The organism is Nocardioides sp. NPDC000445 (genome assembly GCF_040300245.1).
Taxonomy (GTDB): Bacteria; Actinomycetota; Actinomycetes; order Propionibacteriales; family Nocardioidaceae; genus Nocardioides.
The window spans coordinates 1-55,212 of sequence record NZ_JBEPDH010000006.1 but is presented as its reverse complement, the minus strand read 5'-3'; the positions used below and the strand labels follow the sequence as shown (position 1 = coordinate 55,212).

At 69.5% G+C, this 55,212-nt stretch carries 59 protein-coding genes (1 of these 59 only partly in view); 24 read left to right on the top strand and 35 right to left on the bottom strand.

Annotated features, from left to right (window positions below):
- Window positions 1-2,241, bottom strand: the 5' portion of a protein-coding gene (locus ABT304_RS09635; protein ID WP_350714757.1) for a GH92 family glycosyl hydrolase. It extends 1,686 nt beyond the left edge of the window; the window shows 2,241 of its 3,927 coding nt (coding positions 1-2,241); its start codon is at window positions 2,239-2,241; its stop codon lies beyond the left edge, outside the window.
- Between the two features lie 232 nt (window positions 2,242-2,473).
- Here ABT304_RS09635 and ABT304_RS09630 point away from each other — a divergent pair, with 232 nt between their 5' ends.
- The gene (locus ABT304_RS09630) at window positions 2,474-3,508 is read left to right on the top strand and encodes a LacI family DNA-binding transcriptional regulator (RefSeq protein ID WP_350714755.1); all 1,035 of its coding nucleotides are present in this window, start codon (window positions 2,474-2,476) and stop codon (window positions 3,506-3,508) included.
- Window positions 3,509-3,568: 60 nt separating this feature from the next.
- The gene (locus tag ABT304_RS09625) at window positions 3,569-4,852 is read left to right on the top strand and encodes a tetratricopeptide repeat protein (protein ID WP_350714753.1); all 1,284 of its coding nucleotides are present in this window, start codon (window positions 3,569-3,571) and stop codon (window positions 4,850-4,852) included.
- A gap of 18 nt (window positions 4,853-4,870) precedes the next feature.
- On the opposite strand, the gene ABT304_RS09620 is transcribed toward ABT304_RS09625, so the two are convergent.
- Window positions 4,871-5,293, bottom strand: a complete 423-nt coding sequence (locus ABT304_RS09620) for a Rieske (2Fe-2S) protein (protein ID WP_160022577.1) — start codon at window positions 5,291-5,293, stop codon at window positions 4,871-4,873.
- Between the two features lie 75 nt (window positions 5,294-5,368).
- Complete coding sequence (uvrA, locus tag ABT304_RS09615) at window positions 5,369-8,338, bottom strand: excinuclease ABC subunit UvrA (RefSeq protein WP_350714751.1); 2,970 nt, start codon at window positions 8,336-8,338, stop codon at window positions 5,369-5,371.
- A 150-nt stretch (window positions 8,339-8,488) separates the two neighbouring features.
- On the opposite strand from uvrA, the gene ABT304_RS09610 reads away from it, so the two are divergent.
- Window positions 8,489-9,172, top strand: a complete 684-nt coding sequence (locus tag ABT304_RS09610; RefSeq protein WP_350714749.1) for an MBL fold metallo-hydrolase — start codon at window positions 8,489-8,491, stop codon at window positions 9,170-9,172.
- On the opposite strand, the gene ABT304_RS09605 is transcribed toward ABT304_RS09610, so the two are convergent.
- Complete coding sequence (locus ABT304_RS09605; RefSeq protein WP_350714747.1) at window positions 9,173-9,649, bottom strand: hypothetical protein; 477 nt, start codon at window positions 9,647-9,649, stop codon at window positions 9,173-9,175. It abuts the gene before it with no gap.
- Between the two features lie 31 nt (window positions 9,650-9,680).
- Between ABT304_RS09605 and ABT304_RS09600 the strand changes: the two genes are divergently transcribed.
- Window positions 9,681-9,947, top strand: a complete 267-nt coding sequence (locus tag ABT304_RS09600) for a hypothetical protein (protein WP_350714746.1) — start codon at window positions 9,681-9,683, stop codon at window positions 9,945-9,947.
- A 550-nt stretch (window positions 9,948-10,497) separates the two neighbouring features.
- Window positions 10,498-10,818, top strand: coding sequence for a helix-turn-helix domain-containing protein (locus ABT304_RS09595; RefSeq protein ID WP_350714745.1), 321 nt, complete (start codon window positions 10,498-10,500; stop codon window positions 10,816-10,818).
- A 34-nt stretch (window positions 10,819-10,852) separates the two neighbouring features.
- On the opposite strand, the gene ABT304_RS09590 is transcribed toward ABT304_RS09595, so the two are convergent.
- Together ABT304_RS09590 and ABT304_RS09585 are read right to left on the bottom strand one after the other, a co-directional pair.
- On the bottom strand, window positions 10,853-11,458 hold the full coding sequence (locus tag ABT304_RS09590) for a ClpP family protease (protein WP_160022566.1): 606 nt from the start codon (window positions 11,456-11,458) through the stop codon (window positions 10,853-10,855).
- The gene (locus ABT304_RS09585; protein WP_160022564.1) at window positions 11,455-12,087 is read right to left on the bottom strand and encodes a ClpP family protease; all 633 of its coding nucleotides are present in this window, start codon (window positions 12,085-12,087) and stop codon (window positions 11,455-11,457) included. The genes ABT304_RS09590 and ABT304_RS09585 overlap by 4 nt, the downstream gene beginning before the upstream one ends.
- Window positions 12,088-12,185: 98 nt before the next feature.
- Between ABT304_RS09585 and ABT304_RS09580 the strand changes: the two genes are divergently transcribed.
- Together ABT304_RS09580 and ABT304_RS09575 are read left to right on the top strand one after the other, a co-directional pair.
- Entirely contained in the window at window positions 12,186-13,136 is a 951-nt protein-coding gene (locus ABT304_RS09580; protein ID WP_350714744.1) for a D-2-hydroxyacid dehydrogenase family protein, read from the top strand.
- Entirely contained in the window at window positions 13,129-13,839 is a 711-nt protein-coding gene (locus tag ABT304_RS09575) for a transporter substrate-binding domain-containing protein (protein ID WP_350714743.1), read from the top strand. Before ABT304_RS09580 ends, ABT304_RS09575 begins: the two co-directional genes overlap by 8 nt.
- Here the strand turns inward: ABT304_RS09575 and ABT304_RS09570 are convergent, their stop codons facing one another.
- On the bottom strand, window positions 13,840-14,613 hold the full coding sequence (locus ABT304_RS09570) for a GNAT family N-acetyltransferase (RefSeq protein WP_160022558.1): 774 nt from the start codon (window positions 14,611-14,613) through the stop codon (window positions 13,840-13,842).
- Between the two features lie 114 nt (window positions 14,614-14,727).
- Here ABT304_RS09570 and ABT304_RS09565 point away from each other — a divergent pair, with 114 nt between their 5' ends.
- From ABT304_RS09565 to map, 3 genes are read left to right on the top strand one after another with little or no spacing between them, the layout of a single operon-like run.
- Window positions 14,728-15,171, top strand: a complete 444-nt coding sequence (locus tag ABT304_RS09565) for a YciI family protein (RefSeq protein ID WP_350714742.1) — start codon at window positions 14,728-14,730, stop codon at window positions 15,169-15,171.
- Window positions 15,168-16,418: an RNA polymerase sigma factor gene (locus ABT304_RS09560; protein WP_350714741.1), complete on the top strand. Its 1,251-nt coding sequence runs from the start codon at window positions 15,168-15,170 to the stop codon at window positions 16,416-16,418. The genes ABT304_RS09565 and ABT304_RS09560 overlap by 4 nt, the downstream gene beginning before the upstream one ends.
- Before the next feature lie 48 nt (window positions 16,419-16,466).
- Window positions 16,467-17,234, top strand: coding sequence for a type I methionyl aminopeptidase (gene map / locus ABT304_RS09555; RefSeq protein ID WP_160028780.1), 768 nt, complete (start codon window positions 16,467-16,469; stop codon window positions 17,232-17,234).
- Window positions 17,235-17,551: 317 nt separating this feature from the next.
- Here the strand turns inward: map and ABT304_RS09550 are convergent, their stop codons facing one another.
- Window positions 17,552-17,836, bottom strand: a complete 285-nt coding sequence (locus tag ABT304_RS09550) for a DUF3263 domain-containing protein (RefSeq protein WP_160022554.1) — start codon at window positions 17,834-17,836, stop codon at window positions 17,552-17,554.
- A gap of 201 nt (window positions 17,837-18,037) precedes the next feature.
- Window positions 18,038-19,132, bottom strand: coding sequence for a potassium channel family protein (locus ABT304_RS09545; protein ID WP_350714740.1), 1,095 nt, complete (start codon window positions 19,130-19,132; stop codon window positions 18,038-18,040).
- 38 nt (window positions 19,133-19,170) lie between these two features.
- Between ABT304_RS09545 and ABT304_RS09540 the strand changes: the two genes are divergently transcribed.
- Window positions 19,171-20,814, top strand: coding sequence for an acyl-CoA dehydrogenase family protein (locus tag ABT304_RS09540; protein ID WP_350714739.1), 1,644 nt, complete (start codon window positions 19,171-19,173; stop codon window positions 20,812-20,814).
- A 72-nt stretch (window positions 20,815-20,886) separates the two neighbouring features.
- On the opposite strand, the gene ABT304_RS09535 is transcribed toward ABT304_RS09540, so the two are convergent.
- The 3 genes from ABT304_RS09535 to ABT304_RS09525 are packed head-to-tail and all read right to left on the bottom strand — an operon-like array spanning window position 20,887 to window position 24,025.
- Window positions 20,887-21,726 carry a carbohydrate ABC transporter permease gene (locus ABT304_RS09535; RefSeq protein WP_160022548.1) on the bottom strand — a complete coding sequence of 280 codons (840 nt, stop codon included), beginning with the start codon at window positions 21,724-21,726 and terminating at the stop codon, window positions 20,887-20,889.
- Window positions 21,726-22,721: a carbohydrate ABC transporter permease gene (locus ABT304_RS09530; protein ID WP_160022546.1), complete on the bottom strand. Its 996-nt coding sequence runs from the start codon at window positions 22,719-22,721 to the stop codon at window positions 21,726-21,728. Before ABT304_RS09530 ends, ABT304_RS09535 begins: the two co-directional genes overlap by 1 nt.
- On the bottom strand, window positions 22,718-24,025 hold the full coding sequence (locus ABT304_RS09525) for an ABC transporter substrate-binding protein (protein WP_350714737.1): 1,308 nt from the start codon (window positions 24,023-24,025) through the stop codon (window positions 22,718-22,720). Before ABT304_RS09525 ends, ABT304_RS09530 begins: the two co-directional genes overlap by 4 nt.
- Before the next feature lie 251 nt (window positions 24,026-24,276).
- On the opposite strand from ABT304_RS09525, the gene ABT304_RS09520 reads away from it, so the two are divergent.
- Window positions 24,277-24,624, top strand: a complete 348-nt coding sequence (locus ABT304_RS09520) for a hypothetical protein (protein WP_350714735.1) — start codon at window positions 24,277-24,279, stop codon at window positions 24,622-24,624.
- Between the two features lie 55 nt (window positions 24,625-24,679).
- Here the strand turns inward: ABT304_RS09520 and ABT304_RS09515 are convergent, their stop codons facing one another.
- Window positions 24,680-26,029, bottom strand: coding sequence for a cation:dicarboxylate symporter family transporter (locus ABT304_RS09515; protein ID WP_350714734.1), 1,350 nt, complete (start codon window positions 26,027-26,029; stop codon window positions 24,680-24,682).
- Between the two features lie 142 nt (window positions 26,030-26,171).
- Between ABT304_RS09515 and ABT304_RS09510 the strand changes: the two genes are divergently transcribed.
- From ABT304_RS09510 to ABT304_RS09495, 4 genes are all read left to right on the top strand, one after another.
- Entirely contained in the window at window positions 26,172-27,776 is a 1,605-nt protein-coding gene (locus tag ABT304_RS09510; protein ID WP_350714732.1) for a sensor histidine kinase, read from the top strand.
- Window positions 27,773-28,465 carry a response regulator gene (locus ABT304_RS09505; RefSeq protein ID WP_350714730.1) on the top strand — a complete coding sequence of 231 codons (693 nt, stop codon included), beginning with the start codon at window positions 27,773-27,775 and terminating at the stop codon, window positions 28,463-28,465. Before ABT304_RS09510 ends, ABT304_RS09505 begins: the two co-directional genes overlap by 4 nt.
- 64 nt (window positions 28,466-28,529) lie before the next feature.
- Complete coding sequence (locus tag ABT304_RS09500; RefSeq protein ID WP_350714729.1) at window positions 28,530-29,270, top strand: class I SAM-dependent DNA methyltransferase; 741 nt, start codon at window positions 28,530-28,532, stop codon at window positions 29,268-29,270.
- A gap of 162 nt (window positions 29,271-29,432) precedes the next feature.
- Entirely contained in the window at window positions 29,433-29,975 is a 543-nt protein-coding gene (locus ABT304_RS09495; RefSeq protein ID WP_350714727.1) for a Uma2 family endonuclease, read from the top strand.
- 5 nt (window positions 29,976-29,980) lie between these two features.
- Here the strand turns inward: ABT304_RS09495 and ABT304_RS09490 are convergent, their stop codons facing one another.
- The 5 genes from ABT304_RS09490 to ABT304_RS09470 are packed head-to-tail and all read right to left on the bottom strand — an operon-like array spanning window position 29,981 to window position 33,196.
- Window positions 29,981-30,274 carry a hypothetical protein gene (locus ABT304_RS09490; protein WP_350714726.1) on the bottom strand — a complete coding sequence of 98 codons (294 nt, stop codon included), beginning with the start codon at window positions 30,272-30,274 and terminating at the stop codon, window positions 29,981-29,983.
- A complete protein-coding gene (locus tag ABT304_RS09485) occupies window positions 30,271-30,402 on the bottom strand; it encodes a hypothetical protein (protein WP_350714724.1) in 132 nt (43 codons plus the stop codon). The genes ABT304_RS09490 and ABT304_RS09485 overlap by 4 nt, the downstream gene beginning before the upstream one ends.
- A 19-nt stretch (window positions 30,403-30,421) precedes the next feature.
- On the bottom strand, window positions 30,422-31,192 hold the full coding sequence (locus ABT304_RS09480) for a nucleotidyltransferase domain-containing protein (RefSeq protein WP_350714722.1): 771 nt from the start codon (window positions 31,190-31,192) through the stop codon (window positions 30,422-30,424).
- Between the two features lie 5 nt (window positions 31,193-31,197).
- A complete protein-coding gene (locus ABT304_RS09475) occupies window positions 31,198-31,734 on the bottom strand; it encodes a GNAT family N-acetyltransferase (protein WP_160022524.1) in 537 nt (178 codons plus the stop codon).
- Between the two features lie 4 nt (window positions 31,735-31,738).
- Window positions 31,739-33,196, bottom strand: a complete 1,458-nt coding sequence (locus tag ABT304_RS09470; RefSeq protein WP_350714720.1) for a glycine hydroxymethyltransferase — start codon at window positions 33,194-33,196, stop codon at window positions 31,739-31,741.
- A gap of 464 nt (window positions 33,197-33,660) precedes the next feature.
- On the opposite strand from ABT304_RS09470, the gene ABT304_RS09465 reads away from it, so the two are divergent.
- Genes ABT304_RS09465 through ABT304_RS09450 form a run of 4 tightly spaced genes read left to right on the top strand, consistent with a single transcriptional unit; the run spans window position 33,661 to window position 37,104 of the window.
- Entirely contained in the window at window positions 33,661-35,385 is a 1,725-nt protein-coding gene (locus ABT304_RS09465; RefSeq protein ID WP_350714718.1) for a nitrite/sulfite reductase, read from the top strand.
- On the top strand, window positions 35,382-35,567 hold the full coding sequence (locus tag ABT304_RS09460) for a hypothetical protein (protein ID WP_350714717.1): 186 nt from the start codon (window positions 35,382-35,384) through the stop codon (window positions 35,565-35,567). Before ABT304_RS09465 ends, ABT304_RS09460 begins: the two co-directional genes overlap by 4 nt.
- Window positions 35,564-36,307 (top strand): phosphoadenylyl-sulfate reductase, encoded by a 744-nt coding sequence (locus ABT304_RS09455; protein ID WP_141792939.1) that lies wholly within the window; start codon window positions 35,564-35,566, stop codon window positions 36,305-36,307. Before ABT304_RS09460 ends, ABT304_RS09455 begins: the two co-directional genes overlap by 4 nt.
- A gap of 53 nt (window positions 36,308-36,360) precedes the next feature.
- Window positions 36,361-37,104: a sirohydrochlorin chelatase gene (locus tag ABT304_RS09450; protein ID WP_160022518.1), complete on the top strand. Its 744-nt coding sequence runs from the start codon at window positions 36,361-36,363 to the stop codon at window positions 37,102-37,104.
- An 83-nt stretch (window positions 37,105-37,187) separates the two neighbouring features.
- Here the strand turns inward: ABT304_RS09450 and ABT304_RS09445 are convergent, their stop codons facing one another.
- The 8 genes from ABT304_RS09445 to ABT304_RS09410 all read right to left on the bottom strand — a co-directional run bounded on the left by ABT304_RS09445 (window position 37,188) and on the right by ABT304_RS09410 (window position 43,261).
- Entirely contained in the window at window positions 37,188-37,598 is a 411-nt protein-coding gene (locus ABT304_RS09445; protein ID WP_350714715.1) for a DUF3037 domain-containing protein, read from the bottom strand.
- On the bottom strand, window positions 37,598-38,380 hold the full coding sequence (locus tag ABT304_RS09440; RefSeq protein ID WP_350714713.1) for a HipA family kinase: 783 nt from the start codon (window positions 38,378-38,380) through the stop codon (window positions 37,598-37,600). The genes ABT304_RS09445 and ABT304_RS09440 overlap by 1 nt, the downstream gene beginning before the upstream one ends.
- Window positions 38,377-39,219 carry a PPK2 family polyphosphate kinase gene (locus ABT304_RS09435; protein WP_350714711.1) on the bottom strand — a complete coding sequence of 281 codons (843 nt, stop codon included), beginning with the start codon at window positions 39,217-39,219 and terminating at the stop codon, window positions 38,377-38,379. The genes ABT304_RS09440 and ABT304_RS09435 overlap by 4 nt, the downstream gene beginning before the upstream one ends.
- Window positions 39,220-39,237: 18 nt before the next feature.
- Entirely contained in the window at window positions 39,238-39,933 is a 696-nt protein-coding gene (locus ABT304_RS09430; protein ID WP_350714709.1) for a GNAT family N-acetyltransferase, read from the bottom strand.
- 23 nt (window positions 39,934-39,956) lie between these two features.
- On the bottom strand, window positions 39,957-40,457 hold the full coding sequence (locus ABT304_RS09425; protein ID WP_091040933.1) for a phosphoribosyltransferase: 501 nt from the start codon (window positions 40,455-40,457) through the stop codon (window positions 39,957-39,959).
- Window positions 40,454-41,173: a regulatory protein RecX gene (locus ABT304_RS09420; protein ID WP_350714707.1), complete on the bottom strand. Its 720-nt coding sequence runs from the start codon at window positions 41,171-41,173 to the stop codon at window positions 40,454-40,456. The genes ABT304_RS09425 and ABT304_RS09420 overlap by 4 nt, the downstream gene beginning before the upstream one ends.
- A gap of 67 nt (window positions 41,174-41,240) precedes the next feature.
- Window positions 41,241-42,299: a recombinase RecA gene (gene recA / locus ABT304_RS09415; protein WP_091040930.1), complete on the bottom strand. Its 1,059-nt coding sequence runs from the start codon at window positions 42,297-42,299 to the stop codon at window positions 41,241-41,243.
- Between the two features lie 248 nt (window positions 42,300-42,547).
- Window positions 42,548-43,261 carry a DUF4396 domain-containing protein gene (locus ABT304_RS09410; protein WP_350714705.1) on the bottom strand — a complete coding sequence of 238 codons (714 nt, stop codon included), beginning with the start codon at window positions 43,259-43,261 and terminating at the stop codon, window positions 42,548-42,550.
- Between the two features lie 132 nt (window positions 43,262-43,393).
- Between ABT304_RS09410 and ABT304_RS09405 the strand changes: the two genes are divergently transcribed.
- Entirely contained in the window at window positions 43,394-43,837 is a 444-nt protein-coding gene (locus tag ABT304_RS09405) for a DUF6153 family protein (protein ID WP_350714703.1), read from the top strand.
- A gap of 93 nt (window positions 43,838-43,930) precedes the next feature.
- Window positions 43,931-44,575 (top strand): DUF305 domain-containing protein, encoded by a 645-nt coding sequence (locus ABT304_RS09400; RefSeq protein ID WP_350714701.1) that lies wholly within the window; start codon window positions 43,931-43,933, stop codon window positions 44,573-44,575.
- 53 nt (window positions 44,576-44,628) lie between these two features.
- Here ABT304_RS09400 and ABT304_RS09395 read toward each other — a convergent pair whose 3' ends face one another.
- The 7 genes from ABT304_RS09395 to ABT304_RS09365 all read right to left on the bottom strand — a co-directional run bounded on the left by ABT304_RS09395 (window position 44,629) and on the right by ABT304_RS09365 (window position 50,237).
- Window positions 44,629-45,867, bottom strand: a complete 1,239-nt coding sequence (locus ABT304_RS09395; protein WP_350714699.1) for an MFS transporter — start codon at window positions 45,865-45,867, stop codon at window positions 44,629-44,631.
- Window positions 45,864-46,058 carry a DUF3046 domain-containing protein gene (locus tag ABT304_RS09390; protein ID WP_160022500.1) on the bottom strand — a complete coding sequence of 65 codons (195 nt, stop codon included), beginning with the start codon at window positions 46,056-46,058 and terminating at the stop codon, window positions 45,864-45,866. The genes ABT304_RS09395 and ABT304_RS09390 overlap by 4 nt, the downstream gene beginning before the upstream one ends.
- Before the next feature lie 15 nt (window positions 46,059-46,073).
- Window positions 46,074-47,216 carry a DinB family protein gene (locus tag ABT304_RS09385; protein WP_350714697.1) on the bottom strand — a complete coding sequence of 381 codons (1,143 nt, stop codon included), beginning with the start codon at window positions 47,214-47,216 and terminating at the stop codon, window positions 46,074-46,076.
- A gap of 71 nt (window positions 47,217-47,287) precedes the next feature.
- Window positions 47,288-48,100 carry an ABC transporter permease gene (locus ABT304_RS09380; RefSeq protein WP_350714695.1) on the bottom strand — a complete coding sequence of 271 codons (813 nt, stop codon included), beginning with the start codon at window positions 48,098-48,100 and terminating at the stop codon, window positions 47,288-47,290.
- 1 nt (window position 48,101) lies between these two features.
- Entirely contained in the window at window positions 48,102-48,932 is an 831-nt protein-coding gene (locus ABT304_RS09375) for an ABC transporter permease (protein ID WP_350714693.1), read from the bottom strand.
- Window positions 48,932-49,861 carry an ABC transporter ATP-binding protein gene (locus ABT304_RS09370; RefSeq protein WP_502890303.1) on the bottom strand — a complete coding sequence of 310 codons (930 nt, stop codon included), beginning with the start codon at window positions 49,859-49,861 and terminating at the stop codon, window positions 48,932-48,934. Before ABT304_RS09370 ends, ABT304_RS09375 begins: the two co-directional genes overlap by 1 nt.
- A 55-nt stretch (window positions 49,862-49,916) precedes the next feature.
- Entirely contained in the window at window positions 49,917-50,237 is a 321-nt protein-coding gene (locus ABT304_RS09365; RefSeq protein ID WP_350714692.1) for a hypothetical protein, read from the bottom strand.
- Window positions 50,238-50,415: 178 nt separating this feature from the next.
- Here ABT304_RS09365 and ABT304_RS09360 point away from each other — a divergent pair, with 178 nt between their 5' ends.
- Together ABT304_RS09360 and ABT304_RS09355 are read left to right on the top strand one after the other, a co-directional pair.
- On the top strand, window positions 50,416-52,467 hold the full coding sequence (locus ABT304_RS09360; RefSeq protein WP_350714690.1) for a HelD family protein: 2,052 nt from the start codon (window positions 50,416-50,418) through the stop codon (window positions 52,465-52,467).
- Complete coding sequence (locus tag ABT304_RS09355; RefSeq protein WP_350714689.1) at window positions 52,464-53,048, top strand: GNAT family N-acetyltransferase; 585 nt, start codon at window positions 52,464-52,466, stop codon at window positions 53,046-53,048. Before ABT304_RS09360 ends, ABT304_RS09355 begins: the two co-directional genes overlap by 4 nt.
- On the opposite strand, the gene ABT304_RS09350 is transcribed toward ABT304_RS09355, so the two are convergent.
- Both ABT304_RS09350 and ABT304_RS09345 read right to left on the bottom strand, forming a co-directional pair.
- The gene (locus ABT304_RS09350) at window positions 53,038-53,733 is read right to left on the bottom strand and encodes an aspartate/glutamate racemase family protein (protein WP_350714688.1); all 696 of its coding nucleotides are present in this window, start codon (window positions 53,731-53,733) and stop codon (window positions 53,038-53,040) included. The two genes, ABT304_RS09355 and ABT304_RS09350, sit on opposite strands and share 11 nt — an antisense overlap.
- 669 nt (window positions 53,734-54,402) lie before the next feature.
- On the bottom strand, window positions 54,403-55,212 hold an 810-nt coding region (locus tag ABT304_RS09345; protein ID WP_350714686.1), incomplete at its 5' end, for an HNH endonuclease signature motif containing protein.

Sequence of the window (55,212 nt, the reverse complement as noted above, 5' to 3'; positions counted from 1 at the left end):
GGTGTCCCAGAAGCCGTTGTTCACATAGACCTTGCCGTCCACGATGTCTGCCCCGGTGTGGGTGGGCGTGGTGCCCGGCGGGTTGGTGTCACCGGAGGTGGACTGCACGGCGTGCTTCCAGACCGGCTCGTCCTCGGTGCCGGTGTTCTCGTGGCCCGAGTTCGGGTAGAGGAAGAGCCGGGCGAGGTTGGAGTAGACGGTCGTCTTCTGGTCCTCGGTCGCACCCTGGATGTCGAGCACGTCGAGCTTGTCCTGCCACAGCGCCTTCGCCTTCTCCTTGACCGTGTCGAAGGAGTCGTCGCCGACCTCGAGCTCGAGGTTGCGCTTGGCCTGGTCGATGCCGATCAGGCTCGTGGCGATGCGCATCGTCACGGTCCGGTCCGCGCCGGCGTCGAACGCGAGATGGCCCTGGACGTTCGGGCGCTCGCCGGTGGCGTACTTGCCGCCGCCGGTGACCGGCTGGTCGAAGGTCGCGTAGACGTACATCCGGGTCGCGCCGTTGGACAGACCACTGCGGGTATCGGTGAAGCCGGTCAGCGTCCCGGCCGCCGGGTCGAGGGTCAGCCCGCCGTCGTTGTTGACGTTGTCGAACACCAGCCGCGCGGAGTCGCCGGGGTAGGTGAACCGGAAGACGGCCGCATGGTCGGTCGGTGCGATCTCGGCGCTCTGCCCGTTGTCGAAGCCGACCTTGTAGTAGTGAGGACGGGCGGTCTCGTTCTCGTGCTCGAAGGTGAGCTCACGCGCGTTGCGGCCCGGGTCGGGGACGCCCTCGGCGGCCGACGGCATCACCTGGAAGGTCTGCCGGTCACCCATCCACGGGCTGGTCTCATGGCTCAGCGTCAGCGCCTGCAGGCTGGTCCGGTTCTGGGCGTCGTTGTCCTGGTGGTAGCGGTAGAACCAGGACAGCGAGCCGGCGTTGGTCATCGGCGCCCAGAAGTTGAAGCCGTGCGGGACCGCGGTCGCGGGGATGTTGTTGCCCCGCGAGAAGCTTCCGCTGGACTGGGTGCCACGCGTGGTGACGGCGTAGTCGACGCGGCTGGTCCCCTCCGGCTCCTCCGGGGACGCGGTGATCTCGATGTCGTCGTACCAGCCGCGGAACTTCGTCGGGCCGCTCGGGGCGTCGACGGCGACCAGGATCCGGTCGATCGTCCTGCCCGCGGCGACCTCGCCGATGACGGAGGTCTTCTTGTTCCACTGGTTGGTGTAGAGCGACTTCGACTCGCCCTGGCCCTGCGGGGACAGTACGTAGCCCTGCTCATCGAGCGCGCCGAGCTCCGAGAGCAGGGTACCGTCGGTGAAGGCCAGGTCGACGGCCGTGTAGGTGCTCGGGTAGCTCAGGTCGCCCTCGATGAACTCCGGGAAGACCAAGTAGGACAGCTCGGTCTCGTCGCCGACCGGGATGTCGACGTCGAAGACGCGGTTGTAGGAGTGGCCCTTGTCGGCGGTGATCTTGCCGGCGTACTCGAAGGCGTGCACGCCGGTGAAGCCGACCTTCGACTTCGCGGCGTACGCCGAGGCCGGACCGTCGTCGGGGTGGCTGGTCATGTTCTTCAGCGGCGGCGGGGGCTCGGAGCCGTCGGAGAGCTGCCACTCGGCCAGCTGGATGATGCCGCCGCTCTGGTTGGCGGAGATGTCGATGCGGTAGTGGGAGTACGCCTGCGGTGAGGCGATCTCGAACTCACGGGTCTGGAAGCGCTCGTTCCAGGACTGGCCGGTGCGGGTGTCGACGGTCGTCCAGGTCTGGCCGTCGGTGGAGCCCTGGATCACCCAGTTCTTGGGGTCACGTTCGGCGGCGTCGTTGGCCGAGGTGAGGGCGTACCTGACGACGTTGACGGGCTGGTCGAGCTCGATCTGCACCCAGCCGGTGGTCGCGAAGGTGAGCCACTTGGTGTTGATGTCACCGTCGACGAGCTCGGCGGCCCCCTCGCCCGAGCCCGAGTTCTCTCCGCTGGCGGTGACGCCGGTGATGTGCTCGGAGATGTCGCCGGGGATGCCGAAGGGGTCCGGTCCGGTGACGCCCGCGGTGCGGGGACTGCCGTCGTCGTCGGTGTCGACGAGGTCGGCCCAGGTGGGCTGCGGGTCGTCCTCCTCGAAGGAGGTCGACCAGTCACCACCCTCGGCGGCCTGCTGGGGATCGGCGGTGTCGCTCTTCGGGGCCGAGGGCTCAGGGGCCTCCGGCGTCGCGAGCGCTGGTGCGGTGCCGCTCATCGCGGCCATCAGCGCCGCCGTCGCGGCGATCATCGCGGCCAGGCGGGCCCGGCCTCTCGTTCTGCGTGGTACGTCCCAACGATGCATCGGTGTGATCTCCTTCACATGGGGGCCATCCCAGATGGAACCGTGAGATGACAACGTTGTCAACGACGTTTCCAAAGGATTTACGCGTGCCCCGTGTGCATGCCTCGCGATTCGTGCCGACACACGGGAAGATTCGAGACATCGTTGTCGCGCTCGGATCCACGTCTACGCTGAGCACGTGGCATCACCCTCGTCCGAGCAGACCCGTCAGCAGCGCCGCCCGACCATGAAGGACGTCGCGGCGTCGGCCGGGGTGAGCCTGAAGACCGTCTCGCGGGTGGTCAACGGCGAGTCGAACGTCAACGACGACCTACGCGCGGCAGTGCTCGAGTCGATCGCCGCGCTCGGCTTCCGGCGCAACGCCAGCGCCCGCGATCTCCGGCAGGGACGGTCGGGCACCGTCGGGCTGCTGCTCGAGGACGTGGCCGACCCGTTCTACTCGATCCTGTCCCGCGCGGTCGAGGAGGTCGCCCGGGAGCACGGGACGATGGTCTTCGCCGGGTCCTCGGCCGAGGACCCCGGCCGGGAGCGCGAGCTCGCTCTCGCGTTCTGCGAGCGACGCGTCGACGGGCTGATCGTCGTGCCGGCCGGCACCAGCCACTCCTACCTCCTCCCCGAGATGCGGGCCGGCATCCCGGTCGTGTTCGTCGACCGGCCGCCCGGGGACATCGAGGCCGACATGATCCTCACCGACAACCGCGGTGGCAGCCGGCGCGGCGTGGAGCATCTGCTCTCCCACGGACATCGCCGCATCGGCTTCATCGGAGACGCACCGGAGATCTACACCGCCGGCGAGCGCCTGCGCGGCTACCGCGAGGCGCTCGAGGCCGCCGGGATCCCCTTCTCCGACGATCTCGTCACGCAGGCGCCCCCGTCGCCCGCGTCGACCGCCGACGCACTGGACCGGCTGCTCGACGGACCGTCACCGGCGACGGCGCTGTTGTGCGGCAACAGCCGCACCACCGTCAGCGTGCTCCGCGAGCTCTCCCGGCGCTCAACGCGACTGGCCCTGGTCGGGTTCGACGACGTCGAGCTCGGTGACCTCCTCCAGCCGGGCCTCACCGTCGTCGCCCAGGATCCCGGTGCGATGGGTGCGGCCGCCGCGCGACTCCTCTTCCAGCGCATCGCCGGCGACACCGCAGGCCCACCCCAGACGGTCACCATCGGCGCCCGGCTGATCCCCCGGGGCTCCGGCGAGCTCCCGGCTCCCTGACTCTGGGGAAATCTGCCGCGCCGGCCTGGGTTTTAAAGTCTAGTGGTCTAGTATGGTTATGTGCCTTGTCGTGACCGCTACGGATACGCGCTGACCACCAGTGACGAAGCCGCCCTGGCCTACTCCCAGGGGCTGCTCGACGTGCTTCGTCTACGGGACGGCGCCCTCGCCTCCTTCGCGGCCTCGATCGTTCTCGACCCGACGTTCGCGCTCGGACACGCCGCGCTGGCACTGCTCGGCCACGAGATGTGCGCGCCCGTCGACGTCGGCGCTCGCCTGAAGCAGGCACGGCTGCACGCCCGGCGGGCGACCGAGCGCGAGCGCAGCCACGTGCATGCGGTCGAGGCCCACATCGGCGGAAATCCGCGGCCACTGATCGACCACCTGGCGGCTTTCCCGCGAGACGCGCTGCTGCTCTCGACCGCTGTACCGACCATCGCCTTCGCCGGGGCCACCGAGGTGCCCGAGGAGGCGTGGGCGATCGTCGAGCGCGCCAGGCCCGCCTACGGTGACGACTGGTGGTTCGCCGGCCTGCTCGCTTTCGTACGCCAGGAGCAGCGCCGCTTCGACGACGCGATGTCGCTCTCCTGCGCCTCGCTGGCGGTGGAGCCCGGCGCCGGGCACTCCGCCCACGCCCGCGCACACGCCCACTACGAGACCGGGGACCACGAGGCCGGTCTCACCTGGATGTCCTCGTGGGTGCTCGGCGACGGCGCCCAGATCGACTCGCTCTCCCACTTCTCCTGGCACGCCGCGTTGCACGAGCTCTCGCTGGGCGACCTGGAAGCCGTACGCCGCCGCTACGAGACCCAGCTCCAGCCCGGCCACGCGCTGGGCTGCCGGGCGCTGGTCGACTCCGGCTCGTTGCTCTTCCGGTGGGCGCTCACGCCGGGTGCTCACGACGTGCCCGACATCGCCGAGGTCGTACGCGTCACCGGCCGCGAGACGATGATCCGGCCCGCCACCCCGTTCCTGGCGATGCACACCGCGGTCACGCATCTCGCCACCGGTGACGCCGGTGCACTGGACGAGCTGAGGTCGTGGGCCGCCGGGCACGTACATCCGACCATGGCCACGGTCGTCTCCCCGCTCGCCGAGGCGCTGGGGCTGATGGCCCGCGACGAGAACTCGGCTGCCGCCGACCGGCTCGCTGCGCTCGCGCCGTCGATCCGCCGTCTCGGCGGCTCCGACGCGCAGCGGGAGATCATCGAGGAGGCTCGCATCGCCGCCCTGCTCCGCGCCGACCGCTGGGACGAGGCCCGGGTGCTGCTCGATGCCCGTCTCAGCCGCCGCCGCTCCCCACGCGACGAGCTGTGGCGAGCACAGGCCCTCGCACGCGCCTGAAGCACCCCAGGCCGAGGCTCAGCTGGGAACGATCTCGCCGTCGGTGACCTCGAACGCGACCTCCTCCAGTGCACTCGTCGCCGGTCCCTGCGTCACCGAGCCGTCCTCGATCGAGAACCGGCTGCCGTGACACGGGCAGTCGATGGTGCCACCGGCGACCTTCGTGACCGGGCAGCTCCGGTGGGTGCAGATCGCGGAGAAGACCTTGAACGTGCCCTCGGTCGGCTGGGTGGCCACCAAGTTGCGGTCGGCGACGATCACTCCTCCGCCGACCGGGACCTCGCTGGTCGCGACCAGCGGGCCGCTGCCACCTGACCCGCCGTCACCCGAGGAGCCGGTGTCGCCGTCACCGCTGCCGCATGCTGCCAGGAGAGGGACGCCGACCGCGGTCATCGCGGTGCCGGTGACGACCTTCCGCCGGGTGATTCGAGATTCACTCATGCCGCCCAGAATAGGCGCGCCGGCAACGCACGTCCCCCGCCGAGCGCAAACCTTCTGGCAAATCTCGATCTCGGGTCAGGACGCGCTGACCTTCTTCCGCGTCGCCGGTGTCTTCTTGGCGGGTGTCTTCTTGGTCGCCGTCTTCTTGGCCGGCTCTGCCTTCGCCTTCACCGGCTTGTCAGGCGGCTGCTCGGCGGCCTTGCCGTCGAGCAGCGGGGCGAGGAAGCCGCCGGTGTGGCTGCCAGGGGTCGCGGCGACGGTCTCGGGAGTGCCCTCGGCGATCACCGTGCCGCCACGGTTGCCGCCCTCCGGACCCATGTCGATGATCCAGTCGGCGGTCTTGATCACGTCGAGGTTGTGCTCGATCACCAGCACCGTGTTGCCCTTGTCGACCAGCGAGGAGAGCACGCCGATGAGCTTGCGGATGTCCTCGAAGTGGAGGCCGGTCGTCGGCTCGTCGAGGACGTAGAGGGTCTTGCCGGTCGAGCGCTTCTGCAGCTCGGCGGAGAGCTTGACCCGCTGTGCCTCACCACCGGACAGGGTGGTCGCGGGCTGCCCCAGCCGCACATAGCCCAGGCCGACCTCGACCAGGGTCTTCATGTGGCGCGCGATCGCGGGCACGGCGGCGAAGAACTCCACCGCCTCCTCGATCGGCATGTCGAGCACCTCGGCGATCGACTTGCCCTTGTAGTGGACCTCGAGCGTCTCGCGGTTGTAGCGCGCACCGTGGCAGACCTCGCACGGGACGTACACGTCGGGCAGGAAGTTCATCTCGATCTTGATCGTGCCGTCACCCGAGCAGGCCTCGCAGCGGCCGCCCTTGACGTTGAACGAGAACCGGCCCTGCAGGTAGCCCCGCATCTTGGCCTCCGGGGTGGAGGCGAAGAGCTTGCGGATGTGGTCGAAGACGCCGGTGTAGGTGGCCGGGTTGGACCGCGGCGTACGCCCGATCGGGGACTGGTCGACGTGGATCACCTTGTCGACGTTGTCCAGGCCGGAGATCTTGGTGTGGCGGCCCGGAACGGTGCGGGCGCGGTAGAACTCCTTGGCCAGGGCGGTGTAGAGGATGTCGTTGACGAGCGTCGACTTGCCCGAGCCGGAGACGCCGGTGACCGCGAGGAAGAGCCCCAGCGGGAAGGTGACGTCGATGTCCTTGAGGTTGTTCTCCTTGGCACCGTGGACGGTCAGCTCGCGCCCGGCGGTGCGGGGGCGGCGTACGGCCGGGACGGCGATCTCGCGGCGACCCGCCAGGTACTGACCGGTCACCGACTGCTCGTTGGCGAGCAGCTCCTTGACGGTGCCGGAGTGGATCACCTGGCCGCCGTGCTCGCCCGCGCCGGGGCCGATGTCGACGACCCAGTCGGCGACCTTGATGGTGTCCTCGTCGTGCTCGACGACGATCAGGGTGTTGCCGAGCCGCTTGAGCCGCTCGAGGGTCTCGATCAGCCGGTGGTTGTCGCGCTGGTGGAGGCCGATGGAGGGCTCGTCGAGCACGTAGAGGACGCCGACCAGGCCGGACCCGATCTGGGTCGCCAGCCGGATCCGCTGGGCCTCACCGCCGGAGAGCGATCCCGAGGGCCGTTCCAGGGAGAGATAGTCGAGGCCGACGTCGAGGAGGAAGCGCAGCCGCGCCTGGATCTCCTTAAGGACCTGCTCGGCGATCTGCCGCTCCCGGCCGCTGAGCTCGACCTGGTCGAGCCACTCCGCAGCCTCGTTGATCGGCAGCGCGCACAGCTCGGCGATGTTGAGCCCGCCCTCGCTCCGCTCCCCCAGCGTCACCGAGGTCGAGACGGGCTTGAGCCGGGTGCCCTTGCAGGTCGGGCACGGCACCTGGCGCATGTAGCCCTCGAAGCGCTCCCGGGTGGTGTCGGACTCGGCCTCCTTGTGGCGGCGCTCCACCCAGCGGCGTACGCCCTCGAACTCGGCGTCGTAGGAACGGCGGCGGCCGTAGCGGTTGACCGAGACCACGTGCACCTTGCGTCCGTGACCGTCGAGGATCGCCTTCTGGCCGGCGGCCGGGATGTCGTCCCAGGGGGTGTCCAGGTCGAAGCCGAGCTCACCGCCGAGGGCCTCCAGGAGGCGCAGGAAGTATTCGGCGACGTGGGCCTGGGACCAGGGCTGCAGCGCACCCTCGGCGAGGGTTGCTGCCGGGTTGGGGACGACCAGCTCGGGGTCGACCTCCATCCGCGTGCCGAGGCCCGTGCAGGCCGGGCAGGCGCCGAACGGCGAGTTGAACGAGAACGACCGCGGCTCGAGCTCGTCGGTGTCGAGCAGGTGGTCGTTGGGACACGACATCCGCTCGGAGAACTTCATCTGCTCGCCGGTGTCGACGAAGTCGAAGACGACCAGACCGCCGGCCAGCTCCAGCGCGGTCTCGACCGAGTCGGTCAGCCGCCGCTTGGAGGACTCCTTGACCGCGAGCCGGTCGATGACCACCTCGATGGTGTGCTTCTTCTGCTTCTCCAGCTTGGGCGGCGCGTCGAGCTGGTGGGTCTCGCCGTCGACCCTCACCCGGGAGTAGCCCTGCTGCTGCAGCTGGCTGAAGAGCTCGACGTACTCCCCCTTGCGGGCCCGGATCACCGGGCTCAGCACCTGGAAGCGGCGCCCCTCCTCCAGCGTGAGCACGTGGTCGACGATCTGCTGCGGCGTCTGCCGCTCGATCGGCGCGCCGCAGGTCGGGCAGTGCGGACGGCCCGCGCGCGCGTAGAGCAGACGCAGGTAGTCGTAGACCTCGGTGATGGTGCCGACCGTCGAGCGCGGGTTCTTCGAGGTCGACTTCTGGTCGATCGACACCGCCGGGGAGAGCCCCTCGATGAAGTCGACGTCGGGCTTGTCCATCTGACCGAGGAACTGTCGAGCGTAGGCAGACAGCGACTCGACGTAGCGACGCTGACCCTCCGCGAAGATGGTGTCGAACGCGAGGCTCGACTTCCCGCTTCCGGACAGGCCGGTGAACACGATCATCGAGTCCCGAGGCAGGTCGAGGGAGACATCCTTGAGGTTGTGCTCCCGGGCTCCCCGGATGATCAGCTGCTGCTCCGCCACGTTCTTTCCTCGTCCAGTGCTTATCGCATCGCGCTACTGCGTCGAACAGATGTTCGCATCATACGACGCTGGGAAGACTCCCAGACGGCACCCTCTCACGGAGCACCGACATTTTACTTCTGGTCGTGTCCGACGTGCTTGCATAGGCGTATGAGCGATGCCCCTACCACTTATACAGGCGCGGTGAAACCGGGCGGCCCGGCCGACGTACGCGAGCTCGGCCGGCTGACCGTCACGAAGGTCGCCGTCGACGCGCAGATGTCCAACAACTGCTACCTGCTGCGCTGCCGAACCACCGGCGAGCAGCTCCTCGTCGACGCCGCGACCGAGCCGGAGACCCTGCTCCCCCTCATCGGCGGCGAGCTGGCCACCGTCGTCACCACCCACCAGCACTGGGACCACCACCGAGCCCTGGCCGACGTGACCGCCGCAACCGGAGCCGCCACGCTCGCCGGCGAGCCCGATGCCGCCGCGATCACGGAGGCCACCGGCGTACCCATCTCTCGCACGCTCTCCCACGGAGACACGGTCGCCGTGGGCGACTGCACCCTCGAGGTCATCGCACTGCGCGGGCACACGCCCGGGTCGGTCGCTCTCGTCTACCGCGACCCCGAGGGCACGCCTCACCTGTGGACCGGTGACAGCCTCTTCCCGGGCGGCGTCGGAAACACGCAGCAGGATCCCGTACGTTTCACCCAGCTGCTCGACGACGTCGAGGAGCGCATCTTCGGCACCCTCCCCGACGAGACCTGGTTCTACCCCGGCCACGGCGACGACTCCACGCTCGGCGCCGAGCGTCCCCACCTCGCCGAGTGGCGCGAACGGGGGTGGTGACTACGGCTCCGTAGTCGGGGTCGCGGTCTCCGTCGGCGTCGGATCCGTGGACGGATCGGCCGACTCGGTCGGCTCGGCGGTCGGCTCCGGCTCCGTCGTGAGCGTGGGCCTGGAGGTGGGAGTCGAGCCGCTGGTCTCGGCGGGCTCGTCCGGCTCACGCGACGCCGTCGGCCGGTCCGGGTCGCCGGCCGTGGAGGGGTCGGTCTCCCCCGGTTCGTACGTCGAACCGTCACGATCGTCCGCGGCGCCGTGCGGACGCGCCGAATAGCCGTCGGAGGGCTCCTCCGACGGCTTCGATCCGGGCGACGGCAGCGGATCCACGTCGGGATAGACGTTCCCGACGTCCTCGTAACCCGTGACCGGGTCACGATCGGGTCGCTCAGCCTGCGCCAGGCCGGCGATCAGGACGACCACCCCGAGACCGGTGATGACCCCGCCGGTCAGGATGCCTGCCACGGCGACCTGCTTGCTCTGCAACTCGACTCCCTGTACCCGCCCCGCGCATGGTGTGGCGCACAGCGTAGGGCAGCGATGCCTCGAGCGTTACCCACCCGGGGGCATCGCGGCACCGCTCCCCGGGAGCCCGGGTCACTCGCTGGGGGTCTCGCTCGGGGACTCGCTGGGCTCGCTCGGCGACTCGGTCGGCTCACTGGGCGACTCGCTGGGGTCGCTCGGCGACTCGCTGGGGTCACTGGGGCTCTCGCTCGGCGACTGGCTGGGCTCGCTCGGCGACTCGGTCGGCCTGCCGGTCGGCCTCGGCTCCGACGGCACCTGAGTGGGTCGCGCCGGGAGCGGCGACGTGTAGCCGTCTGCCGACTCCTCGACCGACCGCGGGCTCGCCGGGACCGGCTCAGCCACCTCGGGAACCTCGCTCCCGGGACCCATCTGGCTGGGAGGACCAGCCTGCGACGGCGTCGAGGACGACTTCGACTTCTCCAGCGGTGCTACCGGCGAGACCGGGGAGATCAGGCTGACCCCGGACTCGTCCGTGGCGTAGTGATGACCTGGCTCTTCCGCTCCGGCGTTGCCGACGATCAGGCCACCAATCCCGATGCTCGTCATGGCCAGCCCCGATGCCATTCCGGCCAAGGCGATCTGCTTGCGATGCAACACGATTCCCCCGTGATACCAACGACTCGACAAGTTCTCTGGTCGTGCACAGTAGACCTACAAAGATCGAAACTGTGCGACCACTATCGGGGTGTCGGGCCTCCCTGGCAAGTCCTTGTCATCTATCGTTCGACCGATATAACCCCTGGTCGGAGCTCTGTTCGCCCGGCGCGAACGCCCCGTTCCGCCCTCGTGTGCAGCGCTAGTGTGTTGGCATGGGCGAAGTGATCAGGTTTCCCGGCCATCCGCTGCCGGACCACGACAAACCGGCGCCGCTGTGGCGTGAGGCCGCCGGCCAGGTGATCCGCGAGGAGCGGTCCCGCCAGGAGCGCACGCTCGCCGACGTCGCCGGCGATGCCGGTGTCTCGACGCAGTATCTCTCCGAGATCGAGCGCGGCCGCAAGGAGCCGAGCTCCGAGGTGCTCGAGGCGGTCGGGGGCGCGCTGGGTCTCGGCCTCGTCGACCTCACCGAGCGGGTCACCCGCACGTTGCGCGCGGGCGCCCGCCCGTCCGGCCCGATGGCTCTCGCCGCCTGACCCGGCTGGCCAGGTCGGGCCAGATCGACCCAGGTCACACCGAAGCGAGCTTGCGGCTCTCCAGCACTGCGTCCACCAAGCCGTACGTCACCGCTTCTGTCGCGCCGAGGACGAGGTCGCGCTCGGTGTCGGCGTGGATCTGGTCGGTGTCGTGGCCGGTGTGGCGCGCCAGCAGCGCGTCCATCTCGGCCCGCACCCGGCCGATCTCCTTCGCCGCGACCTGCAGGTCGGTGACATCGCCCCGCTGACCGTCCTGGCCCGGCTGCTGCAGCACGACCCGCGCGTGCGGGAGGATCGTACGCCGCCCCGGCTCCCCCGCAGCCAGCAGCACGGCCGCCGAGCCCGCCGCCTGGCCCACGCAGGTGGTCGCCACCGGAGAACGCAGGAACTGCATCGTGTCGTAGATGCCCAGCATCGCGGTGGGATCACCGCCGGGAGAGTTGAGATAGAGCTCGATCTGCCTGTCGGGCGCGTCCGACTCCAGGTGGATCAGCTGTGCGATGACCACGTTGGCGACCCCGTCGTCGATAGGCGTACCGAGGTAGACGATCCGGTCCGAGAGCAGGCGACTGTAGACATCGAGCGCCCGCTCGCCACGTGGGGTCTTCTCGATGACCGAGGGAATCGTGTACGAGCTCATCGGGCACCCCCAGCCGCGGAGAGACCGAAGGCTGCGCTGCGCTGCTGCACCGGCGTCACCGACTGCACGTCGTTGAGCACCTCGTCCACGAACCCGTACTCGCGCGCCTCCTCGGCGGTGAACCACCGGTCGCGCAACGAGTCCTGGTCGATCTGCTCGACGCTCTGGCCGGTGTGCTCGGCGGTGATCCGGAGCATCTGCTCGGTCATCCGCGCCAGCCGCGCGGCCTGCACCTCGATGTCGGCCGCCGAGCCGCCGATCCCCGCCGACCCCTTGTGCAGCAGCACCTCGGTGTGCGGCAGGACGTAGCGCTTGCCCGGGGTGCCGGCGGTGAGCAGGAACTGCCCCATGCTGGCCGCCATCCCCATCCCCAGCGTGGAGACGTCGTTGGGGATCAGGTGCATCACGTCGTAGATCGCCATCCCGGCCGTCACCGAGCCGCCGGGCGAGTTGATGTAGAGGGAGATGTCGCGGTGCGGATCCTCGGCGCTGAGCAGGAGCAGCTGTGCGCAGATCCGGTTCGCGATCGCGTCGTCCACCTCCTGGCCGAGCACGATGATCCTCTGGTTCTGCAGTCGTGCCGTGAGCTGCTCGTCGAGCGGCCCGGCCGCCACTGGTGTCTGAGTCATGTCTTCGACTCTGACCGACTCCCCCACCGCGTACCAGCGAATCTGCCGCAGGCAGATCTGCCCACAGCAGAACACCAGCGACCCGATAGGTTGCGGTCGTGCGCTGCGTGATTCTCGACGACTATCAGGACGTGGCGAGGACGTACGCCGCCTGGGACTCTCTCGACGGAGTCGAGGTGACGTCGCTGACCGAGCACCTCGGGCCTGACGCCCTGGTCCGGGCGCTCGACGGTGCCGAGATCGTGGTGGCGATGCGGGAGCGTACGCCGTTCCCGGCCGCCGTGCTGGAACAGCTGACGGACCTGAAGCTGCTGGTCACGACCGGGATGCGCAACGCCTCGATCGATCTCGCCGCGGCGGCCCGGCTGGGGATCACCGTGTGCGGCACGCCGTCGAGCCCGCATCCGCCGGTCGAGCTGACCTGGGCACTGATCCACGCGCTGACCCGTCACATCGTCACCGAGGCGACCGGGCAGACCTGGCAGCGGACCGTCGGGAGCGACCTCCACGGCCGGACCCTCGGCCTGCTCGGCCTCGGCAAGATCGGGGCCCGGGTCGCGGCCGTCGGCCAGGCGTTCGGGATGGACGTGATCGCCTGGAGCCCTCACCTCACCGCCGAGCGCGCCGAGCCGCTCGGGGTGCGCGCGGTCGACAAGGCCACCCTGTTCGAGACCAGCGACATCGTCTCGCTCCATCTCGTGCTGTCAGAGGCGACGCGACACATCGTCGGACATGCCGACCTGGCCTCGATGAAGCCGACCGCCCACCTGGTCAACACCTCCCGCGCCGGGCTGGTCGACACCGACGCGCTCATCGCCCACCTCGGCTCCGGCACGATCGCCGGCGCGGGCCTGGACGTCTTCGACGTCGAGCCGCTGCCCGCCGACGACGTGCTCCGCCACCTCCCGAACGTGGTCGCGACGCCACACCTCGGCTATGTCACCGACGACAACTACCGCCGGTTCTATGGCGGCGCCGTCGAGGACATCGCCGCTTGGCTGGCCGGTGACCCGATCCGTACTCTCCTGCCGAAGGAGCCTGATGCCTGACCCGATCCAGCTCGCCGCCGATCTGGCACCGACCGGAGCCCTGCGCGCCTCGATCAACCTCGGCAACCCGGTCCTCGCCCAGGGCACCCCCGAGGCGCCGAGCGGGGTCACCGTGGACATCGCCCGCGAGCTGGCGAGCCGGCTCGGCGTACCGGTCTCCTTCCAGTGCTTCGACGCCGCCCGCAAGTCCTTCGAAGCACTGCGGACCGGCGCCGCCGACGTCGCCTTCCTCGCGGTCGAGCCCGCCCGCGCCGCCGAGGTCGAGTTCACCGCGCCGTACGTCCTCATCGAGGGCGTCTACGCCGTCGCGGCCGACTCCCCGATCCGGACCGCGGACGACGTCGACCGCCCGGGCGTTCGCGTCGGCGTCAAGGAGGGCTCGGCCTACGACCTCTTCCTGACCCGCACGCTGGAGAACGCCGAGGTCGTACGCGGCGCCGACGGGATCGACGCCTTCCGCGAGCTCGGGCTCGAGGTCGCCTCCGGGATCCGGCAGCCTCTCGGCCGGCATGTCGCCGCCGACCCCGGTCTGCGGCTGGTCGAGCCGCGGTTCATGCAGATCCGCCAGGCCGTGGCGGTCGCGCGCGGGCACCGTCCTGCCACCGTGAGCTTCGTGCACGAGCTGGTCGAGGACCTGAAGTCGAGCGGACGTATCGCCGAGTCGCTGGTCACCTCGGGGCAGGACGCGTCGGTCGCTCCCTGATCACCGTGAGCTGCGCCGGACGTAGGGCGTCGTGGTGCCGACCTTCGCCAGCCCCGAGCGCTCCAGGATCGGCCGGGAGAACTCGGTGGAGTCGCTGTGGATGTAGCGCTTGCCCCGCGCGATGGCGGTGCGGGCGCGAGCGGCGGTGAGGGCGCGGTAGATGCCGCGGCCGCGCCACTTCTCCAGCGTCGCCCCGCCCCAGATGCCGGCGAACTCCGTGTCCGGCACCATGTCGATCCGGCCGGCACTGACGATCTCGCCGTCCGCCTCGGCGACCCACATCTCGCTCTCCCCCGCCGCGATGCCTCGCAGCTGGCTCTCGACCCGAGCCTCCGAGGCCGGGGAGCCGAAGACACCGTCCTGCATGATGCTGGCGGCGCGTACGTCCTGCTCGCTGGTGATGGCACGCAGGCCGATCCCGTCCGGCAGGGGCACGTCGACGGCCAGAAGGGCAGCCTCGCCGACCATGATCGACTCCGGCTCGTCGGGCGCGAAGCCGTGCCGCAGCAGCGTGTCGTGCAGCCCCGGGGCGTGGTCGTGGCCGCGGGTCTTCCACTCGACCTCCTCGATCGCCGGGTCGGCATCGAAGTGCGCGACCGCGGCGGCGACCAGCTCCTCGACGCCGGCTGCGTCGGCCCCGTCGAGATCCTGGTAGGAGATGAATCCGCGTCCGCCGCCGAAGGTCGCGAGACGCAGCGGCCCGTGTCGGGTCACCGACACCGCCCCGGTGGTCTCGGCATCGGTTCGCAACTGCTCGTCATAGGCCTTCAGCACGGCGAGAAACCTACGTCGAAGTCGTACGCCGGTGCATGTAGTTATCGGGCGGCCGGCTCCGTTCCCCTCGTGAATGGCGCTTACAAGGAGCGCTTGAAGTGGAAGGGTGAGAACATGCCTCGCTACCTGATGATCCTCGACTACCAAGCCGGCAACGACGAGACTCCCGGCGGCATGGCTGGCTGGAAGCCGGAGGAGGTGCAGGGCCACATGAGCTACTACGAAGCGCTCAACAAGGCCCTGACCGAGTCCGGCGAGCTGGTGCACGTCGAGGCCCTGACGCCGCCCGACCAGGCGTTCGTGGTGACCTCCGACGGTGCCGACAGGACCGTCACCGACGGGCCGTTCCAGGAGTTCAAGGAGTGGGTCGCCGGCTACATGATCATCGACGCCGAGACCCAGGAACGCGCGCTGGAGATCGCCGGCCTCTACTCCGCCGCTCCGGGCCCGGGCGGGCGGCCGATCGAGCAGCCGATCCAGGTGCGCCGGATGTACCACGGCACCGACGGCTCCTCGGTCGACGACACGATCGCCTTCGGCGAGGCGAGCATCGAGTGACCGAGGCGCTGCCGGGTGACCTCTTGCGCGACCTCACTCCGCAGGTCGTCGCCGTCGTCACCCGGCGCTGCGGGGACTTCGACACCGCGGAGGACGCCGTCCAGGAGGCGCTCGTCGAGGCGGTACGCACATGGCCGGGGCGCGGCGTACCGGAGAACGCTCGCGGCTGGCTGATCGCCACCGCGATGCACCGCCTCATCGATGCCAAGCGCAGCGAGTCGCGCCGCCGCGACCGCGAGCATGCTGACCATCTCTCCGAGCCCGAGGGGCAGAGTGCCTCGGGGATCGACGACTCCCTCGACGTACTCCTGCTCTGCTGTCATCCCAGCCTGACCCCGGCCTCGGCGGTGGCGCTGACCCTGCGGGCGGTCGGCGGGCTCACCACCCGGGAGATCGCGAACGCCTACCTCGTCCCGGAGAAGACGATGGCGCAACGGATCTCCCGGGCGAAGGCGACGATCAAGGGACGCTCGCTCGGGATCGACGGCTCCGCCGACCTCGCCGCGCGGATCCCGGCGATGATGAAGGTGCTCTACCTGCTCTTCAACGAGGGGTACGTCGCGACCGAGGGCGACCACCTGCAGCGGGTCGACCTGTGTGCCGAGGCGATCCGGTTGACCCGCCTCGCCCGCGCCGCGCTCGCCCGGATGACGGGGAGCGCCCACGGCGAGCTCGGCGGTCTGCTCGCGCTCATGCTGCTGCTCGACGCTCGCCGCCCCGCCCGGATCGACGCGCACGGCGCCGTGGTGCCGCTGGCCGACCAGGACCGGAGTCTGTGGCGCGACGAGGCCACCCGCGAGGGGGTCGCGCTGGTCGACTCCGTCATCGGCACCGGCCGGCCGGGGACGTACCAGATCCAGGCCGCCATCGCCGCGCTCCACAATCGTGCGCCCACCGCGGAGGCGACCGACTGGCTGCAGATCACCGCGCTCTACGGGTTGCTGGAGAAGGTCGCGCCCGGGCCGATCGTGACGCTCAACAAGGCTGTCGCGGTCGGGTACGCCGACGGCTCGGGCCCCGCGCTCGCGCTGCTCGACGAGCTCCTGCGCGACTGTGCTCAGAACGGCGCCGGCGGCTTCGCCGACCATCCGCGGGTGCCCGCGGTGCGCGCTCATCTGCTGGAGCTCGCCGGCGACCTGGACGGTGCTGCCGCTGCGTACGACCTGGCCTCGGTGCGGGCCACGAACCTCGCCGAGCGCCGTTTCCTGACATCGAAGGCGGCCGCGCTGCGCGATGCTCGCTGCTGACGCATCGCTGAATTCTAGTGAGAACCGTTCTCAGGATACGCTGTGCCTGTGATCGAACTGCGCACCCCGACCCAGATCGAGCAGATGAAGCCCGCCGGCCGATTCGTGGCCGATGTCCTGACCGCACTCCGCGAACACGCTGCCGTGGGCGTCAACCTGCTCGAGCTCGACGAGCTGGCGCACAAGATGATCAAGGACCGCGGCGCGGAGTCCTGCTACATCGACTACCACCCGAGCTTCGGCGCGATGCCGTTCGGGAAGGTGCTCTGCACCTCGGTCAACGACGGTGTGCTGCACGGCCTGCCCTTCGACTACAAGCTGCAGGACGGCGACCTGCTCAGCGTGGACTTCGCGGCCAGCGTCGACGGCTGGGTCTCCGACTCGGCCCTCTCCGTCGTCGTCGGTACGCCCCGCCAGGAGGACCTCGACCTGATCGAGACCACCACCCAGGCGCTCGCCGCCGGTATCGACGCCGCGCGCGTCGGCAACAAGGTCGGCGACATCTCCCACGCGATCGCCAGCGTCGCCCGCGCCAAGGGCCTCAAGATCAACACCCAGTTCGGCGGCCACGGCGTCGGCCGCACCATGCACGGCGACCCGCACATCGCCAACGACGGTCGCCCCGGCCGCGGCTTCAAGCTGCAGCCCGGACTCGTCATCGCGATCGAGCCGTGGTTCCTGCACACCACTGACGAGATCTTCACCGACCCCGACGGCTGGACCCTGCGCAGCGCCGACGGCTCCCGCGGCGCCCACATGGAGCACACCGTCGCGATCACCGAGGACGGCCCGCTCGTCCTCACCGCTCGCGACTGACCAACCCAGCCGAGGCGTCAGGTACGCCGGTCGAGGCGTCACCGCCGTCGGCCGAGTGGGCAGCGCCGCGACGTCTCGGCCTGCGCGAGTGACGTCTCGGCCTGCGCGAGTGACGCCTCGGCCTGCGGGAGCGACGTCTCGGCCTGCGCGGGTGACGTCTCGGCGAGGGGCGGCAAAACAGAAGTCAGCCGCTGGCGTCTCGGGTCACCAGCGGCTGACAAGAAGAACGTTAGCCGACGAAGTCGAACACGTGCAAGCACCTGCAATGCAAAAGACTGCAAATGATCCGACCGAGCTACTCGGACCACCCGAGTGGGCTATGAGCGCGGGTTCTTCGAGCGCTGCGTACGCCGTGCGTCGCGCTGGCGCCGCAGCCGGCGCACCAGGACGCCGTCGTAGGCGAGCGCCTCGGGCTTGTCGATCAGGTCGTTGACGGCTCGGTGGTATTCGGCCGCGCTCATCCCGAGTTGCTCCCTGACCGCCTCGTCGCGTCCGGTGCCGGCCGACCACCAGGAACGCTCGAAGTCCAGCAGTTGCTTCTCGTTCTCGGAAAGGCCCGGCTGCCCGTCGGCAGACCCGGGGCTGTGGGGCGCCTCGGTCATGCGTACATCATCCCAGGCGCGGCGGGCGCCTCCGAAACCGCCACGCGTCACCGTCTAGAACTACCCGGCATAGCCCATCTGGGCCATCTTCATAAAAGTGCAGATCAACTCTTTGAAGCTCGCCGAACCGTCCGCTAATCTCTTCCATGTCAGCCGCTGGTGACCCGAGACGCCAGCGGCTGACTTCTATTTCAGCGGGTGTCACACGTCCGCGGTGTCCTCGCCGTGCGTCCCCGGACGCGGCGCCCAGGGCAGCTCCCTCGCGGCTCGTACGACGACCAGCCGGTCCCCGCGCGACAGGGTGCCGACGACCGGGTCGAAGTAGCGGAAGACCTTCTCGTCGCGTACGACCGCGATCACCTGGTCGGCGAGCTGCTGCGGCTGCTTGCCGACCTCGTTGACCAGCAGGTCGCGCTCGGCGACCTCCAGGCCGGTGCCGGAGTTGAGCAGGTCCTCCATGACGGACCCGAGGGTCGGCGAGATGGTGGACAGACCCATCAGCCGGCCGACCGCGTCGGCGGAGGTGATCACCGAGTCGGCTCCGGACTGCTTCATCAACGGCGCGTTCTCGCGCTCGCGAGCGGCAGCGACGATCCACGCCTCGGGGTTGATCTGCCGCACCGTCAGGATCGTGAGCACGTTGGAGTCATCACGGTTGGTGGTGATGATGACCTGCTCGGCGTCCTTGACGCCCGCCCGCATCAGCACCTCGCGCCGGGTCGCGTCGCCGGTGACCACTGCGATCCCGTCGGAGTGGGCATCCGAGCGCGCCACCGGGTCGGGGTCGACCACGACGAACTCCTCGGGATCCGCTCCGCTGCTGAGCAGCGTCTCCACGGCGCTACGGCCCTTCGTGCCGTATCCGACGACGACGATGTGCTGGGACATCTTCTTCCTCCAGCGAGCTACTCGGATGAGGTCACGGCCCTGCTTGGTGAGGACCTCGAGAGTGGTGCCGATCAGCAGCACCAGGAAGGCGATGCGAGCCGGCGTGATGATGAACGCGTTGATCATCCGCGCGTGCGCCTCGACCGGGGCGATGTCGCCGTAGCCGGTCGTGCTCAGCGTCACGGTCGTGTAGTAGATCGCGTCGATCAGGCTGATCTGGCCGGTGGGATCGTTGTTGTCGGCGTACGCGTCGCGGTCGAGATAGACCAGCAGGACCGTCCCGATCAGGATCGCCAGCGCGGCCAGCAGCCGCCGCCCGAGTTGCCACCAGGGCGACCGCACCGTCTCGGGAAGAGCGACCTGCTCGACACCGGCCCACTTCGGGGCATATGCAGATGTCTCGGACACATCTGCGACCCTATCCGCCGCGCTCTATCGTCTGTTGCATGAGTGCCTCCGACATCCGCCGTGTCACCAACCAGGCGCCCCCGCTCGCGGGTCACAACGTGGTGACCGGAGATGCCGCACTGTCGGCGGCGGTCCTGCGTCACGCGGGCGAGGAGACCCTCGAATCGCTCGTCTCCCTGGGCGCCGAGGCCGGCACCGCCGAGGCACAGGAGCACGGCCGCCTCGCCAACCGCTTCCACCCCGAGCTGGTCCCCTACGACCGCTACGGCAACCGGATCGACGAGGTCGCCTTCCACCCCTCCTGGCACTGGCTGATGGACAGAGCCGTCGGCCACGGTCTGGCCGCCGCCCCCTGGGCGCTGGCCGAGAGGGGTGAGAGGAACGCCCACGTACGCCGCGCCGCCGGGTTCCTCGCCTGGTCCCAGACCGAGCCCGGCCACCTGTGCCCGATCTCCATGACGTACGCCGCGGTCCCCGCGCTCCGCGCCGACGAGTCCCTCGCCGAGGAGTGGGTGCCGAGGCTCGCCTCCACGACCTACGACTTCGGTCTCCGCGACCCCGCCGAGAAGCTCGGCGCCCTGGCGGGCATGGGGATGACCGAGAAGCAGGGCGGCTCGGACGTACGCCAGAACATCACCGAGGCGGGTCCCGTCGGCGACGGCGTCTACGAGCTGCACGGGCACAAGTGGTTCACCTCGGCACCGATGAACGACGTCTTCCTGGTGCTGGCCCAAGCACCTGACGGCCTCACCTGCTTCCTCCTGCCTCGCATCCTGCCCGGCGGCAGCCGCAACCGGCTCGACGTGGTGCGACTCAAGGACAAGCTCGGCAACCGCTCCAACGCCAGCTCCGAGCTCGAGTTCCGCGGCACCTCCGCCTACCGGCTGGGCGAGGAGGGCCGCGGCGTACGCACGATCATCGAGATGGTCGCCGCCACCCGCCTCGACTGCGTGCTCGGCTCGGCCTCCTTGATGCGCCGGGCCGTGGCCGAGGCGAGCTGGCACGTCGCCCACCGCTCCGCGTTCGGCTCCACCCTGGCCGACAAGCCGCTGATGCAGAACGTGATCGCCGATCTGGCCGTCGAGTCCGAGGCGGCCACGACCCTGGCGATGCGCCTGGCCGCCGCCGTCGACCGGCCCGACGACGAGCAGGCCCTGCGTCGTATCGGCCTGCCGCTGGCGAAGTTCTGGGTCTGCAAGCGCACTCCGGCATTGGTGGCGGAGGCGCTGGAGTGCCTCGGCGGCAACGGCTACGTCGAGGAGTCGGTGATGCCGCTGCTCTTCCGCGAGTCCCCGCTCAACTCGGTCTGGGAGGGCTCCGGCAACGTCAACGCCCTCGACGTCCTGCGTGCCATCCAGCGCGAACCCGGGGTCCTCGACGCGTGGATCACCGAGGTCGGCAAGGCCAAGGGCGCCGACCGGCGCTACGACCGCGCCGTCGACGCCACCCTCTCCCTGCTGGGCGAGTCGATGACCAGTCCCGAGGAACTGGAGCGCTCGGCCAGGCGCCTGGCCGGCAGCATGGCGACACTCCTGCAGGGAAGCCTCCTGGTCCAGCACGGACCCGACGAGGTGGCCGACATCTTCTGCGCCAGCCGCCTGCCGGGCCACGGTGGGACGTACGGCATGCTCGCCGGCGGCGACCAGGTGGCGGTCGTGCAGCGTGCGACTCCGACCCTGTAGCGGCCTCGACGGGCAAGCGGCGGGCGCCATGCCCCGTAGGAGACATGACGCCCGCCGCTTGCGGACCGAACCTCAGCCCTTGACGGACCCCGCCGTGAGCCCACGGACGAAGTAGCGCTGCAGCGAGAAGAACACCAGCAGCGGCACCGTCATCGTGATGAACGCACCCGCAGTGAGCAGGTGCCACTCCTGGCCACGGTCACCGATCAGGTCGCGCAACGTGATCGTGACGACCTCGTTGTCACCCGCCCCGAGGAAGATGAGCGCGACCAGAAGGTCGTTCCAGACCCAGAGGAACTGGAAGATCGCGAACGCTGCCAGTGCGGGCACCGACATCGGCACGATCAGCCTCCAGAAGGTCTGGAAGTGGGAGGCCCCGTCGATCTCGGCCGACTCGATGATCTCCTGCGGCAAGGTCGCCATGTAGCTGCGCAGGATGAAGACCGCCAACGGCATCCCGAACGCCGTGTGGGCCAGCCATACCGCGAGGAAGGTGCCGTTGAGGTCGTAGCTCCCGAACAGGTTGAGCAGCGGCACGAACGCCACCTGCAGCGGGACCACCAGCAGCCCGACGATCACCATGAACAGCACGTTGCGCCCCGGGAACCGCATGAACGTGAACGCGTACGCAGCGAACGCGGCGATCATGATCGGCAGCACCGTCGCGGGGACGGAGACGACGATCGAGTTCACGAAGGCGTTCGCCATCCCGCTCTCGAGGACCTGCGAGTAACTGTCGAAGGTCCACTGGGAGAACGGGTCGGTGATGACGGTCCACCAGCCCGACGACTTCACGTCGGCCTCGTCGCGGAACGACGAGATCAGCAGACCCAGCGTCGGGATGAACCAGAGGACGCACAGCAGGACGATGCCCACACGGACAGCGACGCTGCCGAGGGTGAAGCTCCTCATCAGCGGGCCTCCTGCTTCTTGAACTGGCGCATCTGGTAGACCATCACCGGGATCACCGCGATCATCAGGACCACGACCACCGCGGCCGCGCGACCGGCGTCACCGAACTCGAAGAGCTCGAGGACGAAGGTGTTGGCCAGCACCGAGGTGCCGGACCGGCCACCGGTCATCACGTAGACGATGTCGAAGACCTTCATCACCAGGATGAGGATGGTCACGAAGACCACGATCACCGTCGGCCAGATCTGCGGTACGACGACCTTGAAGAAGATCTGGATCTCGCTGGCCCCGTCGATGCGCGCCGCCTCCACGGTGTCCTCGGGGACGCTCTTGATCGCCGAGGAGAGCAGCACCATCGCGAACCCCGCCTGCAACCAGATCATGATGACGATCAGGAGCAGGTCGTTGAGGTTGTAGTCGGAGATGCGCAGCCAGGCGACCGGCTCGAACCCGAGACTCGTCGAGATCGCCGAGAGGAGCCCGATCTGCTTGTCGCCCTGCGCGAACCTGGTCGCGTAGACGAAGCCCCAGATCGTGCTCGCCCCGACGAAGCTGATCGCCATCGGCATGAAGATGACCGACTTCGCGACCCGCTCCGGGAACGCCTTGAGCTGGTCGGCCAGCACCGCCACGAGCAGGCCGACGATGACGCTGGCGGCCGGAACGATGAGGATCCAGAGCAGGTTGTTGACCAACGTGCCGATGAACTCGTCGTCCCGGAAGAGCGCCGTGTAGTTGTCGAAGCCGACCCAGTTGATGCTGTTGTCGTCGGCGAAGCTGTAGATCACCGTCATCAGGGCCGGGTAGACCAGGAAGACGGCGACCACCAGGATGGCCGGGCCGATGAAGACGTACGGCTTGACCCGCCTCTCCCACTTGCCCGGCAGCAGGCCCGAGAGGAAGTTGAGCAGCCAGAAGAGCGCAGCGGTGCCACCGACCCCGAGGACGATCGCGATCAGGCCGTTGAGGATCTTCAGATATGGGTCATCGCTCATCCTCGCCAGCTCTCCTCGATCGCGTCGGCCGCCTCCTGAGCGCTCTTCTCACCTCCGACGTAGGCGTTCATCTCGCTCCAGAACGTCCCGGCGCCCACCTGCGCGGGCATCAGGTCCGAACCGTCGAAGCGGAAGGTGTCGGCGTCCTGCAGCAGCGTCGCGATCTCACCGAACATCGGGTCGGCGTACTGCGAGTTGTCGAACTCGACGCTCGGAGAGAGCCAGCCACCGGACTTGGCCCACTCGGCACCGAAGTCGGGGGACGCGAAGAACTCCATCAGCTCGACCACGTCGGTGTCGTTGGTGAAGGCGGTCGCCATGTCACCGCCGCCGAGCACCGGGTTGCCCTCGAAGCCACCCTCCATGCTGCCCGGGAGCGCGAAGACGCCGACGTTGCCGGCCAGGTCCTGCTGGACGTCCTTCGGGAAGAAGGTGGTGATGAAGTTGGCCTGACGGTGCATCTGGCAGCCGGGCTTCGCGTCGAAGAGCGGCAGCGGGGAGTCGCCGAAGGGCTCGCTCAGCGTGCCGTCGGCCCCGCCGCGTACGTTCTTCGGCTTGTTGATGATGTCGCCCATGGTCTCGATCGCCTCGACGATCTTCGGGTCGTTGAAGGGGACCTCGTGGGAGACCCACTCGTCGTAGAACTCCGGGCCCTCCTGGCGCAGGACGATCTCCTCGACCCAGTCGGTGTAGACCCAGCCGGTGTCGGCGCCGGCCTCGGCGCCGAGGCACCACGGGGTCTGGCCCTTGGAGATCATCTGGTCCTCGAGGCTTCGCAGCTCGTCCCAGGTCGTGGGCGTCTTGTAGCCGGACTGCTCGAAGTTCTTCGGGGTCCAGACCAGCGACTTCATCGAGACGCGGATCGGTACGCCGTAGGTCTTGTCGTCGATCTCGACCGAGTCCATCAGGCCAGGGATCATGGTGTCGTCGAGCGAGCCGACGTCGATGAGGTCGTCGAGCGGGAGCGTGTCACCCGACTCGGTCAGGTCACCGACCAGACCGGGCTGCGGGAAGAGCGCGATGTCGGGCGCGTCGTTTCCGTTGACCTTGGTGCGGATCTCGGTGGTGAAGTCCGTGGAGGGGGTGTAGGTCACCTCGATCCCGGTCTCCTTGGTGAACGTGTCGAGGGCCGCATTGAGCCCCACGGCCTCGCCCTCGGGGATCGCGCCGAGGATCTGGATGCTGCCGTCTCCCTCTTCGGTGTCGCCGGCATCGTTGCTGCCGCCGCCACCGGGAACGCCGCAGCCGGTCACAGCGAGCAGACCTGCGACCACTGCTCCGATTTGCCACTTTCGCACGTGCATCTGATTGCACCCTCCATCGTCGTGTTGATCCACGGAGTCGTGCCACGCAGGCCGCGTCGGGTCCACGAGGCAGCGCCTCGTTATGTGATCTCCATAACATTAGTCGTTATGGTCCATCGATGTCCCGGGCAAATTGTCGAACACTCACCCGAGAACGCGCAGGACGATACCTGTCACGCACTCCGGCACCATGACGACCCGCCATCCCGGTGTGGCTCCGGCAGCCGGATTAGGCCAGAATCAGCGCCCAAATGAACTATCCGCATCCTCCCCATCAAGGCCCCGGCCAAGGGCCCCATCACCAGCCGCCTCGCGACCCGCTGGCCGTGGCCGGCCGGCTGGCCGCCGTCATCTGCTCGATCCTCTTCTGGCTGATCGCAGCGATCGCCGTGATCGCAGCCGTCATCGGCATCTTCCGGGCCTTCGGCGGCGACCTGGCCTGGCGTACGGTCGGGATCTGGGCCGTCGCCGGTATCGGCTGCTTCGCGTTCTCGTGGATCATCGCCGCGCTCGGCCGGATCGGGCTCGACGACGAGCCGATCGGCTCGTGGCGCGCCGCGCCGTTCGAGCTGGCGCGGATCCTCTACCGCAACCGATGACAACAGGCCGTACGTCGCGCGTGTCCGCGCGGCGTACGGCCTGTCGTCGTGGGGTCTAGACGAGCGCCTTGTCGGTTTCCGCCGAAGGCGGGGCGGCGTGGTCGTCGACCATGGTCGTCTCGTCGAACGGGTCCTGACCGTCCAGGACGCGGTCGAGCTGGCTGTGGTCGACGGTCTTGGTCCAGTGGCCGACCAGGACGGTGGCGACCGAGTTGCCGGCGAAGTTGGTCAGCGCGCGGGCCTCGGACATGAACCGGTCGATGCCCACGATGAGCCCGACCCCGTCGACCATCTCCGGGCGGTGGGACTGCAGCCCGCCGGCCAGGGTCGCCAGGCCGGCGCCGGTGACACCGGCGGCGCCCTTGGAGGCGATCATCATGAACAGCAGCAGGCCGATCTGCTCGCCGATGCTCAGCGGGTCGCCCATCGCGTCGGCGATGAAGATCGAGGCCATCGTCAGGTAGATCGCGGTGCCGTCGAGGTTGAACGAGTAGCCCGTGGGAACCACGACGCCGACGGTCGCCTTCTCGACACCGGCGTGCTCCATCTTCGCGATCAGGCGCGGAAGAGCCGACTCGGACGAGCTGGTGGAGAGGATGAGCAGGAACTCGCGGGCGAGGTACTTGAGCAGCTTGAAGAGGTTGACGCCGGTCGCCAGCTTGAGGAGCACGCCCAGGATGCCGAAGACGAAGATCGCGCACGTGACGTAGAACGCGACCATGATGACGGCGAGGCTCTTCAGGGCGTCGATGCCGGTCTCCCCCACCACACCGGCGATGGCGCCGAAGGCACCGACCGGGGCGGCCCACATGATCATCGCGAGCACCCGGAAGATCAGGTTCTGGATCATGGTGATCGCCTTGAGGATCGGCTTGCCCGACTCACCCATCCGCTGCAGCGCGAAGCCGACCAGGAGCGCGACCAGCAGGGTCTGCAGCACCACGCCGGAGGTCAGCGCCGAGAAGAGCGAGGTCGGGATGATGCCGAGGAGGAAGTCCGTCGTGCTCGCGTGCCCCTCCGAGGCAGCCTCCTGGCCCGCGCTGGACGCGTCCGAGCTCAACTGGAGGCCGGTGCCGGGGTCGATGATGTTGCCGACGACCACGCCGATCGCCAGGGCGACCGTTGACATCACGATGAAGTAGGCCAGCGCCAGGCCACCGACCTTGCCGACCTTGGCCGCGTTGGCGACCGAGCCGACGCCGATGACCAGGGTGCAGAAGATGATCGGCTGGATCATCATCTTGATCAGGTTCACGAAGGCCGTGCCGATCGGCTTCAGCTCCACCGCGAACGACGGGGCGATCAACCCGACCAGAATGCCGAGGACCACCGCGGCGATCACCGCGATGTAGAGATAGTGTGTCCGGTCCTTCTTGGGTCTTGTCTCAGTCGTGGTCGTACTCATCGTTCCTCCTGGTCCGGTGTGTCCTGCCCTCCGGGGCAACTCGGGCAACTCTCCGGGAGAACGTGACGACCGTCACTGTTGTGTTCGTTGTGTTCGTGGCCACGATCACATCCACGCAACGGAGGTGGTCCAGAATGTTGTCGTGCCCCGTGTCCACCCGTTCCGCCCCCGCGTTCTCCGCGATCGGCCGGTGGCCCAGCAGGTGCTTCTCCTGCAGTTCGGCACGGTGCTGCTGCTCGTCGTCACCGGCATCCTGATGGCCTCCTACGACGCCCAGCGCGACTCCTACAGCCGCGCCACCCAGCGCGCGGTGGCGGTCGCCCAGACCGTCGCCGACTCCCCCACCGTCAGCACGGCGCTGCGTGGCGAGGACCCGACGGCGACCCTCCAGCCCTGGACCGAGCAGGTACGCCGCGACACCGACACCGACTTCGTCGTGGTGATGGCGCTGGACCGCACCCGCTACACCCACACCGATCCGCGTCAGATCGGCGGAAAGTTCGTCGGCGACCTCGGCGGCGCGCCGGACGGCGAGGTCTTCACCCAGCAGTACACCGGGACGCTCGGGCCATCGGTCCGCTCGGTGGTGCCGGTCGAGGACGGCGACAAGGTCGTCGCGCTCGTCTCCGTCGGCATCACGGTCAGCGACATCAACCGCGGTCTTCGGCGCGACGTCACGATCGTGCTGCTGTGCGGCGCGCTGGTGCTGGCCGTGGGGCTGACCGGTGCCTGGCTGCTGAGCAGACGTCTGCACCGGCTGACCCATGGCATGGGCGAGCGTGAGCTGGCCCGGATGTACGAGTACTACTCCGCCGTCCTCCACTCGGTCCGCGAAGGTCTGCTCCTGCTCGACGGGGAGGGTCGCGTGCAGCTGGTCAACGACGAGGCGCGGCGCCTGCTGGCGCTGCCGGAGGACGTCATCGGCACCCGGATCGAGGACCTCGACCTGGCGCCCGGGCTGGTCGCCGCCGCGCGCGGCCGCACCGCCGAGTCCGACGACCTCTACCTCGCCGGCGAGCGGATCCTGGTGGTCTCCTCGGCGCCCGCGCTGTGGGACGGTCGCGAGGTCGGCGCCGTGGTGACGCTGCGCGACCACACCGAGCTGCGCTCGGTGACCGGCGAGCTCGAGGTCGTACGCCGCCTCACCGAGTCGCTCCGGTCCCAGAACCACGAGGCCGCCAACCGGCTCCACACCGTGGTCTCCCTCATCGAGATGGGCCGCGAGCAGGACGCGGTCGAGTTCGCCACCGAGGAGCTCCAGGTCGCCCAGCTCCTCACCGACCGGCTCGTCGGCGCGGTCGAGGATCCCGTCGTGGCCGCGCTCCTGCTCGGCAAGTCGGCCGAGGCGGCCGAGCAGGGCGTCGAGTTCCGTATCGTCGGCGAGGTGCCGTCGGGCACGGGCATCCCGCCCCGCGACCTGGTGACGGTGCTGGGCAACCTCGTCGACAACGCCTTCGACGCCGTCTCCGGCTTCGAGTCCCGCCAGGTCGAGGTCCACCTGACCGGTGACGACGACACCCTCACGGTGCGCGTGGGCGACAGCGGACCTGGCCTGGACGACGCCGACTCGGCGCGCGTCCTCGACCGCGGCTGGACCACGAAGGCCGAGCCCGGCACCGGCCGCGGGCTGGGCCTCGCGCTGGTCGGGCAGATCGCCCGGCGTCATGGCGGCGAGGTCGCCATCGGCCGCTCCCACCTCGGCGGGGCCGAGTTCACCGTCACCCTCGGCACGGAGGTGGCCGGATGAACGTGCGTGTCCTGGTCGTCGAGGACGAGGCGCTCGCCGCCGAGGCCCACGCGGCGTACGTCGGCCGGGTCTCGGGCTTCGCCCTGGCCGGGGTCGCACGCTCGGCGCGCGAGGCGGTCCGCGCGCTCGATGCGGCCCGCGACGCCGGCACTCCGGTCGACCTGATCCTGCTCGACATGAACCTGCCCGACGGGCACGGGCTCGGGCTGCTCAGCAGGCTGCGCGCCGCCGGCCACCTGTGCGACGTGATCGCGGTGACCGCGGCACGGGACACCAAGGTCGTGCGGCAGGCCGTCGTGCAGGGGGTCGTGCTCTACCTGCTCAAGCCGTTCACGTTCGCGACGTTCCGGGACAAGCTCGAGCAGTACGCCGACTATCGCGCCCGCCTGGACGCTGCCCCCGAGGAGGTCGTCCAGGACGAGGTCGACCAGCTGCTGGGGTCGCTGCGGCCCACCGGCAGCACACCGCTTCCCAAGGGCATGAGCGCGGAGACGCTGCGGGCGGTGACGGCCGCACTGCGCGAGGCCTCCGGTGACCTTTCGGCGAGCGAGGTCGCCGCGGTGGTCGGCTCGTCGCGGGTGACCGCACGGCGCTACCTCGAGCACCTCGCCGACAAGGGCCTGGCAGCGCGCGGGGTCCGCTACGGCCCCAGCGGCGGCCGGCCCGAGGTCGGCTACTCCTGGCTCTGAACCGGACCTCAGACCGCGAAAATGGTTCGCGCCGGGGACATCTCGCCGGGCAGAGTCGAGGCCCATGACCAGCAGCGACCTGTGGACCCGCGACGACGCCGAGCGCTACGACGATCCCGACGACTGGGTCAACTCACCCGAGGTGACCGGCCCGGTGGCCCGCTTCCTCGCCGACCTCGCCGACGGCGGCCCCGCGCTCGAGCTCGCCATCGGGACGGGCCGGATCGGCGTACCGCTGCGGGAGCTGGGGGTGCCGGTCACCGGCATCGAGCTGGCCCAGCCGATGGTCGACGTCCTGCGGCGCAAGGTCACCGAGGAGGAGATCCCGGTCGTGGTCGGTGACATGGCCTCCGCCGAGGCGCCTGGGGTGGGGACGTACTCGTTGGTCTATCTGGTCTACAACACGGTCTCCAACCTGCTGACCCAGGACGAACAGGTCGCCTGCTTCGCCAACGCCGCTCGTCATCTGGCCCCGGGCGGGCGGTTCGTCATCGAGCTGTGGGTGCCGGAGCTGCGCCTCCTTCCGCCCACCGCGGTCGCGGCGACGTTCGACGTCTCGGACCGTCACGTCGGTCTGGACACCGTCGACATCGCCACGCAGCTGCTGACCTCTCACCACTTCACCAAGGAGGGCGACACCTACCGGCGCGGCGAGTCGAACCACCGCTACATCTGGCCCTCCGAATGCGACCTGATGGCGCGGTTGGCCGGAATGGCCCTAGAGGCGCGTTACGGCGGCTGGGACCGATCGCCTTTCACCAGCGACTCGCTCAGTCATGTCTCGGTCTGGCGCAAGCCGGCATAGTCCTGGACCTGTTCCCGCGGATCGGCGAGACTGAAGACGGACGACGAATCCACCTGTTCAGAGACGACCGAGCGAGGTCGAGCGGCGAGCTTGCTCGTCCGCTCGCGCCGAGCGAGGGAGTAACCGCGCGAAGCGCGGATCGCCACCAGAAGGGAGCATGTGATGAGCATCGCCAGCCACTCTGGCGACCTCACCCGCGTGCCGATGTCGTGGGACGAGTATCTCGCCCTCGAGGACACCCCGGGTGAGTACTACGGAGGATCGCTCGTCACCTTGGCACCGCCAGGACAAGACCATCAGCGCATCATGTTCGAACTCCAGACGCTGATCCGCCACCATCTCGCTCCGGGCACCGATGTGACCCAAGCATGGGGGTGGTCGCCGAACGACGTGCGAGAAGAGCTCATCCCCGACCTCATGGTCCATGTCCAGACCGACGAGGAGCGGACGTTGACCAGCACACCGCACCTGGTCGTCGAGATCCTCTCCAGCAACCGTCGCGACGACCTCGTCGGCAAGCTCAACCGCTACGCCCAGTGGGGCGCCCCGGCGTACTGGATCGTCGACCCTCGTGACCACGTCATCCTGACCCACCGCCTCGAGGACGGCTACTTCGTGGAGACCGGCCGATACACGGACGGGCCGGCGACGCTGACCTACGGCGACGTCAAGGTCCCGGTCGACGTCGACGCTCTCCTCGGCTGATCGCGTCACTCGCCGCGCTGGAACTCCCAGGCGAGCTGAATCGCTGACTTCACGGCCTCCGCCGGGGCACGGTCGAGGTAGGCCTCGATCTTGTGGTGGGCCTCCAGCCGGGGCGGGATGCCGAAGGCGTCCGGCCAGCGGTCGATCAGGTCCTCGCGGCGCTCGACCGGGACCCGGACGAGCAGGGTGGTCGGGTCGACCAGCCTGGCGACCAGGCGGTCGTGGACATACCAGCCACGCGGTTTGTGGCGGCAGCCGTCCAGCGAGGAGAGGAAGGCGTCGACCTCGTCCGGAGTCATGCCTGTGGAGCGTACGCCGCCCGCCACCGCTCGGCAGCCACCTGCGCGGCCTCGCTGATCAGCGCGGTCAGCTCGGGGCGGTCCGGGACCGGGAACGAGGTGTAGGCGCTGCGGCCTCCCTCGATCATCACTCGTCATGGGCCGAGCCTAGGTCTGCCACAGCCCGATCTCCGCTGCGAAGCGGGTGGCGATGTACTCGATCACGCCACCGGCAGCGAGCAGCGCCTCGGTCTCGTTCGCGGAGGCGCCGCCGCTGTCGCACAGTGTCCGGAGCCTGGCCAGCTCGGGTGCCAGCGCTGGTTCGATCTCGCTCCAGCGGGCGGCGGCTACGAAGCGGTCGGTGGTCCAGGTGCCGTCGTGGACGCTGACCAGGCCGGCCAGGGCGAGCAGCGACTTCCGTGCGATCCGGCGGGATAGGTCGCTCGGGTCGTCGCGGCCGAGGGCGGCACGCCACCGGCGCAGGGCACGCTCGATGTCGCCGTTGAAGCCGCGGGCGGCACGAGCGTCTGCCGGGAATCCGGGCAGGGCCTCGCCCGGGTCGGGGCCGGCCAGGTGGGCGCAGTAGTGGCGCAGGAAGACGCGGTTGCCGTACGCCTCGTCGCCCTCCCCGGCGTAGTCGTCGGCGGACGCGGCGGCGATCTCGACGCCGCGGCAGACCCGGTCGAAGGCCGCCGACGCCTCGGCACCGAGCGCGGCGGCGTCCGTCGCCGGGAGTCCGATCGTCAGCAGGTCGACGTCGGAGGTCGGCACGGTGGCCGTGCCGTTGGCCACCGAGCCGTAGACGTGGACCGACACCTCGGGTGGGACCCGCCCGAGGACGTACGCCAGGACCGGCTCGTACGTCGACGGCACCCGGTCACGGCGCGCACCCGTGACGATCAGACCCTCGGGGGTCACGCCCTCGCGTGGGTCGGCCATCGCGGTCAGGTGAGGCGGAGCGCCATCTTCGACTCGGTGCGCGGATCGCCCTCGGGGAAGGGCTGCGTCTCGCCGGTGAGCTCGAAGCCGAGGCGCTCGTAGAGGCGGCGGCCGGACTCGTTGCCGTCGACGACCCACAGGGTCAGCACGGAGGCGCCGTCACGACGCGCCCAGCCGGCGACGGCCAGGATGAGGCCCTCGGCGAGACCGTGTCCACGCGCCTCGGGGGCGAGCCACATGTTGATCAGGTGGTGCTCACCGTCGTGGATGATCCCGGCAGCGAGCCCAGAAGGCTTCTCGCCGAGCCAGGCGATGTAGGCGGCGCCGGACGCGGCCCACAGCCGCCAGCGCTCGTCGGGCCAGGTCACCACCTCGTCGTAGGAGGCCCAGAACGCACGAGGAGTGTCCTGGAGAGCCGCGAGGCGCACCTTCTTCAGCGCCGGCCACTCGTCCTCGACGACGACACGCACCTCGGCCGTCGGGACCACCTTCTCAGGGGCCCCGACGCCGGGGATCGAGCTGGGTCGCTTCGGAGCAGGCACGAGCTCAGGCGAGGTCGAGACCGGGGTACAGCGGGAACTTCGCGAGCAGCTCCGCCGCGGCGGCCTTGGTGTTGTCGGCGACGGAGTCCTCGATGACGTAGGACGCCTTGGACGGGCCGCCGGCCTTCGTGGTGCCGGGGGTGGTCTTCGAGAGCACGTCGACGATGAGCTCGGCGACCCGGTCGAACTCGTCGGCGCCGAAGCCGCGAGTGGTCAGCGCCGGGGTGCCGAGGCGGATGCCCGAGGTGTACCAGGCACCGTTGGGGTCGGCCGGGACCGAGTTGCGGTTGGTGACCACGCCGGAGTCGAGCAGCGCCGACTCGGCCTGGCGGCCGGTGAGACCGAAGCTGGTCACGTCCAGCAGCACCAGGTGGTTGTCGGTGCCGCCGGTGACGAGCTTGGCGCCGCGCTTGAGGAAGCCCTCGGCGAGCGACTTGGCGTTGTCGGCGACCTCCTGGGCGTAGACCTGGAAGCTCTCCTGCTTCGCCTCGGCGAACGCGACGGCCTTCGCGGCCATGACGTGCGAGAGCGGGCCACCGAGGACCATCGGGCAGCCACGGTCGACGCTCGGGGCGTACTCCTCGGTGGCCAGGATGAAGCCGCCGCGCGGGCCGCGCAGGGACTTGTGCGAGGTCGAGGTGACGACGTGGGCGTAGGGAACCGGGTTCTCCTCGCCCTGGAACACCTTGCCGGCGACGAGGCCGGCGAAGTGGGCCATGTCGACCATCAGGGTGGCGCCGACCTCGTCGGCGATCTCGCGCATCTTGGCGAAGTTCACCCGGCGCGGGTAGGCGGAGTAGCCGGCCACGATGATCAGCGGCTGGAACTCCTTGGCCTTGGCGCGCAGCGAGTCGTAGTCGAGCAGCCCGGTCTCCGGGTCGGTGCCGTACTGGTTCTGGTGGAACATCTTGCCGGAGATGTTCGGGCGGAAGCCGTGGGTGAGGTGGCCGCCGGCGTCGAGGCTCATGCCCAGCAGGCGCTGGTTGCCGAGCTCGCCACGCAGCGTCTCCCAGTCGGCCTCGGAGAGCTCGTTCATGTTCTTGACGGCCATCTTCTCCAGCCACGGGCCCTCGACCCGGTGGGCGAGGATGGCCCAGTACGCCGTCAGGTTGGCGTCGATGCCGGAGTGCGGCTGCACGTAGGCGTACTCCGCGCCGAAGAGCTCCTTGGCGTGCTCGGCGGCGATCTGCTCGACGGTGTCGACGTTCTGGCAGCCGGCGTAGAAGCGGTGACCGACGGTGCCCTCGGCGTACTTGTCGGAGAACCAGGTGCCCATCGTCATCAGCGTGGCGGGGCTCGCGTAGTTCTCGCTCGCGATCAGCTTGAGGCTGGCGCGCTGGTCAGCGAGCTCCTGCTTGGTCGCCTCGGCGATGCGGGGCTCCACGGAGGCGATGACCTCGAGGGCTTGGTTGTAGGCAGAACTCACAGTGCCTGAATTCACCGGGGCAGACAGATCGCTCATGGGCCACAGCCTAGTCAGCCGCGCGGACGAGAGCAGCATCGTGGTCGCCCGGTGCGTTGCGTACGTCCTCTATCACCGCCCGCGGGAATGACCGACTGCTCAGCCTGGTTAAGAGACCGTGACCAGATGGTGACCTCGGCCACACCGCCCGCGTGAACAAGCGGGAACGTCCCACATAACGGACCGATGTCTCATATATCGGGATTCCAGATTGCGTGAGGGCAGTCCGCTACCTGAGACTCCTTGACATGGTCACTGCTGCAACACATGCGCACCTCGTGGTTCGACGCCACGTGGACTATTGCCGCATCCGCAGCTCGATCTGTTGGCGCCACTGACGCCCAGCGCTCCGCATCCCCCGCGTCGAGCCGCTGGCCCGCCGCCCGACAGACATCCCGGGCGCCCGCCGCGAGCACGTCCCTGCTCCGCCGTGCGTCCACGACCGACGCAAAGGTTTCTCTGACATGAGCGACAACCGGTTTCAGGCCAAGCGCGCCACCCGAACCGAGATCCCCCGGCCCAAGAAGGGCGAGGGCCAGTGGGCCCTCGGCTACACCGAGCCACTGAACAAGAACGAGGAGTCGAAGAAGAACGACGACCCGCTCAACGTTCGCGACCGGATCCTCTACACCTACTCCAAGCGTGGGTTCGACTCGATCGACCCGGCCGACCTGCGCGGCCGCTTCCGCTGGTTCGGCCTCTACACCCAGCGCAAGCCCGGGATCGACGGCGGCAAGACCGCCATCCTCGAGGAAGAGGAGCTCGACGACCGCTACTTCATGATGCGGGTCCGCTCCGACGGCAAGCTCCTCTCCCCCGCCGCGGTGCGCACCCTGGGTCAGATCGGTGTCGACTTCGCCCGGGACACCGCCGACATCACCGACCGCGAGAACATCCAGTACCACTGGATCTCGGTCGAGGACGTGCCGGAGATCTGGTCGCGCCTCGAGGAGGTCGGGCTGCACTCGACCGAGGCCTGCGGCGACTCGCCGCGTCCGTTCCTCGGCTCGCCGGTCGCGGGCGTCGCCGCCGACGAGATCATCGACGGCACCTCGGCGCTGCGCGAGATCGAGTCCCGCTACCTGGGCGACCCGGCCTTCTCGAACTTCCCGCGCAAGTTCAAGACCGCGCTGACCGGCCACCCGTCGCACGACGTGGCGCCCGAGATCAACGACATCGCCTTCGTCGGGACCGTCCACCCCGAGCACGGCCCCGGCTTCGACGTCTGGGTCGGCGGCGGTCTCTCCACCAACCCGCGCCTGGCCGAGAAGCTCGGCGTGTGGGTGCCGATCGACGAGGTCGCCGACGTGTGGGCCGGTGTCGCGGGCATCTTCCGCGACTACGGCTACCGCCGGCTGCGCTCGCGGGCCCGGTTGAAGTTCCTGGTCGCCGACTGGGGCAAGGAGAAGTTCCGCGAGGTCCTCGAGAACGAGTACCTCGACCGCCAGCTGATCTCCAACCCCTCGCCCGAGTCGCCCCTGGGCCACCGCGACCACGTCGGCATCCACGACCAGAAGGACGGCAAGAAGTACGTCGGTCTGGCTCCGATCGCCGGGCGCATCTCCGGCACCCACCTGGTCGAGCTCGCCGGCGTGATGGAGAAGTTCGCCGTCGAGGGCGCTCGGCTCACGCCGTACCAGAAGATCGTGCTGATCGGGGTCTCGCCCGAGGTGGTCGAGGACCTGGTCACCGCACTGGACGCGATCGGCTTCTCGGCCCGGCCCTCCAACTGGCGCCAGAACACGATGGCCTGCACCGGCATCGAGTTCTGCAAGCTCGCGATCGTGGACACCAAGGACCGTGCCCGCGACCTGATCGCCTCGCTCGAGTCGCGGTTCCCCGAGCTCGACGCCTCGATCACCGTCAACGTCAACGGCTGCCCCAACGCCTGCGCCCGGACCCAGGTCGCCGACATCGGCCTCAAGGGCCAGCTGGTCCTCGACGACGAGGGCAACCAGGTCGAGGGCTTCCAGGTGCACCTGGGCGGCGCGACCGGGCTGACCGCCAACTTCGGGCGCAAGCTGCGCGCGCACAAGGTCACCTCGGCCGGGCTCGACGACTACATCTCCGCGCTGGTCGTCAACTACCTCGCCGACCGCGAGGAGGGCGAGACGTTCTCGGCCTGGACCGCACGCGCCGACGAGGTCCTGCTGCGCGGCGAGAAGACCTTGGACGAGGTGACCGCATGAGCGAGCGCGCAAGCACCCCGTTCCACTGCCCGTTCTGCGGCGAGACCGACCTGTGGCCGCACGAGGCCACGCACGGGTCCTGGGAGTGCCGCGCCTGCCTGCGCGCCTTCCAGCTGAAGTCACTGGGTCAGATCTCTCGGCCAGAAATCTCTCGGACCGTCACGAAGGAGGCGCACCGATGAGCGTCAGCACAGCAGCCGCCCGTGCCAACCGCGCGGTGGACACCGAGGGACGTACGCCCGAGGAGCTGCGCGAGATCGTCTCCCACTGGGGAGCCGAGCTCGAGCTCGCCCCGGCCGAGACGATCATCGAGTGGGCCGCTGCCACCTTCGGTGAGCGGTTCGCGATCACGTCCTCCATGGGGGACGCGGTCCTGGCTCATCTCGCCTCGAAGGTCGTGCCCGGGATCGACGTGGTCTTCCTCGACACCGGCTACCACTTCATCGAGACGATCGGCACTCGCGACGCCGTCGAGGCGACGATGCCGGTCAACCTCCTCACGATCACGCCCGTGCAGAGCGTGGCGGAGCAGGACGCCGAATACGGCAAGGACCTCTACCGGACCGACCCCGACCTGTGCTGCGCGCTGCGCAAGGTCAAGCCCCTGGCCGACTCGCTCGCCTCCTACGACGCCTGGGCCACCGGCCTGCGCCGCGCGGAGACGAAGAACCGGGTCATCGCACCGGTCATCGGCTGGGACGCCAAGCGCCAGAAGGTCAAGGTCTCGCCGATGGCGCGATGGTCCGACGAGCAGGTCGAGCGATATATCGAGGACAACGGAGTGCTCGTGAACCCGCTCGTCTACGACGGGTATCCCTCGATCGGCTGCGCGCCGTGCACCCGCCGGGTGGCCCCCGGCGAGGACCCGCGCAGCGGGCGATGGGCCGGCACCGGCAAGACCGAGTGCGGCATCCACGCCTGACCTCCCCATCACAGACTTTCCGACGTTCCCGCAACACCCGAAGGATGAAGACAATGGCAGCTCCCGCTCTGGTAGCCCTGGCTCACGGCAGCCGCGATCCGCAGTCAGCCGCGACCATCAACGCCCTCGTTGCCGAGGTACGCGCCCTGCGCCCCGACCTCCGCATCGAAGCCGCCTTCCTCGACCACTCCCGGCCGCGTTTCCAGGCCGTCGTCGACAAGCTGGTCAAGGCCGGCCACGACGAGATCGTCGTCGTGCCCCTGCTCCTGACCGAGGCGTTCCACGCCCGCGTCGACGTACCCTCGGTCATCGCCGAGGCCACCGCGCGCCACTCCGGTCTGCGCATCCACACCAGCGAGATCCTCGGCCTCGAGAGCGTCTTCCTGCAGGTGCTCGACGAGCGGCTGCGGGCGTCGCTGAAGGCCGCGCGGGTGCGCGAGCTCGACGCGCTCGTCCTGGCCGCCGCCGGCTCCTCGGACTCGCTGGCCAACCAGTCGGTCGCCCGCCTGGCCCGGATCTGGGGTGCCCACCACAAGCTGCCGGTCGTGGCTGCGTACGCCTCGGCTGCTCCGCCGGCCACCGGCGAGGCCGTCCGTGCCTTCCGCGCCGAGGGCCGCCGCCACATCGCCGTCGGCATGCTCTTCCTGGCTCCCGGACAGCTGCCCGACCGCGCCAAGGAGCTCGCCCTCGAGGCCGGCGCCGTCGCGGTCAGCGACCCGATGGGCGCCCACCCCGAGGTCGCCCGCACCATCCTGGCCCGCTACGCCGTCGGTGCCGTCGAGCTCGTTCCGGTCTGACCCAGACCCGCGCCGAGTCGGCGCATCCTGACATCGAATCCCGCCGAGTCGGCGCGTCCTGACGCGCCGACTCGGCGGGGTTTTCAGGTGATCTGGTGGGCGAAGACGCGGTCGAGCTCGGCGGCGGCGTCCGTGGTCACGCCGCCGTGGACCGGGCCGGGCTGGAGGACGGTGCTCTTCGGCGCCTTGAGGAGGCCGAAGCGGGCCGACTCGTTGTCGGAGAGCGCCCGGAGGCCGTACGCCGTGGCGCGGACGCCCGCGCCGAAGCCGGCGTGGGCGGCGCCGGCGCAGATCAGGTCCACCGACTCCAGGGCGGCCCGTACGAGCGAGAGGTCGAGGCTCGGGGCGAAGGCGGCCAGACGCCGCTCGTCCAGCGCCCACCGGGCCGCGAGGAACTTCTGCTCGGGGCAGTAGAGAACGACCCCGACGTTGAGGAACTCCTCGCGCTCGGGGCGAGGTACGCAGCGGAGCACGACGTACTGGTAAGCGTCCATCATGCCTCCTGGGCGGGCTCGGCCGCGGGCAGCCACGGGCGCTCGCCGTCGAGGCGGGCCCGCAGGAACGCGACGTAGCGCTCGCGCAGAGACTCAGGGGTGTCGTAGCCGGGAACGGGCTCCAGCCACTCGTCCGGAACGTCGGCGAGCACCTTCTCCAGCACCGCGTCGTCGAGCCGCGCGGCGAGGTCGTCGTTCTGGGCGATCGCCTCGGCCGCGTAGGACCGCAGGATGTGCTCGGAGGTGTCGAACGGCTGCGCCGCGTAGCGCGCCGGGTCGGCGCCTCCGCCGGGCCAGACGTGGTGGAAGTAGAGCGAAGCGCCGTGGTCGATCACGTAGAGCGCGCCGTTCCACAGCAGCATGTTGGGGTTGCGCCAGGAACGGTCGACGTTGGCGATCAGCGCGTCCATCCACAGGATCCGCCCGGCCAGCGACGGGTCGGGCGAGTAGGCGGCGTCGTAGCCGAAGGCTCCGGCTAGGAAGTCGATGCCGAGGTTGAGCCCGGCACTCACGTTGAGGAGATCCTGGACCTCCTCGTCGGCCTCGTAGCGGGCGATCTCGGGATCCAGATCGAGCACGACCTGATCGGGCGTGGGGATGTCGAGCGCTCGGCACAGGCCGGTGACGATCACCTCCGCGACCAGCACCCGCAGCCCCTGGCCGGCGCCGCGGAACTTGCAGACGTACGTGCCGAGGTCATCGGCCTCCACGATCCCGGGCAGGCTGCCGCCCTCCCGGAGCGGGGTGACATACCGCGTCACCCGCACCTCCTCAAGACTCACGAGATGGTGTCCTCTTCCAGTCGCTTCTTCTCCTCGGCGACGTCGAAGTGCGGCGCGGGCCAGTCCAGATCGAGCTGGTCCAGGGTCTCCAGGAGCAGCTCGCCGATGGCCAGGTTGCGATACCACTTCTTGTCGCTCGGCACGAGGTACCACGGAGCGTACTCGGTGTTGGTGCGCTCCAGCGCAATCTCGTACGCCTCCTGGTAGCTGTGCCACAGCTGACGCTCGTCGATGTCCCCGGGGCTGTACTTCCAGTGCTTCGTCGGGTCCTCCAGCCGCGCCAGGAGCCGCTTCTTCTGCTCCTTGGGCGAGATGTGCAGCATGCACTTGAGGATGACGGTGCCGTTCTCGGCCAGCCGCTTCTCGAAGTCGTTGATCGCGTCGTAGCGCCGCTCCAGCTCCGCAGCAGAGGCGAGCTCGCGGACGCGGCCGATCAGCACGTCCTCATACTGGGAGCGGTCGAAGACACCGAGGTAGCCGGGCTCCGGCACCGCCTTCTCGATGCGCCACAGGAAGTCCTGGGCCCTCTCCTCGTCGGTCGGCGCCTTGAAGCTGGTGATCTTCACGCCGACGGGGTCGACCAGCCCGACGGTGTGCTTGAGCACGCCACCCTTCCCGGAGGTGTCCATCCCCTGCAGGATGAGCAGCACCCGTTTGGGGTCGTCGCTCTCCTTGGAGGCGAACAGCTTGGTCTGCAGCTCGATCAACGTCGGGCCGAGCTCGGCGAGCACCTCCCTGCCGGTCTCCTTGTCGGCGCCGACGCCGGGTGCGGAGTTGGTGTCGTACTTCCGCAGGTCCACCGGTCCGGCCGGCAGCCGCAGCTCGTCAAGAAGGCTCATGCCTAGACGATAGGCGCGTCAGCCGAGAACGCGCCGCAGATCCAGCGAGCAGCCGACCATCGTGGTCGTCGAGCCGTCGGGCTGAGGCTCGTCGAACCAGGTGCCCTGTTCGAAGCCGACCTTGGCGAGCATCCGCAGCGAGGCGGCGTTGCGGTGGTCGGGGGCCGCGAAGCAGGCCGTCGCCCCGGGATAGCGGCGCGGGATCGAGGTGAGCCAGACCCAGGCCATCCGCGGCCCGATCCCGCGGCCCACGAAGGCCGGCTCCCCGATCGCGTAGTCGAAGCCGATCGCCTCCGGGTCGGGGGTGAGCAGCGCGTACTCGGGCTCATCGCTGATCCGGTAGTCCTGGCAGAACCCGATCGAGCGGCCGTTGACCTCGATCACCCAAAACGTCACCGGCGTCTTGCCGTCGATGTCGGGCCCGTAGTTGTCGGCCACCCAGTCGGGTGTGGGGTCGCCGTCCACGCCGTACCACCGGTGCACGTGCTCCGCGTTCAGCCAGCGGACCAGGTGGGGCAGGTCGCCGCGGGTCATCGGCCGCAGCGCCACCACCGGCATCGGGTCGGAGGAGAACTCCTTCACCTCACCGGAGAGGTCCACCGCGTACGCAGGCCGCCCGGCGATCCTCGTCGCCGCCGCTGCCCAGCTCTCCCCCGGGCGCGTCACCCCGCCGAGACGGTGTGTCCCGGTGTGGACCGCAACCGGCGTGAACATGCACCCAGGTTAACGCCGGTGCGTCAGTGGGCCTGGCCGCCGCGGCGGTCGACGAGCGGCGGCTGGGAGGACCACGGGAAGTCGATCCAGCGGTCGGTCTTCTTGTAGACGTAGTCGGCGTTGATCACCGTCCACGGCTTCTCGAAGATCACCGCGGTGCGAGCCTCGGCCACGTGGCCCTCGCAGAAGTCGTGGACGATCTCCAGGGTCTTGCCGGTGTCGGCGACGTCGTCGGCGATGAGCACCTTCATCCCGGTCAGGTCGACGGCCGCGGGGGTCGGCGGGAGCATGATCGGAACGTCGAGGCGCTCGTTGATGCCGGTGTAGAACTCCACGTTGACCGCGGACAGGTTCTTCACGTCGAGGGCGTAGCCCAGGCCCATCCCGAGGGCGAGGCCACCGCGGGCGATGGAGAGCACGATGTCGGGCTCGTAACCGCTGTCGACGACCTTCTGGGCGATGTCGCGCACCGCGGTGCCGAAGAGGTCGTAGGTCAGGATCTCGCGCTCTTGCTGCTCACTCACAGATCGGATTCTGACACGAGACCGCCGGCGCCATCGTCATCGGCCAGGCTGAGCTCCTCGCGGACGATGCTGTAGGCCACACCGGCGCCGTATCCCTTGCGGGCGAGCATCCCGACCAGGCGCCGGGTCTTGGTCTGGTCGTCGAAGCGCTCCAGGGAGCGCAGCTTGCGGCGGACCATCCGCCGACCGGCCTCGCGCTCGTCGTCTGGGTCGATCTCGTCGAGCGCATCGCGAGCCACGTCGTCGTCGATGCCCTTGCGGCGCAGCTCCTGGGCCAGGGCTCGTCGGGCCAGGCCCTTGCCGGGCTGTCGGCTGGCGATCCAGGCCCGGGCGAAGGCCTCGTCATCGATCAGGCCGACCTCTTCGAAGCGGTCCAGCAGCCGCGTCGCCAGGGCCGCCGGAACCTCCTTCTTCTCCAGCTTGTCGGCGAGCTCCTTGCGGCTGCGCGCCTGGCCTGTCAAAGCGTCGAGGAGGATCTTGCGGGCGATCGCCTCGTGGTCGGGCTCGGGGTCGTTCTTCGGGTCTGCAGGATCCGCGGGGCGAGGCTGCCTCCGACGGGAACGTGTTGGTTTCGACTCGTCGTCGCTCCTTCGTCGCGACGACGGCTCAACCGACGGGGGCGACGGCTCGACCGACGGGGACGGGGCTTTTCCGGCCCAGGCTTCGACGCCGAGGGTCACGTCCCCCAGCCAGTCGGGCGCAGGCCGTTCGTCCACCCAGGGATCCTGGGTGGACGAACGGTCAGGCCTTGACGAAGCCACGGGTCAGCCGGTGCCTGTGGACCTAGAAGTCCTCGACGCCGGCGGGCTCGGCCGCGGGCGCCTCGCCGTCGGCCGGGGCGTCGACGGTCGGCACGACCCCGAGCTTCTCCAGGATCCGCTTCTCCAGCTCGTTGGCCAGGTCGGGGTTGTCCTTGAGGAAGTTGCGGGAGTTCTCCTTGCCCTGGCCGAGCTGATCGCCCTCGTAGGTGTACCAAGCGCCGGCCTTGCGGACCAGGCCCGCCTCGACACCGACGTCGATCAGGCCGCCCTCGCGGGAGATGCCCTTCCCGTACATGATGTCGAACTCCGCCTGCTTGAACGGCGGGGCCACCTTGTTCTTCACGACCTTGACGCGGGTGCGGTTGCCGACCATGTCGGTGCCGTCCTTGAGCGTCTCGATCCGGCGCACGTCGAGCCGCACCGAGGAGTAGAACTTCAGCGCGCGACCACCGGTCGTGGTCTCGGGCGAGCCGAACATCACGCCGATCTTCTCGCGCAGCTGGTTGATGAAGATCGCGGTCGTGCCGGAGTTGTTGAGCGCACCGGTCATCTTTCGCAGCGCCTGGCTCATCAGTCGAGCCTGCAGACCGACGTGGCTGTCGCCCATCTCGCCCTCGATCTCGGCCCGCGGCACCAGCGCCGCGACGGAGTCGATGACGATCAGGTCGAGCGCGCCCGAGCGGATCAGCATGTCGGCGATCTCCAGGGCCTGCTCACCCGAGTCGGGCTGGGAGACCAGCAGGGCGTCGGTGTCGACGCCGAGGTTCTTCGCGTATTCCGGGTCGAGCGCGTGCTCGGCGTCGATGAAGGCCACGATGCCGCCGGCGCGCTGCGCGCTGGCAACCGAGTGGAGGGCCACCGTCGTCTTACCCGAGGACTCCGGACCGTAGATCTCCACGACCCGCCCACGAGGCAGACCGCCCAGACCCAGCGCCACGTCGAGCGCGATCGAGCCGGTCGGGATCACTTCCAGCGGAGCCCGGGTCTCATCGCCCAGCCGCATGACCGAGCCCTTGCCGAACTGCCTCTCGATGTTGGCGAGAGCGGCGTCCAATGCCTTCTCGCGATCACCTGCCGCCATGTTCTTTCCTTCCTGAGGGGCAGACTTCTTCCCCTTGCCTGCCGCTTGTCCACGTGTCTTCGTCGTCATCAAGGCAGACGCTAGACGGGACCACCGACAGTTTTGAACGGGACCCTCTGGCACGGTGTTTCACGACCCGGTTTTTGCCTGGGCGATAGCACGAACCACGCTCCACCTACTACCACACACTAGCCCGAACAAGCGTTCGATGTGAACACCTGTTCGGGCGTGTCGGGGTCGCTGGATCCTCAGTGGCTCTGCATCTCGACCTGCTCGGCCGGGGCGGAGCCGCCACCCATCTCGTCGGCGACGGCGACCGACAGGCCACCGAGCATGAAGGCGATGATCACCGCGGCCAGGGCACCGCTCGTGAAGGACGGGATGAAGCGGCGTACGCCTTCCTGGACCGGCTCCGCGCCGTGGTACTGGTGGGTGAGCGCATGCCCCTTGCCCCGCTGGAGCAGGTATCGGTTGACCGGGAAGGCCGCCACGAAGGCCACCGAGAGGGCGATCATCATCCCGATCCAGAACACGACGTTGACCAGGCCGGCCTCCATGGCCCCGGGGATCAGCGCCATCACCAGGTTGTCGACCAGCTCCATCGTGGCGATCGAGAGGGTGTCGGCGGCCAGCACCACGCTGAGCGCCGCACCGACGGCCAGACCCGACTTGAGCAGCGGCAGGGTCGAGAGGGCGTAGCCGAAGGCGAACGCGAGCGTGACGGCCAGGGCGATCGTCCATCCGGTGCTGAGCCCGATGGCGGTGCCGATCATGAGTCCGGCGATCTCGCCGATCGCACATCCGGTGAGGCAGTGCAGCGTGGCGCTGGCCGCCATCGCGTTCACCCCACCCCCGTGCACGCCGTGCGCGTCATGCACCGAGTGGTCGCCGCCATGACCCTCATGGCCCTCGTGCATCGAGTGCTGATGTCCGGCGTGCAGATGCTCGTCATGCGACGTCATGTCGCTCCCTTGGTCGTTCGGTCCGTTGTGCCTACCCGACATTCATACCCCTTGGGGGTATGCACTCGCAAGTGTCATCCGGTCTGAGACCTCACTTTGTCCAACCGCGAAGGACTCCTTAGGGTGTGCTGTGTGTGGACGGCAGCGCGACGACGACAGCGGAGGACCCGTGCGGTCACCCGCGCCGGCCTGCTGGCGGCGGTCATGGTCACGGTCGCCGGTCTGCTGGCCATGCATGCGCTGAGCCTCCACGGCACCGACTCCGACGGTGAGCACGGCGCGCTGGGCCTGCCCGCCGCCCACGTCGAGCACACGCACGCTCTCGAGCACACCGGCCACGGAGCGGCCGACGACGCCGGTCACCCGGGCGGCGACGGGCACACGGCGATGATGCTGTGCGCGGCCTTCCTGCTCGCCGCCGGCGTGCTGCTGCTGAGCGGGCTGTGGCGGCGTACTCCTGCCTGGTGGTTCTCGCGGGCCCGCGGCTGGTCCCGGACCAGCGGATTCGCGCCCTTGCTCACCTGTCCCGCGACCGGTCCGCCCTCCGTATGGGCCTACTCCGTCATCAGGTGCTGAGCGGCCTGACCCCACCCGCGACCCGGCCATGCCCGAGGTCCGCAGGTGGGTCAGCGATGCCCGTAACCAGCACTTGACAAGGAGAAACAACAGATGCGTACGCAACGACCCCTCTTCCGCGCGACCTGGGCGGCGGCCGGCCTGGCCGTGCTGCTCACCCTGTCGGCCTGCGGCGGCAACGACGAGGCCGAGGCGCCTCAGAAGCTCTCGGAGACCGAGCACAACAAGGCCGATGTCACCTTCGCGACCGACATGATCCAGCACCACGCCCAGGCCCTGTCGATGGTCGACCTGACCATGGACCGCAACCTCGAGCCCGAGGTCCAGGAGCTGGCCGACTCGATCCGGGCGGCCCAGAGCCCCGAGATCGAGACCATGTCCGGCTGGCTCCAGGAGTGGGGCGAGGAGGTGCCGTCGACGATGCGTGACCACGTCAACGGCGGCCACGACGGCCACGGCGACGGCGAGGACAGCAGCATGTCCGACTCCATGGAGGGCATGGACGACGACATGCCCGGGATGATGTCTGCCCAGGACATGGACGCCCTCGAGAAGGCCTCCGACGCCGAGTTCAGCGACATGTGGCTGACGATGATGATCGAGCACCACGAAGGCGCGATCGAGATGTCCGAGACCCAGCAGGACGAGGGCCGGTTCAAGCCGGCCGTCGACCTGGCCGGGACGATCATCGAGTCACAGACCGCCGAGATCGACACCATGGAGAAGCTCCTCGGCTGAGGACGCTGAGGTGGGCAGGGCCGCCCAGCGGCCCTGCCCACCACCCAGGCCCGTCAGGCCGCCTTACGGGCCACGTACGCAGCCCCGAACAGCACCGTGACCAGCAGGATCGTGCCGAGCGCCAGCGCCGGATATCCGGCCAGGTCGACGACCACGCCCGACACCGCCCCGGCGGCGGCAGCGGCGACGCCCATGATCAGGTCGGCGGTGCCCTGGACGTCGGCGCGCACCTCGAGCGGGGTGTGGTCCGCGACCGAGGTGGCCGCGGCGATCGTGGCCAGCGACCAGCCGAGGCCGAGCAGGAAGAGCCCGACGAAGATCCGCGCGGAGCTGCCCTCAGGCGCCGCGGCGCACAGGACCAGGGACACCAGGAGCACCCCGCCGCCGAGCGCCATCACATCGGCCCGGCCGACGCGGTCGGCGAGCCAGCCGGCGACCGGCGCGAAGGCGAACATGCCCAGTACGTGCCCGCTGATCACCAGTCCGATGATCTCCAGCCCGGCGCCGCCGTGCTCCATGTGGAGCGGAGTCATCACCATCACCGCCACCATCGTGGCGTGGGCCGCGGCCTGCCCGACGACCGCCGCCGCCAGCGCGGGCCGCTCCCGGACGACCGCGATCGCCCGGCGCCAGCTCGTGCCCTTCGCCTTCTCGGTGACCGGGGCACCCTCCCGGGCGACCAGCAACGGGTCAGGTCGCAGGAACACCCCGACCACCAGCGCGGCGGCCAGCATCCCCATCGACCCGATCGCGAACGGTCCGGTCAGGGCCGGGATCCCGACGGAGTCGGAGAAGACCTCGGCGACCCCGGTCAGGTTGGGGCCGATCACCGCCCCGAACGTCGTGGCCCAGACCACGACCGACAGCGCCCGCGCACGGCTCCTGGCAGGTGCCAGGTCGGTGGCCGCGTACCGCGCTCCGTTGTTGGCTGCGGTGGTCGCGCCCAGCAGCACGGCGCCGACCAGCAGCAGCGTCATCGATCCGACCACGCCGGCCAGCACCGCCAGCAGCCCACCGGCCGCCCCGAGCAGGTAACCCGCCACCAGCCCGAACCGGCGCCCGCGCACGTCCATCACCCGCCCCAGGACGTACGCAGCGACGGCTGCGCCGAGCACCTGGGTCGTCTGCGAGAGACCTGCCATCGACTCCGAGCCGGACAGGTCGCGCGCCAGCAGGGAGGCGGTCGCGATGCCGATCGTGATGCCCATCGCCCCGACCGCCTGGGTAGCGACCAGGGTGAGGATGGTGCGCTTCTGGACCGCGGCCACCGAAGCCGGTGCGGCCAGCGTCACCGCTCACGCGCCGGCAGCTCCAGGGCCTTCCAGACCGCGGCCCAGACCTCCTTGGGCGGGACGCCGTCGTCGAGGGCCTCCTGGGCGGTGCGCCCGCCGAGGTCGCCCATGACGAACTGGCGTGCCCACGCTCGCGCGTAGCCCGCGCCGAGCGCCTCGTCCATCCGGGACCAGAACTCCGTGTGTCTCATCGCCCCGAATGCTACTCAGGCGCGCCGACGGGCGAGGACGTCGAGCCAGACGTCACCGAGGCGTCCGTCGGCGTGCCCGACCTCGAGCACCTCCCAGCCCGCCTCGCCCAGCGCCGCCCGGAGCGCGGGCTCGCGCCAGTAGACGAAGAGGCGGGGAGCCTCGATGTGACCGCGGTTGGTCCACTCCTCGCCGTCGCCCTCCTTCATCGACACGTGCAGCGCACCGCCGGGGCGGGTCACCTCGGCGAGCCGGCCGAGCACGGTCCCGAAGTCGTCGCGGGCCACGTGCAGCAGCGTCGCCGAGGCCCAGACCGCGGCGTAGGGGACGTCGGGGTGGACCGGGTCGCGCAGGTCGTCGGTCAGCGGGTCCAGGCAGGCAGCGGCGTACCCCTGCTTGCGCAGGTGCGCCACGAACCCCTCGCTGATGTCGGTGCGCCGCACGCGCACTCCCCCGGCCTCGAGCGCCTTCGCGTCGTGGCCGGGTCCGGTGCCGATCTCCAGCACGTGGTCGCCGGGCTCGAGCACGGCCAGGAACCTGTCCAGGACCGAACGGTTCTCCTCGGCGAACGAGCTGCCCTGGACGTACGTCGCGACGCTGGCGTCGTAGGCGGCGACGGTCGCCTGCTTGGCGGCCGCGCGTACGTCCCACAGGTGGTGGACGACGTCGTGGAGGTGGTAGCGGCCCAGCGACTCGACGCTGAACACGTCGCCGTTGGACCGGGTCCCGCGACGGCCCCAGGCGTCCGGCGGGACCTTCTCGTAGATGGTGGCGATCTCGTCGGCGGCGTCCATCAGCTGCTCGGCGACGACCGCCGGGTCCTGGCCTGCGTAGTCGCCCTCGAGGGCGGCCTCGTCCTGGTCCCAGTTGCGGAACCGCGGCTCGTCCTCGGTCAGCATCTGCTGCAGCCGTTCGCCGAAGACTCTGTGGACGTCGCGTACGTGTGCTCCGTACTCCAGCGCCGACCACACTCCGGGCTGGGGGCGGTCGCGCGCGTTGTCGGCGGTGAGGTAGATCTCCCAGTACGTCGCGTTGTCACGCACGATCTCGGGGAGCTGGTCCGCGGTCACGGCCCCGGCGATGAAGCCACACTCCGGGCAGGGCCGGTCGAGCACCCACGTCCAGTCCTTGGTGTCCGGCTCGATCGCGTCATAAGTCATGGATCAATCTTGACGGCCCGCCCGGGCCTTCACGAGGGAGATCCTGCCTTTGAGACGCGAGTTGCTGCCGCTCAGGTGAGGAGTAGGGCGTCGAGCCGGCGGCGCACGAGGACGAGGCCGATCGCCCCGAACACCAGCAGGTAGACCACCGAGACCAGCGAGCCCCACGACGGCACTCCGAGGGTCAGGTCACGGCACAGCACGACGCCGCGGTAGAGGGGCGTGACCTCCACGACCCAACGCAGCCACTCCGGATAGGCCGTGATCGGGAAGAACGTCGCGCTGAACAGGAACATCGGCATCATTGCGAGGGTGACCTTCTCGAAGTCCTGCCAGGAGGTCATGTAGGTCGTCAGCGCCATGCCGACGGCCCCGAAGGCCGACCCGATGAGCAGCGCGGCCGGCACCACCAGGATCGCCCACCAGGAGTGGACCAGGTCCATCGCGACCATGATCAGCAGGAACGCGGTCACGTAGATCCCACTGCGCAGCTGGTTCCAGAGGATCTCGCCGACGGCGATGTCGACCGTACGCAGCGGGGTAGCCAGCATCTGGTCGTAGAGCTTGTTGTACTTCAGCTTGAAGAAGAAGTTGAACGTCGCATCCAGCAGCGACCCGTTCATCGCCGAGGCCGCGATCATCCCGGGGGCGACGAACTCGCGGTAGTCGACCGGCTTGCCGGCGTACTCGAAGCCGACCACCATCGCGCCCACGCCGATGCCGATCGAGAAGAGGTAGAAGACCGGCTCCAGGAAACCGGTGATGAACACCAGCCAGGCGCGCCGGTAGACCAGGATGTTGCGCCACAGCAGCAGCCGGGCGGCCTCGCCGCCTCGCAGCGGCCGGGCGACGGTGGCGCCCACAGCAGCGGAGAAGAGCGCCATCTCAGGAGACCAGCCTCTCGCCCAGCTTGCGCACCCCGAGCCACCAGCAGACGCCCGCGAGCAGCCCGAGATAGCCGACGTGGAACGCGGCCAGCGCCCAGTCGATCTCACCCAGCGCGAGCATCCGGGTCAGGTTGACGCCCTGCCACAGCGGCGAGGCCATCGCGACCTTCTCCAGCACCGGCCCGAGGTTGGCGACGGGGAAGAACGTGCCGGAGAACAGCGTCAGCGGGATCATCCCCAGCCGGAAGATCAGCGCGAAGGACTCCTCGCCCTTGATCGAGAGCGAGAACAGCAGCACCGGCGTCGCGAAGGCCAGCACGACCAGCCCCTGCACCAGCCACGCCGTCAGCACGCCCCACCACGTCTCGAAGACGCCGAACGGGGCCAGAACCAGCAGGAAGACGCCGCAGGCGAACAGCGTACGCAGCATCAGGAAGCCCAGCTGGGCGAGCACGATGTGGGAGGCGGTCAGCGGCGAGGCGATCATCGAGAAATAGATCCGCTGCCACTTGACCATGCCGTAGACCGGGTAGGTCATCTCGGAGAAGGCGATCGTCATCGCGTGGGCCGCGACCATGCCCGGGGCGACGAAGGCCAGATAGGAGTCGGCGCCCTCCAACGTGGCCGGGTCGGCCTCCACGAAGCCGCCGAGCAGCACGCCCAGCGCGAGCACGTAGAAGAACGGCGTCACGAACGTCGTGATCACCCCGCCCTTCCAGGTGCGCGCCAGGACGGTGAGCCAGTAGTCGCCCATCCGCAGCGCCCCGGAGACCAGCCCGGCGGGGGCGGACGGCGGGGTCGCCGGTCCCGAGTCGGCGTAGTCGGCCATCAGTCCACCAGCGTCCGGCCGGTCAGGTGCAGGAAGACGTCCTCGAGGGAGGAGCGCCGCACCAGGGTGGCGACCGGCGACAGGTCGCGGCTGTGGACGGCCTCGATGACCGCCTCGCCGTCGTCGCTGTAGAGCAGCAGCCGGTCGGGCAGCACCTCGACCCGCTCGGCGAGGTCCTCGACCTTGGCCGCCAGCGCTTCGTGCTCACCGACGCCGAAGCGCAGCTCGGCGACCTCGCGGGTGGAGTGCTGCTGGATGAGTCCCAGCGGCGTCCCGTGGGCCACGATCCGGCCCTGGTCCATCACCACGAGCTCGTCGCACAGCTGCTCGGCCTCGTCCATGTAATGGGTGGTCAGCAGCAGCGTCACGCCCGCCTGCTTGAGCCGGAAGAGCCGGTCCCAGATGACGTGGCGAGCCTGCGGGTCCAGACCGGTGGTCGGCTCGTCGAGCACCAGGATCTCGGGCCGGTTGATCAGGCTGCGGGCGATCGTCAGCCGTCGCTTCATGCCGCCGGAGAGGTCGTCGACCTTCGCCTTGGCCTTGTCGGTGAGCTGGACGAAGTCGAGCAGCTCCTCGATCCGGCCCTTCACCTCGGCCCTCGGCAGCCCGAAGTAGCGGCCGTAGACGAAGAGGTTGTCGTAGACGTTGAGCTCGACGTCTAGGGTGTCCTCCTGCGGGCACACTCCGAGCCGCGCCTTGATCCTCGGCCCGTCCTTGGCCGGATCCATCCCGAAGACCCGCAGCTCCCCTCCGCTCGGCGGCGAGACACAGCAGATCATCCGCATCGTCGAGGACTTGCCGGCGCCGTTGGGCCCCAGGAAACCGAAGGCCACACCGGGGCGCACCGACACGTCGATCCCGCGCACCGCCTCGAAGTCGCCGAAGGACTTGCGCAGCCCGCGCGCCGAGATCATCAGGTCCTCACCCACGTCGGCAAAGACTAGATGGCGGCGCCGACAGTTTCGACCGAGTTCGGCCCGGCGCCTACAGCCCCTGCTGCTTCTGGCGCCGGTTGTAGTCGCGCATCCGCTGAGGTACGCCGACCACCGCGGCATCGTAGGACGGGACCTGGTGCTTGTTGGCGAACTTGTGCGCCCACTGCGCGGACGGCACTCGCCGCCGGGTCCACTCGCCGTCGTGCGCGACCAGCAGCAGGGTCACCTCGCTGACGACGGTGCGCGGCTCGACGAACCCCTCGACACCGCGCCGGGTCCTCACGAACTGCTCGAGATGCTGTTGGTCGGTGGAGTCCGCGGCGCGCACCCTTGTGGATCCGGTGTAGCTCTCGCCTGTCGGACGGCTCATGCGCGTCCCGCGGCGTCGGAAACGATCGAACAGGCTCACGGTGCAATTGTGCATCCCACCGCCCAACGCACGCCCGGATAAACCTGTTGGGGGTCCACTCCGTGGTCGCCTATGTTGGAGCCTTTGACCCCGCGCCCCCATCGAAAACCTGCCGCCACGGAGAAGCGATGAACCAGCCATGCCCCCAGACGACCTAGACGCGGAGCGCGAGCACCTGGCCGCCTCTCGGCAGGATCTGGCCCGGATGCGGAAGAAGGTGGAGTCGCTGGACTCCTCGACGGCCGGCAACTGGGTCAGCGCCGAGATCCTCGACGCGACCCTCGCGCGCCGGCTGGAGCAGCTCGCCGACGATCCGGACGTGCCGCTCTTCTTCGGTCGCATCGACCGGACCGCCGATCTGGGGGCGGAGTCCTTCCACATCGGCCGGCGCCACATCTCCGACAGCGCGGGCGATCCGATGGTGGTCGACTGGCGGGCTCCGGTCAGTGTCCCGTTCTACCGGGCCTCGCGGACCGAGCCGATGGGGCTGACGCGGAGGCGGCGCTACGGCTTCTCCCACGGCGAGCTGACGGCGTTCGAGGACGAGTCGCTGACCGACGCCGGGGCCGGGCCGGAGCACTCGGCGATCCTCGAGGCCGAGATCGAGCGACCGCGCGTGGGGCCGATGCGCGACATCGTCGCGACCATCCAGCCCGAGCAGGACGTGCTGGTCCGCGCCGACCTGTCCCAGACCATCGTCGTGCAGGGTGCGCCCGGGACGGGGAAGACGGCCGTGGGGCTGCACCGGGCGGCGTACCTCCTCTACGCGCACCGCGACCAGCTGACCCGGCGCGGGGTTCTGATCATCGGCCCCAACGCCTCGTTCCTGCGCTACATCCGCGACGTACTCCCCGCGCTGGGTGAGATCGAGGCCAAGCAGGCGACGATCGGGGAACTCGTCGCCATCCATGGCGCCGTCCGGACGGAGGAGCCGGCGCCGGTGGCGACGCTGAAGGGCGACGTACGCCTGGCCGAGGTGCTCCGCCGGGCGGTCTGGTCCCACGTCGGCGACCCGGAGGAGGCGCTGGTCGTCCCACGCGGCTCGCGACGCTGGCGGGTTCCGTCCTACGAGGCGCGGGAGGCGCTGGAGGGACTGCGTGCCAACGATCTTCGGTACGCAGCGGGCCGGGCGCTGCTCCCGCGCGCCCTGGCCCACCGGGTGCTGGTGCAGATGGAGCGCTCGGGCGACTCGCCCGACGACCGGGTGCACGACGCGGTCGCACGGGCGAAGCCGGTCAAGGACTACGCCACCGCGCTCTGGCCTGATCTCAAGCCCGCCCGGGTCCTGTTCCGGCTGTTCACAGACGCGGCCTGGCTGGCGGAGGTCGCGGACGGGCTGCTCTCGGAGGCCGAGCAGGCGAGCCTGCTCTGGGAGAAGCCGCCTCGCTCGGCCGGCGCGGCGCGCTGGTCGCTGGCCGACCTGGTGCTCCTCGACGAGATCGCCGACCTGCTCGACCGCACGCCGTCGGTGGCCCACATCGTCGCCGACGAGGCCCAGGACCTCTCCGCGATGATGCTGCGCGCGCTCGGTCGGCGGTCGACGACGGGCTCGCTGACGATCCTCGGGGACCTCGCCCAGGCGACCACGCCGTGGGCCTCCTCGTCGTGGGCCGATGCTTTGGCACATCTCGGCAAGCCCGACGGCCACGTCGAGCAGCTGACGCGAGGCTTCCGGGTCCCGGCCGACGTGATCGCCTATGCCACCCGCCTACTCCCCCACATCGCCCCCGACCTCGAGCCGCCGGTCGCGGTACGCCGCACCCGCGGGGACCTCACCTTCACCACCTCGTCGATCGTCGAGGCGCTCGGGGCGGCGCTGGCGCGCCCCGGGTCGGTGGGGCTGATCGTGCCCGACGCCTCGCTGGCGGCGGTGCGCGCCGAGCTGACCGCGGCCGGGCTCTCCTTCGCCGAGATCGCCCTCGCGGAGCTCAGCGCGGACGACGAGGAGACCGAGTTCGACGCCCATCTCGATCTCGTTCCCGCCTCGCTGGCGAAGGGGCTCGAGTTCGACCACGTCGTCGTCTCCGACCCGACCGGGATCGTCGCCGGCGAGCCCGACCGCGACACCGGCCTCCGCCGCCTCTACGTCTGCCTCACCCGCGCGGTGACCTCCCTGGTCGTACGACATGATGGCCTCCCCGAAGAACTCGGTGGCGTGCCGGAGCGGGTTGATGCGAAGGTGGGCGCATGATCGACACCCGCCCTGATCCGCTGGTGAAGGCCGAGTGGCCGCTGCACACCGAGCGCCTGGTGATCCGCCGGATGGTGCCCGCCGACATCGAGCCGACCTGGGCCTTCCGAGGTCTTCCAGAGGTGGCCGAGTGGGTGACCACCGCCTTCGCGGACCTCGAGGCCTACCGCAAGGTCTTCGAGAATCCCGACATCATCGGCCCCGCTCTGGTGATCGAGCGCGACGGCGTCATCGTCGGCGACCTCATGCTGCGGATCACCGACCCGTGGTCGCAGACCGAGGTGCGCGAGCACGGCAACGGCACCCAGGCCGAGCTCGGCTGGACGATCGACCCCGCCCACCAGGGCAAGGGCTACGCCACCGAGGCCGTACGCGCCGTGCTCGACGTCTGCTTCGGCCCCCTGGGTCTGCGCCGCATCGTCGCGGAGTGCTTCGCCGACAACGAAGCCTCCTGGCGGCTCATGGAGCGCCTCGGCATGCGGCGCGAGTCGCACACCGTCAAGGACTCCCTGCACCGCACCCGCGGCTGGCTCGACGGGCTCTCCTACGCGATCCTCGCCGAGGAGTGGGCTACGCGTTGAGCGCAGCCTCGATCGCCGCCTCGCAGTGCAGGCGGGTCGTCGGGAACAGCGGCACACCCGCGTACGTCTCGATCGGCAGCAGCAGCTCGATCTCGGTGCACCCGAGGATGACACCCTCGCAGCCAGCAGCGACGAGACGGTCGATGACCTCGAGGTACGCCTGCCGGGAGCTGTCCAGGAACGTCCCCAGACACAGCTCCTCGTAGATGATCCGGTGGACGGTCTCCTGGTCCGGCTCGGTCGGGACGATGACCTCGAGGCCGTGGCCGCGGAGCCGGTCGGCGTAGAACGGCTGCGACATCGTGAACCCGGTGCCGAGAAGTCCGACCCGCCCGACCCCCGCCGCCTCGACCGCAGCCGCCGTCGTGTCGCCGAGGTGCAGGAAACGATCCCCGTACGTCTCCTCCAACGCCCCAGCCACCTTGTGCATCGTGTTCGTGGCCAGCACGATCACCTCGGCCCCGGCGTCGCTGAGCGTCGCCGCCTCCTTTGCCAGGCGCTCCCCTGCTCGCTCCCACTCGCCGGACGCCTGCATCTCCTCGATGTCGGCGAAGTCCACCGACCGTACGAGCAGGTCCGCCGAGTGCAGTCCTCCGAGCCGCTTCGCGGTGATCTCGTTGAGCAGGCGGTAGTACTCCGCCGTCGACTCCCAGCTCATCCCGCCCAGTACGCCGATCCTTCGCATGCCTTTCAGTGTGCCTGGACGGCCAACACGATCCTGAACGGGATCGCGCACCTGCTTGCCGCAGTTGGCCGTTCGTGGTGGGCGTTTTGGGAAACGCGCTCGCCGCCGACCCTTCCTGGGAGGGTGTTCTCGCCGAACCCCGGAGTCAAGGACGGCCTTCGGCCGCCGGCTTCGCCGGTCGCCTGCGGCGATCCTTGACACCGGGCTCCGTCGAGAATTTTGGCTGGCTATCGGGTCGGCGGCAGGGTCTGGCGCAGCGGATTCAGTTTGGGTGCCGGCTTGGGGGCCGTGGACTGGTCGTGCGCCAGCGGATCGTGCCTCGTCGGTGCCTACGGCAGTGGGCGCGATCTTGTGAATGATTCACAAGCGGGCCGTCGTACTTGACCGGGTCGGATTCGGTGCCGGTCGGGTCGCGAGTTCCCCACCGATCGGGAGAGATCCCCACGGGTGCGGAGGTTCCCCATGCTCCGGAGTGTGGGGAACGTTCGCTGCGGCGGGGGCGTGTTCTCGCCGGTGGGGAGCGGCGGGCGTGGAGTCGCGCAAGGGTGGCTGGAGCGCTCATTTGGGCACCGGGACGGGCGGCTTCAGCGAGAGCTGAGACCGGTCGACGGGGTGGAGTCGTCGGGCCCGACGGGCAGACCTGGTGAATTGGATTCCGCACCGAGCTGATTAGGGGCGGCGGGTGAACCTGATGGTGCCGTCGGGTAGTCGCTCATGGACGTAGGCCGCGTTGTGGGCCAGGCGGTGATGATGCGGGCAGAGCAGCGCGCCGTCCTTGAGGTCTGTCTTGCCGCCGGCGGCCCAGGGGTCTAGATGGTGGGCATCGCACCACTCGGGTGGCATGTCGCAGCCTTCGGCTTGGCAGCACTTGTGCTGCAACCGCATCGCTTTGCGTTGGATCGGTTGGAAGAACCGGCTGCCCCGGCCAACGTCGAGGACCTCGCTGTCACCGCCGAGGACCCAGGGGATGATGGTGGCGTTGCACGCCAACTTGCGGGCCTCCGCAGCGGAGATCGTGGTGCCGTTGGTCTCGTCGTAGCCCAGGGTGGCGATGCCGAGGTCCTTGCGGAGCTCCTCCAGGGAGATCACCACGTTGATGGTCGTGGCATCACCACCGTGACGCGGCAGGGCGGCCGGGTCGATGGTCTCCAGGAGCCGCGAGAACCCCTGGCCCATCAGCCGTTCCCACGGCGGCAACGGGGCACCCTTGCCGACCAACTGCTGTTTGCGGGGCTGGGCCCAGGCCTCCACCAGACGCTTGAACCGCATCCCCATCGAGGTCGGGAGGACGCCGTCGAAGCCGATGGTGCCGTCGTGGTTGTCCCAGACCCGTAGCGCGGTCTTCTGCTGGGCCCGTTCCTCTTCGGCGAGGAGGGCTTTGGCTTCGGCGTCGTCGAACCGGGCGGGGTCGATCTCACGCAGGATCCGTCGTCCGACGATGCGGAGTTCGTTCGCGGTCAGCCGAGAGGCGTAGTCGAC

Bases quoted from the DNA above. Each gene is read 5' to 3' on its own strand.
- ABT304_RS09435 (WP_350714711.1), bottom strand. From the start codon at position 39,219: ATGAGCCTTCTTGACGAGCTGCGGCTGCCGGCCGGACCGGTGGACCTG.
- ABT304_RS09400 (WP_350714701.1), top strand. From the start codon at position 43,931: ATGCGTACGCAACGACCCCTCTTCCGCGCGACCTGGGCGGCGGCCGGC.
- ABT304_RS09350 (WP_350714688.1), bottom strand. From the start codon at position 53,733: ATGCGAAGGATCGGCGTACTGGGCGGGATGAGCTGGGAGTCGACGGCG.
- ABT304_RS09525 (WP_350714737.1), bottom strand. From the start codon at position 24,025: ATGCACGTGCGAAAGTGGCAAATCGGAGCAGTGGTCGCAGGTCTGCTC.
- ABT304_RS09470 (WP_350714720.1), bottom strand. From the start codon at position 33,196: ATGAGCGATCTGTCTGCCCCGGTGAATTCAGGCACTGTGAGTTCTGCC.
- ABT304_RS09595 (WP_350714745.1), top strand. From the start codon at position 10,498: ATGGGCGAAGTGATCAGGTTTCCCGGCCATCCGCTGCCGGACCACGAC.
- ABT304_RS09485 (WP_350714724.1), bottom strand. From the start codon at position 30,402: ATGATCGAGGGAGGCCGCAGCGCCTACACCTCGTTCCCGGTCCCGGAC.
- ABT304_RS09505 (WP_350714730.1), top strand. From the start codon at position 27,773: ATGAACGTGCGTGTCCTGGTCGTCGAGGACGAGGCGCTCGCCGCCGAG.
- ABT304_RS09590 (WP_160022566.1), bottom strand. From the start codon at position 11,458: ATGAGCTCGTACACGATTCCCTCGGTCATCGAGAAGACCCCACGTGGC.
- ABT304_RS09575 (WP_350714743.1), top strand. From the start codon at position 13,129: ATGCCTGACCCGATCCAGCTCGCCGCCGATCTGGCACCGACCGGAGCC.
- ABT304_RS09610 (WP_350714749.1), top strand. From the start codon at position 8,489: ATGAGCGATGCCCCTACCACTTATACAGGCGCGGTGAAACCGGGCGGC.
- recA (WP_091040930.1), bottom strand. From the start codon at position 42,299: ATGGCGGCAGGTGATCGCGAGAAGGCATTGGACGCCGCTCTCGCCAAC.
- ABT304_RS09410 (WP_350714705.1), bottom strand. From the start codon at position 43,261: ATGACGTCGCATGACGAGCATCTGCACGCCGGACATCAGCACTCGATG.
- ABT304_RS09540 (WP_350714739.1), top strand. From the start codon at position 19,171: ATGAGTGCCTCCGACATCCGCCGTGTCACCAACCAGGCGCCCCCGCTC.
- ABT304_RS09515 (WP_350714734.1), bottom strand. From the start codon at position 26,029: ATGAGTACGACCACGACTGAGACAAGACCCAAGAAGGACCGGACACAC.
- ABT304_RS09495 (WP_350714727.1), top strand. From the start codon at position 29,433: ATGAGCATCGCCAGCCACTCTGGCGACCTCACCCGCGTGCCGATGTCG.
- ABT304_RS09390 (WP_160022500.1), bottom strand. From the start codon at position 46,058: ATGAGACACACGGAGTTCTGGTCCCGGATGGACGAGGCGCTCGGCGCG.
- ABT304_RS09450 (WP_160022518.1), top strand. From the start codon at position 36,361: ATGGCAGCTCCCGCTCTGGTAGCCCTGGCTCACGGCAGCCGCGATCCG.
- ABT304_RS09385 (WP_350714697.1), bottom strand. From the start codon at position 47,216: ATGACTTATGACGCGATCGAGCCGGACACCAAGGACTGGACGTGGGTG.
- ABT304_RS09520 (WP_350714735.1), top strand. From the start codon at position 24,277: ATGAACTATCCGCATCCTCCCCATCAAGGCCCCGGCCAAGGGCCCCAT.
- ABT304_RS09380 (WP_350714695.1), bottom strand. From the start codon at position 48,100: ATGGCGCTCTTCTCCGCTGCTGTGGGCGCCACCGTCGCCCGGCCGCTG.
- ABT304_RS09460 (WP_350714717.1), top strand. From the start codon at position 35,382: ATGAGCGAGCGCGCAAGCACCCCGTTCCACTGCCCGTTCTGCGGCGAG.
- ABT304_RS09375 (WP_350714693.1), bottom strand. From the start codon at position 48,932: ATGGCCGACTACGCCGACTCGGGACCGGCGACCCCGCCGTCCGCCCCC.
- ABT304_RS09500 (WP_350714729.1), top strand. From the start codon at position 28,530: ATGACCAGCAGCGACCTGTGGACCCGCGACGACGCCGAGCGCTACGAC.
- ABT304_RS09530 (WP_160022546.1), bottom strand. From the start codon at position 22,721: ATGAGCGATGACCCATATCTGAAGATCCTCAACGGCCTGATCGCGATC.
- ABT304_RS09445 (WP_350714715.1), bottom strand. From the start codon at position 37,598: ATGGACGCTTACCAGTACGTCGTGCTCCGCTGCGTACCTCGCCCCGAG.
- ABT304_RS09430 (WP_350714709.1), bottom strand. From the start codon at position 39,933: ATGTTCACGCCGGTTGCGGTCCACACCGGGACACACCGTCTCGGCGGG.
- ABT304_RS09455 (WP_141792939.1), top strand. From the start codon at position 35,564: ATGAGCGTCAGCACAGCAGCCGCCCGTGCCAACCGCGCGGTGGACACC.
- ABT304_RS09550 (WP_160022554.1), bottom strand. From the start codon at position 17,836: ATGACCGAGGCGCCCCACAGCCCCGGGTCTGCCGACGGGCAGCCGGGC.
- ABT304_RS09535 (WP_160022548.1), bottom strand. From the start codon at position 21,726: ATGAGGAGCTTCACCCTCGGCAGCGTCGCTGTCCGTGTGGGCATCGTC.
- ABT304_RS09355 (WP_350714689.1), top strand. From the start codon at position 52,464: ATGATCGACACCCGCCCTGATCCGCTGGTGAAGGCCGAGTGGCCGCTG.
- ABT304_RS09465 (WP_350714718.1), top strand. From the start codon at position 33,661: ATGAGCGACAACCGGTTTCAGGCCAAGCGCGCCACCCGAACCGAGATC.
- ABT304_RS09490 (WP_350714726.1), bottom strand. From the start codon at position 30,274: ATGACTCCGGACGAGGTCGACGCCTTCCTCTCCTCGCTGGACGGCTGC.
- ABT304_RS09585 (WP_160022564.1), bottom strand. From the start codon at position 12,087: ATGACTCAGACACCAGTGGCGGCCGGGCCGCTCGACGAGCAGCTCACG.
- ABT304_RS09620 (WP_160022577.1), bottom strand. From the start codon at position 5,293: ATGAGTGAATCTCGAATCACCCGGCGGAAGGTCGTCACCGGCACCGCG.
- ABT304_RS09565 (WP_350714742.1), top strand. From the start codon at position 14,728: ATGCCTCGCTACCTGATGATCCTCGACTACCAAGCCGGCAACGACGAG.
- ABT304_RS09480 (WP_350714722.1), bottom strand. From the start codon at position 31,192: ATGGCCGACCCACGCGAGGGCGTGACCCCCGAGGGTCTGATCGTCACG.
- ABT304_RS09365 (WP_350714692.1), bottom strand. From the start codon at position 50,237: ATGAGCCGTCCGACAGGCGAGAGCTACACCGGATCCACAAGGGTGCGC.
- ABT304_RS09360 (WP_350714690.1), top strand. From the start codon at position 50,416: ATGCCCCCAGACGACCTAGACGCGGAGCGCGAGCACCTGGCCGCCTCT.